This is a genomic window from Algoriphagus halophilus (assembly GCF_900129785.1).
Lineage (GTDB): Bacteria > Bacteroidota > Bacteroidia > Cytophagales > Cyclobacteriaceae > Algoriphagus > Algoriphagus halophilus.
On record NZ_FSRC01000004.1, the window covers coordinates 173,014 to 230,684 of the forward strand.

The following is a 57,671-nucleotide window of genomic DNA, read 5'->3' on the forward strand; positions in this document are numbered from 1 at the left end:
GACCAAATTGGTGGACGCTAGTAGAAAAGCGATGGAGGAAATAAAGCTAGCTCCTTTTTTGAAAAGTGATTTGATAGTGGCCAATGCGGAGAAACTGCAGGAACTGCTAATAAATCCAAATAAGGTTCCCAAAAGCACCCCTTTTCCTTCTTTGCCTCCCATGGTCTGCTCCATTTTTTCTTCCGTAACGAAGATTTGAATCAAGCTACTAATAAGATAACCCAATCCAAAGGCCCAAAAGGCCATCCAAAAAAACCCAAAACTTGTATTGGCAGCTTCTGCCCATTTTTCGAGAAATCCCATCACAACAATTTTACTTCCTTGGTTACTGAGTTTTCAAAGTTCATGCAAAGCTGGTGTTCATGCTTGACTCCTTGTATTGGGCGATATGAGGTAGGTTGGAAGAGAATATTTTCCCTAGCTGTTCCCAGATTGGGGTGTATTTTGCACGTGGCTATGCCCGCTCTTCAAAAGGTACGATGGTGCCTCTCTCCACATAATTTTTCAATCCCTGGAGAAGAATGGCCCAACAAAAGGAAGATCTCTTAAAATGATCATTGCATGAAGGCCATCCGATATGCCAAAAATTCACTTTTGTTTTTCCAGAATCCCGGCTGAGATCAAATCCAAATGTAGTAGGATTCCAATCCTCATCTGAGTCCGTCATTTTTATATGAAATGATTGATTTTCTTGGTACTGGATCACTTTTCCATACCAATCATATTCAGGGGTAAAAAAGAAATTGTATGTTCCATTCAATTCAGAGTCTCCTTTACATGCTTTTGGCCACCAGTTGATAAGCTCTGAAGGATTGGATACCGCTTGGAAAACCTTTTCGATAGGACTGTCAATCCATAGGTCATGATAAATAGCGTAGGACTGTGCATCTGACGTGTTCATTAGGATTCTTTGATAATGGTAGGTTGTCCTTTGACTATGAATTCAAAGATGTCAGGTCGGTCATAATGCCCAATTGGGTCAAAATCCAGCTTACTTTTAAGGATGTCTTCCAGATCAATTTCTGCACAAACTTTACCTACCTCTCCAAAAAGGGGGCCTGCCAAAATCTCTCCCATAGGGGAAACGATGAGGGACCCCCCGGCACAGATTATTTCAGGATCATCCTTAAGTTCTTTTTGAAGTGTTTTGGGATACATAGATTTGGTGAAATACTGGTTGCATCCTAATACAAAGCATCTTCCTTCCAATGCAATGTGCTTCATGGTGGAGGTCCAATTTTCCCGTGCGTCCGCAGTAGGGGCAATATAAATTTCTACCCCTTGGTTATACATGGACATTCGTGCCATGGGCATGTAATTTTCCCAGCAAATCAATCCTCCCAATTTACCGATTTTGGTCTCAAAGGTGACCAAGGACTTACCATCTGCCTCAGCCCAAACCAAGCGCTCAGTTCCTGTGGGTTTAATTTTTCTATGTATGCCAAGAAATCCTGCAGAAGGGGAAATATAGATCATCGAACAATACAGACTCCCATGGAATTTTGACTTTTCAGTGACTCCTAAGATCAGATAGATGCCTAGCTTTTTACTGAGTTTCACGAGTCTTTGCAAATCTCCACTATCCAGGTCAAAACTTTGTTTATGGTATTCAGCATATAATTCTCTGCCTTCTTCTGAACGGCTTCCAATCCTTGCTCCGAAGCTAAATCCTCTGGGATATCCAGGAATAAAGGACTCTGGAAATACAATCAATTGATAACCTTCTTTGGCATTTTGTGTACATAGGCTTTCTACCTTTTGTAAAGTCTTTTCTTTATCAAAAAATATGGGGTGATCCTGAATTAAACAGACTTTCAGCTTCATAAAATAGGCGTTTGCCAATCAATTTACGAACTCAATAGGAAACCCAAGGGAAGTTCTTGTAATTTTGCGAACTCAAAGTAGGAAAAAAGCATTCATTCTTTTCCCATACTTAATACCTAAATTGCAGCATGGAAGAGATTCAGAAACAAGACATTCGCAAATTAAGCCTCGCTGAACTGGAAGCGTTCTTTTTGTCCCATGGGGAAAAGAAATTCCGAGCCAAGCAGGTTTATGAATGGCTATGGAATAAATCCTTAAAGAATTTTGATGACATGAGTAATATTTCTCTAAGTACGAGAGAAATGCTTAAATCTCACTTCACTATCAACCATATTCGAGTGGATCTCATGCAGCATTCAGAGGATGGGACCATCAAGAATGCGGTCAAATTATATGATGACAAGATTGTCGAATCTGTTTTAATTCCTACTTCAAAAAGAATTACGGCTTGCGTGTCTTCTCAAGTGGGTTGTAGTTTGGATTGTAATTTTTGTGCCACTGCCCGCTTAAAGCGGATGCGAAATCTCAATCCAGATGAAATCTATGATCAAGTAGTAGCGATAAAAGAGGAGGCGGAAACCTATTTTCAGCGTCCTTTGACCAATATTGTTTTTATGGGAATGGGTGAGCCATTGCTAAATTATGCCAATGTGCTTGCCGCTATTGATAAAATCACCTCACCCGAAGGATTGGGTATGGCTGCAAGAAGAATTACCTTATCCACTGTTGGGGTCACTAAGATGATTCGTAAAATGGCGGATGATGGTGTGAAATTTAATCTGGCGGTTTCCCTCCACTCAGCTATCAACGAAACTCGTTCCAGACTTATGCCGATCAATGATTCTAATCCAATCGAGGAGTTGGGCGAGGCCTTGAAATACTGGTATCAAAAGACTGGGAGGAAAGTCACCTATGAATACGTGATTTGGGATGGGGTGAATGATGATGAGCGTCATGCGAAGGCATTGGCTAAATTTTGCAAGATCATTCCATCTAAAGTAAACATCATCCAGTATAATCCGATTGACGAAGGAGAATTCAGACAGGCAAAACAAGAGGCAGTAGATATGTATGTGAAGATATTGGAAAGCCAGGGAATTATTGCCAAGGTTCGTAAATCCAGAGGACAAGACATTGATGCTGCCTGTGGCCAGTTGGCCAATAAAAATGAAGTAGCTGAGATTTAATGGTATTGAATTTGTTTTTAGAGCTATCCCTCCAGTTTTAAATTGAAACCTATGAAAAAAATTATACTTCTCTTTTTTGCATGCTTTGTAATCAGTTCAATAGCTTCTGCTCAAACACAGGGTGATAGTAGAATACATGCACTTGGATCCTATGGTTTGCGATACAAATACTTTGGAGTAGGGGCAGGATGGGAGTTTTTTTTCGTGGATAATTTTTCTTTTATGCCTAGCTATACAAGGGTTTTTCCGAATGTAGGCAAAGCGAGTAATTTCAGTGCGGATCTCAGATATTATATTTCTGTTGGAGCATCCCAGCTATATTTTATGGCTGGATATAGTCAAAATTGGGAAAATACGAATCCTGATGGGGCTGGAACAAAAAGAAATGTAAAAGGAGCAAATATGGGGGTTGGAGCCTATATACCTTTGGTAGATTGGGTAGGTTTAAGTACCGAATTTAAATTCCAAAGTCAATACCCACGAGAAGCAGGTTTCCGATTTGGGCTTGCCTTTCCTTTATAAACTATTTCTTACTGAATTCGAATAATTTTCTTTTCTCTTCCTTGGAAAGAGCTTCATATCCTTTCTCTGCGATTTTATCCAAAATGATATCAATTTCTTCCTGAGAGGATTCGCTACTGGATTTTACTGCTGGTTTAGAACTAGGTGCTGATTTTGAAAAAGGCTTAAACGAGCTGGATTTTTTGGGTCTTCGGTAGGTAACGTTGATCTTCTGTCTTTTGGAAAATAAGTTTTCGAAGAATATCCCTACTTTCTGAATTGGGATTCCCCAATCCGTTCCTTTTCTTAACTGAATGATGTATAGATATCCCATTAAGGCACCACCCAGGTGAGCCAACTCTCCACCAGCATTTGCGCCAGCAGAATTTGCAAATGAGAGGATCACATAAAATATCGCGATGTATTTTATTTTGACAGGCCCGAGTAAGATTAAGAAAAAGGTGGTGTTTGGACTTAGAGTGGCCGCTCCAACCACGATTGCAAATACTCCTGCACTTGCTCCAAGCATCAAAGAAGAGTTGAGTGAATTTTGGAAATAAGGGGCAAGATTGTAAATCAACACATAAAATAGCGCACCGGTCAATCCCCCTAAAATGTATAGGTTGGCAAGCTTCCGACTTCCCAGATATTGGTGGATCAATTGCCCAAACCAATACAAGAACAGCATGTTGAAAAGAATATGGAATATTCCTTCATGCATAAACATATAGGAAAGAATGGACCAAGGCTGAGTAGCCAAAGTAGTCAAGGAGGCGGGCATCATAAACTTCGCTACCCCTGCACTATAGAGGTCCCCAAACCCAGTAATTGTAAGAAGTACTCTGGATACCAATAGCACCAGAAATACCAAAATATTGATCGCAATCAGCTTAAAAAGGCTGTTGTTGTCATGCCGGAAGGCGTTTCGAAGATTTTCCCAAAAATTTCCGTACATCATTTAATAAAAGCTATTTCTATCTTTTTTCCAGAAGTAAACTAAAACTCCACCTATGATTAATCCTCCCAAATGGGCAAAGTGGGCGACATTATCCGTGGGATTATTAATCAGTACGTTATATATCGTGTACAGTCCATAAAAAAGCACTAAATATTTTGCTTTTACTGGCATAGGAGGAAACAATAAGAATAATTGCGTATTTGGGAATAGCATGGCAAAAGCGATCAACACCCCGAAAAGGGCTCCTGAAGCACCTACCATGGGGACATTTCCCTGAATCTCCAATATTGCATCCAAAGTTTGACTCGCTCGACTGATTTTTACCTGGTCTGTTGGATTCCTGCTATAGTCATCTACAAAATCAAAAATAGCACGATCGAAGAAACCCCTGTTTTCCAATACAATTTTATTAAAGGTATCGGGGTCTGGGTCTACCTGAAAAGCAGCTACTTTTTCCTGAAGATTGGCCATTCTAAATGAAGTATATCCAGAGTAAAGAACACCAGAACCAACTCCACAGGCCATCCATAATATGAGTAGTTTTTTAGGACCTAAAAATTGCTCTAGCAAAGGCCCAAATATTAGGAGACCAAACATGTTGCTGAAGAGATGCCAGAAATCAGCATGCATGAACATGTATGTCAAAAACTGAAAAGGCTGAAAGTAAGAACTGTGTATATAATACAGTGCAAACAAACCGCTGATTTGAGGGAACAAAAATGCAGAGACTAAAAATATTCCTACATTAATCAGCAGCAGGTTTTTTACTATAGGTGTGATATTTCTAAACATACTATTTTCCGAAGAAGGAGTGAATATTGGATAAATCCAATTTTATGAATGTTTTGTTCCCCGAAAGCCCATAATTTGGATTCTGGCAGGCAAATAATTGGCCTACGATCGTTTCCATTTCTTGGGAATTCAGTTTCTGTCCTCTTTTTAAGGAGGATTTTCGAGCCAATGACCGGGCTAAATTTTCACGGTTGTCCAGTGAAAGCTCATTTTTAAAGTTTTTGTATTGCTCTATAAGCCCTTCAAATAGCTCTTTTTCACTTTTCGACTGGATATCTGCTGGAACACCCTGGATCAAAATGGTGTCTTTTCCAAACTCAGAAACCATAAATCCCAGACTATGAAGTTCAGGAAGAATATCCATCACCAAGGCATAATCAGATGGGCTCAAAGGCACGGTTGGAGGGAAGAGGCATTGTTGGGATGGTCCCTGGGCAGAATTTAATTGCTTGATGTACCTTTCATATAGAATTCGCTCATGTGCCACTTGCTGATCTACGATCAACATGCCAGTGGACATTTGGGCGACTATATAGTTGAGTTCTACCTGAAAAGTAGTACCAGTGGTTTCCTCTTCTCTTCTTAAAGGAATAAACTCTTTATTTTCTTCCTGACTTGCCCGGCTAGGAAAAGTCAATACTTCAGGTTCCTCTTGCTCCACGGATCGCTCTAAACTAGGTTGTTTTTGATTACCATCGAACAACTTTTCCCAACCTGAAGTGGAAGCTTTTTTGAATTCTGGAGTATTGTAACTTTTATAACTGTATTCCCGATCTACTTGCTCTTTTTTCTCCGTGTCTTTGCTCCAGTTTTCGGTAAAATTGACATCGAAGGAAAAATCCAGAGAAGGAACCACATGGTGTGCTCCTAACGCTTGTTTTACAGCTGACCTAACCACCGCGTAAACGGTACGTTCATCATCAAATTTTATCTCTGTTTTGGTAGGGTGGACATTGATATCGATATGGGCCGGATCAATTTCCAAAAACAATACATAAAAGGGGTGCTGATCTGGTTGAATCAGGCCTTCAAATGCATTGCTTACCGCATGATTCAAATAGCTGCTTTTAATGTACCGGTTGTTTACAAAGAAAAACTGTTCTCCCCTGGTCTTTTTGGCATTTTCTGGCTTACCTATATAACCCCTCACATTGATATGGGGAGTCAATTCTTCACAAGGCACCAACTGACCCTGGTAATTTTTCCCAAATAAGCCTACGATTCTTTGGCTGAGTTTTCCTGGACTTAAATTAAAGGTCTCCAGGTCTTGTTGATGCATGGTGAATGAAATTTCTGGGTAAGACAATGCTACCCTTTGAAATTCATCTACAATATGTCTCATTTCCACAGGATTGGACTTCAGGAAATTTCTCCTTGCAGGCACATTGAAAAAGAGATTTTTCATCGCTACCGATGTTCCGTTTTGGGCGGCAACCGGTTCCTGTTTTTTTATTTCCGAACCTTCGATTTGGATCAAGGTACCCAGATCCGAATCTGCTTGTTTGGTTTTTAGTTCAACTTGAGCTACGGCTGCAATGGAAGCCAAGGCCTCTCCCCTGAAACCAAATGTCCGTATGGAGAAGAGGTCGCTACTACTTCTGATTTTGGAGGTAGCATGCCTTTCGAAACTCATTCGGGCATCTGTGCCGGACATACCTTTTCCATTATCAATCACTTGAATGAGCTGTTTGCCAGCATCTTTAATGATCACTTGGATATGGGTAGCTCCGGAATCAATCGAGTTCTCCAGTAATTCTTTTAAAGCAGAGGAAGGTCTTTGTACTACCTCCCCAGCTGCGATTTGATTGGCAATGGCATCAGGCAGGAGCTGAATGATGTCACTCATTTTTTCTTTTGGATTTTAGCCTGAAGAAAAAATATACACCAGCAGAAATTGCAGTCACGTAGAGAATGTATTCAAAAATAATAGGACCCAGATAGATGTAACCTCCCAGTCCTCCCAATAAAACGAAAAATATGAGTGAACGTATCATTCCTGTAGAGGTAAAGGCACTGGAACTGCGCTCCTTGATACCTCGGTGTTGGGCAAAAGCACCTCTTATCCCAGACTGGTAGCTAAAGCCAGTTCCATGCTGGTCTTTGGAGATGACTCCTTCGGCTTCCAATTCTTTTTTGATACGGGAAGTTCTTTGATCTATTTCCTCCTTGACCGGGTCGTAATACCTGGGTTTGATATCAAAACGCATGGGTGTCGCAGTACGAAATACGGATGGAAATTTCATGGCAATATATGTTTTAAATGAAACTTCTCGTTAAGGAGAAGGTTCATGGTAGGACAAAGTTCTTGATCATTCACCGGATATCAAATTTATGAGGTAATTAACCCTATAAATTGATCATTCTTGCTTGATCTTTTATATCTTCAAATATCCGTAGTTCCTCTAATTTTAGACCAATGACGGCTTTGGAACTAAGGAGCGGAAATTTATGATACGAATTTTCCGATGGGCCGTTTTCACAAATTTATTTTAAAAGTTAAGGATTAAAAATTTTACACGGGAATGAGCATGAAGCTTTGGAGGGTTTTGACTGTAGGATTTATTGCAATTTTATTCAGTTCAGGCAGAACAGATAATCTCGCTGCTGTGGAGGATCCACTGGTTAGTAAGGACCCATTGAACCAAGTGAGTTGGGTGGATAGTGTTTTTAACTCCCTCAGTTTTGAGGAAAGGTTAGGACAACTTTTTATGGTTGCGGCTTATTCAAATAAAGACCAAAGGCATGTGGATGAAATTGCTAATTTGGTTAAGAGTGAAAATCTTGGAGGGCTGATATTTTTTCAGGGAGGCCCAGTAAGACAAGCCAATTTGACCAATTATTACCAAGCACAGGCTAAAACACCTTTGTTCATTGCAATGGATGCAGAATGGGGAATAAGTATGCGCTTGGATTCTATACCGGACTTTCCTAAAGCCATGACCTTGGGTGCTGTTCAGGATTCCGAATTGATTTATGATATGGGAACTGAAATGGCTAGACAGTTCAAAGAGTTGGGTATGCATATCAATTTTGCCCCCGTTGTAGATGTTAATTCCAATCCTGATAATCCCGTAATTGGATATCGAGCATTTGGAGAAAATAAAAAATTAGTAGCCCAACGCGCGGTCTCTTATATGAAAGGGCTGCAAGATCATGGGGTGATTGCCAACGCAAAGCATTTTCCAGGACATGGGGATACAGAAGTGGATAGCCATTATTCATTGCCAGTGATAAAGAATCCGGAGCAACGGATCTGGGAGGTAGACCTCTATCCTTACCAGGAGCTTTTTAGGGAAAACTTGATGTCTGTGATGGTTGCCCACCTCAATATTCCGAGCTTGGACCCAGCGGCCAATATGGCAACCAGTTTGTCCAAAAAAGTGGTGACGGACTTACTCCAAAATCAAATGAACTTTCAAGGCCTGATCTTCACAGATGCCTTGAATATGAAAGGGGTGGCCAATACTAATTCCCCCGGAGAGGTAGATTTAAAAGCCCTATTGGCAGGGAATGATATTCTTTTGTATTCCCAGGATGTGCCAAAGGCAAAAGCCATGATCAAAAGAGCAGTGGAAGATGGCGTGATTGAGGAAGCGGAGGTGAATCGAAGAGTAAAGAAAATATTAAAGGCAAAATATTGGGCCGGTCTCAATAATTACAAACCGATTGAAACAGAAGGTTTATTAGAGCGATTGACCAGCCCTGAAGCGAAAGTGATCACTGAAGAGCTTTATGCGGATGCCATCACTATTGCTACCAACAAAGATGATTTGGTCCCTTTCAAGCAGCTTGACTTGAAAAGCTTTGCTTCTTTATCCATAGGAGATGAGGGAGAGGTATTTCAAAAATACCTGTCCAAGTATGCCCAGTTTGACCATTTTTCAATTCCAAAGGCAGCAGATCAGACTTCCCACTACAACACCATGAAAAAGCTAGAAGATTATAAGGTGGTGGTAGTCGGTTTAATGGGGGTTACTAATAGTCCCAGAAGGAAATTTGGAATTGCTCCTGCTGATGTTCAATTGCTTAAGGATTTAAGTAAACGGCAGAAAGTGGTAGTGGTATTGTTTGGTAATTCGTATGCTGCTCAATATTTGGAAGGATTGGAAAATGTCATTTTTGCCTATGAGAATAATGACTTTACCCAAGAATTGGCACCTCAAGTACTATTTGGAGGTCGCCCTGCGCAAGGAATCTTGCCTGTATCTGTAAGTGATCAATTTACCCAAGGAGTAGGAGGGTTTTTGCCTGGAAACCAACGGTTGTCCTATGGTACTCCTGAAAGCGTTGGACTGAATAGTGAGATTCTTAATAAAATTGATGAAGTCGCTGAAAGAGCTATCCGAATCCAAGCGACTCCTGGTGCCAATGTTTTGGTGGTCAAAAATGGAAAAGTGGTTTTTGAAAGATCGTATGGTCAATTGGAATATAAAACTAGTCCTAAAGTCACCTCAGAAACGGTCTATGATTTGGCTTCGATTACCAAAGTCTTAGCCACTACTCAAGCAGTCATGTTTCTTCAAAGTAGGGGAGAGCTGGATATGAATAAGACCCTTGGAGACTATTTGCCTGAATTAAAGGGAACCAACAAGGAGCATTTGGTGATCAAGGATGTTCTCATGCATGAATCTGGATTGGTTGCTTACATTCCGCATTATGCAAAAACTGTTGAAAGAGGGAATTGGAGAGGGGATTTTTATAAACCCCGTCCAGAACAAGGATTCAAAAGGCCTGTTTCCAACGATATGTATGGGCGAGATGATTTGAGAGACAGTATCTGGAATTGGACTGTGGAGTCAAAGCTTCTTCCAAAATCCGGAGGCAAGTATAAATATGTGTATTCTGACCTGACCATGTACTTTATGCAGGCAGTAGTAGAAAGAATCGTCAATCAACCATTGAATGATTTCATGGACCAGAATTTTTACGAGCCTTTGGGTTTGTATACCATGACTTTTCTCCCCGCTGAAAAAATGCCTCTTGATAACATCGCTCCTACAGAGGATGATGTAGCTTTCAGGAAAAGATTAGTTAGGGGCTATGTTCATGACCCGGGCGCAGCAATGTATGGAGGAGTTGCGGGGCATGCAGGCCTTTTTGGAAAAGCGAATGACTTGGCCGTCATGATGCAGATGATGCTAAACCGTGGATATTACGGGGATGTTTCATTGATCAAGCCTACGACTGTGGATATGTTTACAAGGTTACAGTCCAAACAAAGTCGAAGAGGATGGGGATGGGATAAGCCTGACCAAGAACCTGGAAAAGGAGGTTCTGCAAGTGAATTAGCACCTAAAAGTACTTTTGGACATACTGGATTCACAGGAACTTGTGTTTGGGCCGATCCCGAGAACCAATTGATTTATGTTTTTCTTTCTAATCGGGTATATCCTGATGCCAATAATACCAAGTTGCTCAAAGAAGGAATCCGGACAGAAATCCATGATATTATTTATCAAGCCATGGGAAAAACCAGTGAATAATATATTCTTTCCTTGAAAGATAGACTTCGGGTTTTTTGTAAAAGTATTCTTAAATAAACAGGTCGATACCAATTAAAGTGTCCTCTAGTAACTTGATTTAAGAGTTGCTTTGGTTTGAAGACTGAGCCATATTTTAGTGAAATGATTCGAAATTGGTAAGTAGAAGTAGGGCAGAGAAAATTGAAGTTACACCTCTTGTGTTCATCAGATCCCCACAAGAATTTGTGGTTAACAGGGTTTTTTTCAGCCGTTTTTAAAAGAAAGGGTGATTTTTATAAATAATTTTTTCAGGAAGAAAACGATGTAAACATCTGTATTTCAGTAAATAAAGGCGGTGATTACCTTTCGGGCTTAATTCATTTAATATTTAAAATACTTAATTTGAACAAAAATAAACCCAAACCGTGTTTAAAGTCAGGTTTAAACACCTATACGATCTGAAATATGAAAATAGGCATTGTTTGCTATCCTACGTTTGGGGGTAGTGGAGTAGTAGCAACAGAACTTGGAAAAGGTCTGGCGAAAATTGGGCATGAGATACATTTCATTACCTATAGGCAGCCAACGCGCTTAGATTTTTTTAGTGAGAACTTATTTTATCACGAAGTTGACATCAAGTCCTACCCATTATTTGAACATGCACCCTACGAATTGGCACTGGCCAGTAAAATGGTTTACGTGGTCAAATATGAAGAGCTCGATTTATTGCATGTTCATTATGCAATTCCTCATGCTTCTGCGGCTTATATGGCAAAACAAATCCTGAAAGAGGAGGGAATCCATATTCCAGTAGTGACCACCTTGCATGGTACAGATATTACTTTGGTAGGGAAAGATCCTAGTTACGAACCTGTTGTGACCTTTAGTATTAATCAATCTGATGGGGTCACCGCCGTTTCAGAAGATCTGAAGAAAGAAACTCTGTCTCATTTTGAGATAAAAAGAGATATTCAAGTAATTCCGAACTTTATTGATTTAGATAGGTTCAAAAAGCAAAAGAAAGAACACTTCAAATTGGCAATTTGTCCGAATGGTGAAAAGCTTTTGGTTCATACATCCAATTTCAGAAAGGTAAAACGTGTAGAGGATGTCATTAGGGTGTTTTATGAAATCAGAAAAGAGATTCCAGCTAAACTTTTATTGGTAGGCGATGGACCTGAGCGTGATAAGATGGAGCGGCTTTGCAGAGAATTAGGTACCTGTGATGATACTCGTTTCTTAGGTAAATTAGATGCCGTGGAGGAAGTGTTGTCTGTTGCAGACTTGTTTGTCATGCCTTCTGAGAAAGAAAGTTTTGGGCTGGCAGCATTAGAAGCCATGGCCTGTGAAGTTCCGATTCTATCTTCTAATGCAGGCGGAATTCCTGAATTGAATTTGGATGGAGTTACAGGTTTTGTATGTGAAGTCGGTGATGTGGATGATATGAAAGAAAAAGGGTTATTTATTTTAAAAGATGAAAACTTGCCTACATTCAAGAAGAATGCTTTGGCGAGGGCTCAAGAGTTTGATATTTCTGCGATTTTACCAATGTATGTAGATTATTATCAAAAGACTATTGAGTCTACTTTAGCACGCATTTAATATTTTCTTATATTATAGTAACTCAATTGCCCATTTAAATAACTCAAATAGATTAACTTTGTAATTCGAATCGAGGTTTTGCCTCTTTGAACAAGTAAATTTGATTAAAGCTCGTATGAAAAAGATTGGAAGACTGGATAAACCGGACAATTTTAATACTGCACGGATGTTTACCAACCCAATTTTGGAAAGGTTGACAAGAACAAATATCCTAGTACCGATTACAATGTTTATTGTTTTTGCAGGGATTTCATTTTACTATGCTTTTACCACTACTACCATAAGTTTGGCAATGGGGCTCGGAATTACCGTGGTGGGATACATCGCTTTTACCTTTGTGGAGTATATGATGCATAAACACTTCTTCCATATGGAGCCAAGCAACCCGATCAAAGATAAGTTGCAGTATACTGTTCACGGCGTGCACCATGATTATCCAAAAGATAAATATAGACTTGCAATGCCTCCGTTTGTATCTGCGGCCTATGCAGCTATTTTCTATTTGGTATTCACCTTAATTATGGGTGATTATGCATTATATTTTCTTCCAGGGTTTTTATTCGGATACGCAAGTTATCTAGGCTTTCATTACTTGGTTCATGCGATTGCTCCACCAAAAAACTTCATGAAAGTACTTTGGGTTAACCATGCAATTCACCATTATAAAGATCCAGATGTGGCATTTGGAGTGAGTACTCCACTTTGGGATATCCTTTTAGGTACCATGCCGAAAAAATAAACAAACATCAACCTCCTTTTTGGAGGTTTTTTTATAAAAGCATATGAAGACAGTAGGGATAATTGGCCTTGGATGGGCTGGTTTGCCATTAGCCCAATTTTTAAAAAACAAAAGTTGGGAGGTAATTGGCAGTACTACCAGTGATCAAAAAAGACAGAAGCTTGAGCAAAATGGACTGAACGTAGTAACCCTAAAAATGAATCCCCATCCTGAAGGAAAAGGGTTTCAAAAATTATTTCAAAGTGATTATCTCGTAATCAATATCCCTCCCAGGTCTAGGGTTCAAAGTTCGGATTTCTATTTAGAACAATTGAAATACTTGAAGAGTATGATCAATCAAGCTGGTGCAAAAAAAGTCTTATTTGTATCCAGCACAGGAATTTATCCAACTACTCCAAGAGCAGAGGCCTACGATGAATCTTTCCCAATTACCAGAGAAAATACAGGAAATTCAACCCTATGGGATGCCGAACAAATGATTACTAATTCAGCAGATTTTGATCTAACCATTCTCCGATTTGGAGGCTTAATGGGAGAAGAGAGAATACCAGGAAAATATTTTTCGGGGAAGGAGCAAGTCAAAGGGCATACACGGGTTAATTATGTTCATCAAGATGATGCAGTCGGATTGATTGCCTGGATTTTAGAGCATGATTTATGGAACGAGGTGTATAATGGAGTAGCTCCTATTCATTCGGTGAAGAAAGAGATCTTTGAAAGAAATGTTAAAGACTTAAATCTGGCTCCTCCATTAAGTTATGAGACTCCTCAACATGAAGAGGATAGATTAATAGATTCCAAAAAAATTATTCAAACAGGTTTTAAGTTCAAATACCCCGATCCCCTAGATTTTCCATATACCTTGGGTTAAAAGAAGGATTGATTTCATCAGCAATTAAAATGCTTGGCAGGTGGTGAAAAAAAAGCGATATTTTATTCCTTTAACTTTAAACCCATGCTGATGAAAATTTTTTACTTCTTGTTAGCCCTCTGTGTTTTTTCTTTGTTAGGATGTGAAGGAACAAAAGAAGAAATTGATTATACCGATTGGTCTCATTATGGAGGTCCTGAAGATGGGTCTCGGTATTCTTCTCTCCAACAAATCAATAAACAAAATGTAGCCCAACTTTCGGTCGCCTGGACCTATCAGACAGGCGATGCCACCGAAAGGTCTCAGATCCAATGCCAACCCATTGTCGTGGATGGGTTGCTATTTGGTACTACTCCCAAATTAAATGTTTTTGCCTTGGATGCAGAGACTGGAAAAGAAGTCTGGAGATTTGATCCCTTTCAAGTCCTCGGGGGAGAAAATTCCTGGGCCGGGACAAACCGCGGAGTCAGTTATTGGGAGGAAGGGGAGGATAAAAGAATTCTTTTTGGAGCAGGGAATTGGTTGATGGCGGTGAATGCGTTAACGGGACAGCCAATTCTTGAATTCGGAGATCAAGGAAAAGTGGATTTACGAAAAGGGTTGGATACCGAAAGACAGGATTTTTTAATCGTTGCCAATGCACCTGGAGTCATTTTTAAAGATAAAATTATCATAGGAATGAGGCTTTCCGAGGGCTTAGATGCGGCCCCGGGACATATCAGGGCCTACAATGTCAAAACAGGAGAACGGGAATGGATTTTCCACACCATTCCTCACGAAGGGGAAGAGGGCTACGAAACCTGGGATGCAGAACACGTTCAGAAAATTGGTGGGGCTAACAATTGGGCGGGAATGGTAGTGGATCAAAAGCGGGAAATCGTTTTTGTCCCCACAGGCTCTGCTACGTATGACTTTTGGGGCGGATTTAGGAAGGGAGATAATCTATATGCCAATTCTTTGGTTGCCTTGAACGCTAATACAGGAGAACGGATCTGGCATTTTCAAGCAGTACACCATGATGTTTGGGATCGAGACTTTCCTGCCAATCCAAACTTAATTCGAATTCAAAAAGATGGAAAATGGATGGATGCTGTGGCTCAAATTTCAAAACAAGGGATGACCTATGTTTTTGACCGGGAAACTGGTGAACCTATTTGGCCCATTGAAGAACTTCCAGTATCCCAATCTACCCTACCCGGTGAAGAAACTGCAGCGACACAGCCTATGCCTACCTTGCCGGAACCATTTATGAAAATGCGCTTTGAGCAGCAAGACATTCTAAGCTTGAAGCCGGAATGGGAAGAAGATATCAAAATTCAACTTGAGAATGTTCAATTTGGAGACACTTGGGCTCCACCAAGTGCGGACCATGGAATTATACTTTTTCCAGGTATGGATGGAGGAGGAGAATGGGGAGGAGCCTCATTTGATCCTGGTACGCAGACTTTATATGTCAATGCCAATCAAATTCCTTGGCTTATTGAAATGACTCCAAATGCTGAATTTGAAAATGTAGGACAATCCATTTATTCCACGTATTGCGGTAATTGTCATGGGCTGGAAAGAAAGGGAAACCCTCCTTCGATTCCCTCTCTGTTGGGCGTAGAAGAGAAGTATTCGGCAGATTCGTTACACCAGTTGCTAAAAAAAGGCAGAGGTGCCATGCCAGCTTTCGATCATATTTCTGAGGAAAACAGAAAGGTGCTGGTCAACTACCTGCTTAATCAAAAACAAGCTGAGGGAGATAAAAAAGAGATGGAATCTAAGGATGCACCATTGGCTCCTAGGTATTTTATGAATGGCTACAAAAGATTACGGACCAAAGAAGGTCTCTATGGTTCCAATCCTCCTTGGGGTTTATTAACAGCCATTGATATGAACACTGGCAAAAAGAAATGGCAGATTACCTTGGGAGAAATTGACTCTTTAAGCGCTCAGGGATTTGCACCAACTGGAACTGAAAATTATGGAGGTCCAGTAGCTACAGCGGGTGGATTACTGTTTATAGCTGCCACTAAAGACGAGAAAATCAGGGCTTTCGACAAAGAAACTGGAGACTTACTTTGGGAGGCAAAATTACCTGCTTCCGGGCATGCTACTCCGGCAGTTTACGAAAAAGGAGGGAAACAATTTTTAGTCATCGCATGTGGTGGAGGAAAGGGGACTAAAAGTGGTGATAGCTATGTGGCATTTTCCTTACCCGATTGACTTATTGCGACTTTAATTGGGGACAATGCGGTGAAAAATCCTTAGATTGAATAGGCTTTTTAATGTATCAAACCCATTCAAACCCAAAATAATCATGATGAATCTTGCAGTATTGCTGGAAGAAAGCGCTAGGAAATACCCCAATAAGGACGCTTTTATTTTTATGGACAAGCATTTGTCTTTTGCCCAAATAGATAATGCAGCAAATCAAATTGCCAATGGACTGAATACGCTTGGTATTCACAAAGGAGATCGAGTCGCATTGAGCTGTCTTAATTTACCTTATTTCCCTATGATCTATTTTGGGATTTTGAAAGCAGGGGCCATTGTGGTTCCGTTATCGGTATTATTGAAGCATGATGAAATAGAATACCATCTACAAAATTCAGGGGCAAAGGCCTATTTCTGTTTTGAAGGGACAAAGGAATTGCCGATGGCAAAGGAAGGTCTGGAAGGATTTAATAGGGTAAGTAACTGCAAGCATTTTTTTGTAATCACACCCCAAATGACAGATCCGTCCCCTTTTGAGGGGGTTAAGACATTAGGAATGCTCATGGCCAATAGGTCTTCAGTTTATTCTACCATGGTCACAGGAGCAGATGATACTGCCTTAATTATCTATACCTCTGGAACCACAGGTAAGCCAAAAGGAGCTGAGCTTTCACATTCTAATTTGGTTTTGAATGCCATGCTCTCAAAGGAAATCCTTTCTCTGGAAAGGGAGGATAAGTTATTAATTGTATTGCCCTTATTTCACATTTTTGCCATGACGGTACTTATGAATGCGGGACTATATGTAGGGGCAACAAGTGTTTTACTACCAAGATTTGATGGTGCTCAGGTGCTGGGATTAATGGAGAAACATGATATCAGTATTTTCGCAGGAGTTCCTACTATGTATTGGGGATTGTTAAACAGCGACGAAACCCAGTTTGATATTGCCTCAATCGCTAAAAATCTAAAAACATGTGTTTCTGGAGGGGCTGCTTTACCTGTAAACGTGCTTGAAAATTTCGAGAAGAAATTTAATGTCCCTATTTATGAGGGGTATGGAATGTCCGAAGGATCTCCCGTGGTTACTTTCAACCAAAAAGAATTTGGCAAGAAACCAGGTTCAGTAGGTGTTCCAGTATGGGGAATTGAAGTCAAAGTGGTGGATGACAAAGGAAAAGAACTTCCCGCAGGAGCAAAAGGAGAATTAATTTATAGGGGACACAATGTGATGAAAGGATATTATAACAACCCCAAAGCTACTGCAGAGACTTTAAAAGATGGCTGGCTTTACTCAGGAGATGTTGCCATAAAAGATGAGGATGGGTTCTTTTTTATCGTGGATAGAACCAAGGAAATGATCATCCGGAAGGGACTGAATGTCTACCCAAGAGAGATTGAGGAAGTGATGATGAAGCATGATGCAGTGTCTATGGTGGCTGTGATTGGTGTTCCAAATGAAGAATCCGGTGAAGAAATCAAAGCTTGTGTGGTTTTGAATCAAGGATTTGAGTTGAATGAAGATGATTTGATCACCTGGACCAAAGAGCAAATAGCTTCTTATAAATACCCAAGAATTATCCAGTTTATGGAGGCGCTTCCAATGTCTGCCACTGGCAAGATCTTGAAGAAAGAACTCAGTTAGGAATCAATTTCTTGGCTTAATAAAAGGGATGACAGAAATTTTCTACCATCCCATTTTTGATTAAAACTCAACGCGGTAACTGAGGATAGGGATCAAAGGAGCTTGAAAGGAAGTTTTGATCTCACTGTCCATGGGTTCGAAATAGCTTCCATAGATATTTTTTCTATTGGTAGCATTTTGAATATCCAAAGCCCAAGTGCGAGTAGATTTTGCCTTATTTCTTTTTAGGCTTATCCTTAAATCAGTCCTGAAATAAGCGGGATTTTGAGTTTCAAATGCCTTTGCGTCATCCAAAACGGTTTCTCCTTTTTCGATGGATTGGTTTAGCAAAATGGGAGTGGTTCTTAATCCGCCTCCGTAAATACCTCTAATGTTCACCCCTAAGGTTCTGTTTTTTTGAAGAGGGAATTCTTTGCCTCCTGTAAAAGTGACATTGAGATTTCCATTATACCTCGTATTCCTCCACACGTTTTCCTGGGTTTTATATTGTGAATTATACAAAGAAGTAGATAACAGGAAATAAAGATTGTTGTGGGTAAACTGTTCCAAAGTCAACTCAACACCATAATTTTTTCCTAGCCCTTCATTAATTAATGGGTCCGTTGCAAAAGACCATTGTTGATTGATGATTGAATAAGTTTCATACACCCCTTCTTTGATTGGAATTTGGAATAGATGCTGGTAGTAAGCTTCGATCTTCATTCTCAACAATGGGTTTAAGGATCGATCGTATCCTAATACAAAATGATGGGATTTACTCAAATCCAAGTCCTTATTGGGTAGGATAATTTCTCCTTCTACTTCTTTTTCCGCGAAGTAAGTCCCAAGAGGTTGGACCTGACTATGCAATCCATATCCAAAACTCAATCGTTGTTTTTCATCTAATTCGTATGCCAGGCTAAATCTTGGCTCCAAAGAATTAGAATTATTTAGGAGAAGCTGGAGGTAATGAAGCCCTAGGTTAAACGTCAGCCTTTCACTGGCTTTATAATTCCATTGTGAAAAAGCCTGTATACTTTGTGTATTCCCTTTTGAATTGGCATTGGTGATTATGTGACCCTGCTCCTCATCATAGTTGTTTAGGTGAATATTATAAAACAGTTGATTTAAATACATCCCACTTCGTAAGCTGGACCTTGCTGAAAGCTTTGAATTTAAAACTGAACTTAGAGTGATTTTTGAATTACTGAAATGATCATCATACCTATTCTCATACAAGTATTCGTTATCCAGTCTAGAACCTTTATCTCCCAAAGTGTTCCCTGATACCAACAAGGTGGTTTGAAGAAAATTCGAAGGATTGAGTGTTTGGGAATATTTGATTCCAGCTGCACCAGTATTGGAAAGGAATTTTGAGCTGTAGCGATCTCCTTCACTTTCCCAAGTTAGAGAGTCTTGCTCCGCATTACTTTTTTGATTGCTCAATCCTCCAAAACCGAATAAGGTGATACTACTGTTTTCACTGGTTGGTAGAAATATGTTGAAGGATAGATCTTGAAAATTGGTTACGAAATCACCCAATGGAAGTCCTAGTTTGGAAAGTAAGGAAAGGGTGGAGTACCTATAGTTGATTAGGTAAGATCCTCGATATCCTGCTGCAATTGGACCTTCCGCTGCGAGATCCAAACCAAGGAATCCCGCTTGGATAGTGAATTCCTGGTTTTCATTATTTCCCTTTCTCAAGTTAAGATCAAAGACCCCGGAAAGTGCATTTCCGTATTCGGCAGTAAATGCTCCCGTTAGAAAATCAGAATTGGAAAGTAACTGGCTACTTAAAATAGAAACTCCCCCTCCTGATGTTCCGGGGTTGACAAAATGATTTGGGTTAGGAATTTCTATCCCTTCCATTCTCCATAGTAATCCGTTTGGACTATTGCCACGAATAGAAATGTTGTTGTTTCCATCATCAGTACTTACTACCCCTGAAAAGGAAGCAGCCATTCGTGCTGGATCATTGACTGCTGCAGCAAACTTTCTTGTTTCCTCAACAGAAAAAGTTCTACCGCTCACCACTACCATATCGTTGATTGTTCGGTCCTTGTCGCTGGCATTGACTACAAATTCCTGGATTTGTGTGATGTCTTCTTCCAGAGAAATTTGAAGTACCACTTCTTTACCCGAATTCACTTGAATGTTTGGAAGGATCAGGTCCTTGTAGCCCACAAAACTTACTCTCAATGTGTATTGGCCAATAGGAACGTTTTTCATTTTAAACTCTCCATACTCATCGGTAATTTCACCAACCAGTGGATCTGTATTTAGAATCATAATGGTTGCTCCTGGCATTGCCAACTGACTGATTTGATCTACCACTTTTCCTCGAATTGTCTGACTTAATTCCTGTGAAAATCCAGGAAAACTGAAAAATGCGAGAAGCAAGGTTACATAGATTGTGAATAGAAATTTCATGAGATTCGTGTTTTTGGGCAAAGAATTTCCAGTCTGATCTTAAATCAGAGATGGATTTGTATGATTCAAAAAGAGATTAGAAGAACCTGATTCCAGCACGGAAGCCCCACCAGAATTGGCTCGCTAGATCATCAAACCGATAGTTTCTTTCGGAGAACACCTTTGGACCGCTATAGGTAAAGAGGTCTGGGTGTTGATTATAAGAGGTGTCGTACACTCTAAAATTGATAGAAGGACCTGCAAAGAGAGCGACTTTACGAGCCACTTGAAAATCAGCTCCTACATAAAAACGATTGATCAAATTCAATGCTTCAACATTTCCTCTATTGAGTTGCTGGGAGCTGGCTTCAATATTCAAGAACGTTTTTCTCCCAAGCCTTGGAGAAGTACCAATTCCATATCCAAATGCCCAAACAGTATAATCTGTTATTTCTGGTCGAATCCCTACGAAAAGCATATTGTAAAAGCTTCGCGTACCTGTTCGAAAAGAAAGGTTGATTGGAAGGATTTCATCGGTTCCAATTTCTAGGGTATGATACCCGCTTTTGACGATACTGAGTAGTCCAATAGGAGCTCCTGAAATACTATCTGCATAATTAAAAAGACCGATTTGGCTACCATTTACTTTTCTTGCAAAATTTAGAATTCCAGCAACCTGCACTCCCTGGACATCTTTTGGGGTGAAGTTGACAATACCTGCAGCTTGAGTTCCTTTTACATTTCCGCCTGCAAAATTGGCAATGCCAGCACCTTGAAAGCCCGTTAATTCCTGACCTGCAAAGTTGACTATTCCAGCACCCTGGAATCCACGCACTGATTTGCTCGTAAAGTTGGTGATGCCAGCGAGCTGGGTACCTTCCACAGCCCCTGTGGTGAAGTTGACAATGCCGGCTCCTTGAACACCTCTGATGGAGTCCAGGTTTGCGTTGGCAATGCCTGCAAATTGAGCGCCCTCTACTTTACCACCTACTTGATTGAAAATTCCAGCAAGCTGTACATATTTTGCATCCAACCTGTTGATGTTAAACAAACTTGCCATTTCTAATTTGTTGGTTCCAGCAGAGTATCCTCCAAATAAATTGAATGAGAAATCATTCGTGGTAATTCCAGAATTTTTTCCATTGGTCCCTAGGTAAGGGACTATAGAAATCTGTAGTTCTGTATTTCGGGTTTCTTGGTTTTCAAAATCTGTAGAAACAGTTTGAGAAAATGCTGAAAGAGGATTGAGAGCAACGAATAAAATAGCTCCAATAATTTTATTTACCGTTTTCATAGCGTTGGTTTAGTTTTCGTATCTATGACAATCGAAAACTTTTCTCCCCCTATGGACGGGTAGAAAAAAATTAAAAATTTTTAAAAAAAGCGGATTCCAGCCCGGAAACCCCACCAAAGCTGTGATTTAATATCATCTCGGTAGTCTTGTTCAGAGATGATTTTTGGAGAAGTATAAGAAAATAATTCTGGATGATCTGAATACGAACTATCGAAAACTCTCCAATTGATGCTAGGGCCTGCGAAGATTCCAACTTTATTGGCGAACTGATAATCCAATCCCAAATAGCCTCGGTTGATCAAGTTTAAGGCTTCCAAATTTCCTTTCAAAAGCTGCTGTGAACTCAATTCGATATTGAGAAATAACTTATTTACCAATTTGGGAGAGCTTCCTACTCCGTATCCGAATGCCCAAGTGACTGAATCTGCTCTTTCAGGTCTTACTCCAGCAAAAATCATATTATAAAACCCTCTCGTGCCTGTTCTCAATGAGATGTTTAAAGGCAACATTTCATCTGCTCCAATTTCCACTTTGTGGTATCCTTTTCTGACAAAACTGATCAGGCCAATGGGGATTCCGGAAGTGCTGTCTGAATAGTTGAATAAGCCCAATTGAAAGCCCTGGACATTTTTGGCAATATTGAGGACAGCAGAGATTTGTCCGCCTTTTACATCATGATGCGTGTAATTGGTAACTCCTGCCAATTGTACTCCTTTTAGATCTGAGGTGATGATATTCAATACGCTTGCCGCTTGAACTCCAGAAACTGGACCCGAGGAAAAATTACCTATTCCTGCTGCTTGAAACCCTGTCACCGCATCTAGGTTGATATTGGTTAATCCAGCTACTTGGAATCCTTTTACCGTTCCGCCTACTTGGTTGAAAAGACCAGCAGCTTGAAAATATTGTACATTTCTGCGGTTGATGTTAAAAAGTCCGCCCATTTCAGCTTTGTTGGTTCCACCTGAGAAACCTCCCAAAATATTGAGTGAAAAGTTATTGACTACAGATCCGCTTATTTTCCGGTTGGTTCCAATAAAAGGGACAAAAGATACCTGAAATCCACGGGATAAGGTGTCCTGAACATTTTCAAGGTTGGTAAAACCCACAGAATTGGAAGTCCAAGCCCAGAAATTTTTCATGGGTTCCGTGAGACTTCGGACAATCGGAGAGGCATTTTCACCTTCTGCCTTCAAAAAGATTTTTTGAAATCTGGAGTTTCTACTTTCTACCAATAGCGTGTCAGCATAATCTTTTTTGTTGACGATCAACTGGAAATTTTCCTCCGCAGGATTTTTTACCTGAAATTGGAAAAAACCAAATTCATCAGTAGTAGAAGATTGTAGGGTGATGGGGTTATACACCGTGGCATTTTTTATACGCTCTCCGGATTGTTCGTCCACCACATAACCACTGATGGTTATTTCTTTTTCAGCGGGAGGAGCTGGGGTCAATATTAGATAAACCCCTTTTTGTTTATAGTTGACTGCTCCATCAAAAACTTCTTCCAATACTTCCCTACAGGATTGATCTGAAAAATTACCTGTAATATTTCTGTTGACATCCAGGGTAGAAGGACTGTAAGAAAATACCCCTCCCACCTCTTTAGAAAGCCTGTTTAGAAACCCGTCCAATGGCTCCTCCTGTGCCTCAATGGTAACCCTTTTTTCCAGTAAAGATGTTTGCTGACCAACAATGGTATGGTAGCTGCCTAGCAACATTATGATGGCTATAATAGGCCGGTAAAAGGTATGTCTCATTTGAAAAAATTAATTGCAGGCTGCTCCTGAAAGTACGATATCACTCCCGTTTCTTGTGATATCTAAATTAAGCGTTTCAGAAATAATAGACAAAATGGTGTCCAGGTCTTCATTTTCAAAATCGACAGTCAAGCGGCAGTTTCCAATGTTCCCTTCCAAAATAATCTCAGTTTGATAAACTTCACTCAACTGGGCTACTACTGAAGCCAAATCCTGGTTGAAATAGGAAAAGGATTTTGTACTATATGAATCCACATTGGCATCTGCTTCTTCTTTCGAGAAATTGCCTGAGTTTTTGTTAAATGTCCCCTTTTCTCCTGCTAGAAGTTGAATTCCCTCGTTTGATTGTAAATACATCCTTACTTCCCCTTCCAAAACAGATACTTCTACCAAAGGACTAGTTGGGTAAGCCTTCACATTAAAGACTGTACCTATATCCTCAATAAATAATTCATTGACTTGAACCTGCCATTTTACTTTTTTGTCCTCAGGAATGGAAATCAAGGATTCTCCGCTTAGTTTAATCAGCCCAGTTTTTTTACGCTCATTGTATTCTACACTTACCTCTGAATCCCGATTTAAAGAGAGTTGGGTTTGATCTGGAAGAATTTGCGTCTCCACTTGATTCTCGCTCAAATAAGTAAATTCTTCAGGAGCGGAAAGCTGTTGATATATCAAGAAAGATACTGCGCATATGAGGATCAAACTGGCAGCAATCCTCCATGGAGTAAAGAAAATTTGCTTTCCTTTTTTAGGCGGGTGGATTTTTGGCTGAATTTTACTCCAGGCAAGGTCTGCGTCAAACTGCTGGTCGGAACCTAGATTTGCTTTTTGAAAAATCAATAATTCATCATCCAGCACTTTTTGATTCTCCTCCGATAGGGCGCACCATTCCTTCAGTTCTTTTTCTTCTGAAAGACTGATTTCACCAACTATGTATTTGGCGATAAGGCTGTCAATATAGAATTCTTCCTGCTCGCTCATCATTCTAATATGATATGAAGTAGTAGGGCAATCAAAGGAAGGTATTCCTGCAACTGGGCCCGCATGAGTTTCAGTGCTTTTCCCATTTGATTTTCTACTGTTTTAATCGATAAATTTAATTGATCAGCAATCTCTTGGTATTTCAACTCCTCAAATCTACTCATGGTGAATATTAACCGACATTGTTGGGGTAAGGATTGAAGTGCAAGGGCAATTTTTTCCTCCAATTCTCCTTTCAAGGTGCTTTGATCAGAAGCTTCACTATGCTGTTCTCCCTGTTGGATTATCATATCTCCATAATTCTTCTTGACCTTCTGATGCTTGATCTCATTGAGACAGGCATTTCGGATAATCTGATAGAGATAGGATTTGACCGAACTTTGGATGGAAATGTTTTCTCTTTTTTCCCAAAGCTTGATAAAGCAGGATTGTACTACTTCTTCGGCATCAGCAGGATCTTCCAGATAGGAATTCGCATAGCGACATAAGGGCTGATAATATTCTTTAAATAACATCTCCAGTGCTTTTTCATCACCTGACTTGATCGACTGAAAAATCATTTGATCGCTTGTTTGCATGGAGGCATTTTGCTGTTCATGCAAGATAAGGTTTTGAATGGTTTTTATAAATAGGACAACTCAGAAGAAGCTTACCCCTATGTAGATTTCAAAAAAAAGTAAAAAAACTGTGAGCTTACTCAAATACTGCCACTGCCCTTACAGGAGACCCTGTACCACCTTTGATTTTTAAAGGCAAAGCTATAAAACGAAACCTCCCTCTACCTACGAGTTGATCTAAATTGATCATATTCTCATAATGTGTAAAGCCCAATTCTCCACAGATATGATGCACCTCTTTATTGGTGATTTTAGGAATACCAGGAGACATGGTCTCCACTCCAAATGCAGCAATTTTTTGATCGCCTAACCATCGAGTAGCTTCCTCTGTTAATCCTGGCCCTTTCCCCCAATTCTCTGTTTGGTAGTATTTCCGGTAATGATCTGTATAAAGTAAAACTGTATCCCCTTTCTTGATCTGAAGATCGCTTTTTTCTAAAGCAGCTATTAAATCTTGGGTACTGATTAATTCTTGAAGGCCTTTGTGGGAAAGGTCCAAGCAGACCCCCTCCGTGTAAAACATGGATAAGGGCATCCTGTCAATGGAACCACTCGAAAATTCTCTACCCATATGGTTGAGCGCATCTACATGCGTTCCGGTATGTTCACTCATTTCCAGATTTAATACACTGGGTGTTTGGGTGCTAGGATTCTCAATTTTATCCCATTGCTCATGAGTGGAATAGGTAGATATAGTTACAGGGGGTAGGGAATGGTAGGTTGGCATTCCCGAATAGATTTCCTGCGATAAGTCAATAATTTCAGCCATAAAAATAGTTTTCAATAAAAAAGATTTACCACAGTAAAGGTTCCCGGAATTCTATATTAATTAGCATTAGTTCATAGGGATTAACCGCACTTCTAGCTTTTGCTTTTGATCAGGGGAAAGTGTGGTTTCAAATCCTATTAAAATCATTCCCTCATTCGTTTCTTCTCCTTTTGCAGTGGGATTGACAGGGTACAATTGAAGTTGGGCGTTTTTGGGATAAATCACTTCCAATTTTAATTTTTCTTCTCCTTTAGATATGATTGCTTGGTTCTTCCCATTGAATCTTATTGCATCATATGTCATCATTCCCCATCGAACTTTGGAGATATCGCTATTATTTTGAATTTCATCTACAATTCTTACTTCTCTTCCTTTTTTGATCAGGGTGGTTCTTTCGGCGCTTTTTAGGTGGTTTTCATACACTTCGGAAAGATCCAAAGAAGTGGATTTCAGGCTCTTTTTATCTTTTACTTTGAGTATTTCAGCCTTTCCATGAATGTTTTGAAGGGCGCTGTCCACTACCAAGGTATTGTGGGAATAATTAGTATACCGGAATACAGACCAGCGCTCACCATCCTGCTCACCATCCCAAATATTGACTCCCTGAGATTCCAATGCGTTGTAATCATTCATGCCTAGGTCTATTGCCCATCTTACTCCCTTGGCATCCATGACAAAACTCCCGATATCCATATGACCGTGACTTACTTCGGGTGAACCGGCTTTGGTACCTACATAAATAGCATCTTTGGTCCAGCCACTTCTTTGGAAACTGACGGGGTTTTCACCATTCCCAGTCCAGGTCAATTGGTCCGGAGTAGGGATAACTGTGGTATCCAATTCTGAAAGCCAGATCATTAAGAATATGAAAAAACGATTCGAAGTATTCGCCGGATCCAAGGTTCTCTTTTGATCCAAAAATTCCTGAAGCAAGGGAATCTGTTTAAATAGCAAACTAGGTTGCTGGGTCTTGGAAGCAAACCAATACATCCCTGCTGACATCACCTCACTTTGTCTGGAATCAGAATAGTTGAAGCTACCCGTAGGTCCATGAGCATGTAGAAAATAATTCCCGGTTTTCAAAAAACCTTCAGAAACAGGCAACCCCAATTCTGGATGCTTTTTCCGAAATGCATCAAGGTAAAGCACATGAAAGGTGGTGCCATATTCCCAATAGGAAGTGCCTTCAGGATAAGCTCCATCCGGATTGTATTGGGCTTCTGGAATATGGATTTTTTCTTCCGATCTAGCTAGAATCTCTTTGGCCAATTCAGGATAATAATCTGACACAGCCCAGGCTCCTACAGCGAGGGAAGCATGGCAGACCTGATTCCAATTATTCGTAGTGTTGATCCACCAATAATCTTCAGCCAAGGATGGTTTTAGTCCTTTCTCCACAATGGCTTCTCTTATTTTTTGTGCTGATTCCTCGGATAAGTCTACATGTACCCAGTCATAACCAATCCCCATGGCCATGGTCATTTCTGCTACATCCAAAAAATGTGAAGGATTCCAATCCTGAAAATCAGCCGCTGCCAATAGATTTTTTTCTACTGCCTTTAAGTATTTTTCATCACCAGTAAGCTGAAAGGCATAGCCAAGATAAGTGATCCGCTTCAAATATGCCCGACTTACACTTAATAACCTCCTTCCGGTCAATTCACGGGGTAAAGTAGGTAAAGCCGCAACTCCATCTGCCACTTTCAAAAATTCAATCTGAACCGCTTGAAGAAACGGGGTGTTGGTTTTAGGATTTTTTGAAATGAACAGAGAAGGACTTGTCTTTTGAGCTATTGAGGGAGTAGTAGAAATCAAAAAAAGAAAGAGTAAAAGAAATCTACTAAAATAGGATAGAGACATGGCGATCTAAGTTAGAGGAGTACCCAAATTATCTTATGTTTTACATCTCTACAAACAAAGGATGCAAGATTTTGAGGAGATTTACGAAATGGATTTCTTTGGATGGTAAGAGGATGGTCTCTGAGAAATGTATATTTATATTAGAATGAAACCAACCTTTCAAAGATCAATGCGAAAAGACTTTTACTTCAGATGGTCAATTTTTCTTTTAATCAGCCTAGGGTTACTCTCTTGTAGCTCTGAAAATCCCCAGGAGTCGACCACCTTACAGGCCCATTATTTAAGCAATCGCGCTCCTTTGAAACCAAATCCCTATCTGGAACTTCCTCTGGGAAGTATTAAACCCAATGGTTGGCTAAAGGAGCAATTGGAAAGAATGGCGAGTGGGATGACTGGAAATCTGGATACCGTGTATCCCGAAGTAGTAGGAGAGCGAAATGGCTGGTTAGGAGGTGATGGTGACGGTTGGGAGCGAGGACCTTATTGGATTGATGGCTTGCTACCTTTGGCATTTATTTTAGACGATGATGAATTGAGGGAAAAAGCTATGAAGTGGGTGAATTGGACATTGACCCATCAAGCGGAAAGTGGGTATATTGGACCTGTTCCATTTGAGGAAGACCCTACTCCGGAAGCAGGTATCCAAAAAGGGCCAAGGAAAGATTGGTGGCCAAAGATGGTGATGCTTAAGATTTTAAAACAATATTATCAAGCAACCCATGATGCCCGCGTGATCGAGGTGCTTACCAAGTATTTTCATTATCAGTTAAACGAATTGCCTTCTCATCCTCTGGATGAACTTTCGTTTTGGGCCAATCGAAGGGCTGGGGACAACTTGGAAGTGATCTATTGGTTGTACAATATCACTGGTGATCAAAAGTTACTGGATCTTGGAGAGTTGGTTCAGGAGCAAACATTTCCTTGGCAGCAGGTATTCGAAAGTGAGCCCAATGACTATGTTTTTGCGGATATATGGGAATATAATCAAGGCAAAAGATACCCTTATGACGCTACTGAAATCTCTCGATTGAATTTAGCTCAAGTTCCAGGCTTACATACAGTCAATGTGGCGCAAGGTCTAAAACAGCCTGTGGTTTATTATCAGAAATCAGGCGATCCCAGTGCAGTGAACTCGGTTAAGAATGCGTTGGCAATGCTCAAAAAATATCACGGGCAGCCTCAAGGAATGTATGGAGGGGATGAACCCCTTCATGGGAATAGCCCGGTTCAAGGAATTGAATTTTGCTCGATTTCTGAGGAAATGTTTTCGTTGGAGACTATCCTGAAAATTACGGGAGATGCCAGTTTTGCAGATCTATTAGAAAAAATTACTTACAATGCCTTACCGACCCAAGCCTCTGATGATTTTACTAGCCGTCAATATTTTCAGGCTGCAAACCAAGTAGTTCTTTCAGACGAGATGGATTACTCTTATGAGACGGAGCATCACGGGGGGACTGATTTTGTATTTGGGGAGCTGACTGGTTATCCTTGCTGCACGACGAATATGCATCAATCTTGGCCTAAGTTTGTCCAGAATCTATTTTATGCTACTCCTGATGCGGGGGTTGCCGCTTTGTTGTACGCACCAAGTTCTGTAGAACTATTGGTAGGAAACGGAGAGAGATTACAAATAAAAGAAACAACCGGTTTTCCTTTTCGAGAATCTATTCAATTTGAGTTGAACCTTTCTGCTACCTCCGATTTTCCATTTCATTTAAGAATTCCAAGCTGGGCGGTAAATCCGACAATACTTATTAATGGGGAGTCGGTCGCGTTTGAAAATAAAAATGGAATCGCAATCATTCAGAGAACATGGCAGGATGGAGACCAAGTGGAGCTCAATTTACCCATGCAATTAAAATCTTCGACTTGGTATGAAGGAATGGTGGCAATAGAACGTGGTCCACTGGTCTACAGTTTGAAAATAGAGGGAGAAACGAAAACAAAAGATAGAAATGATAGATTCCGGGCCTTTCAGGAGGTCTATCCTCTAGATCCCTGGAATTATGGATTAAAAGAGTCCACTTTGAATGATTTGGAAAGTTCTGTGAAAGTGCAAGAAAACCCCTGGGATGGCAGTTATCCTTGGAACCTTGAAAACGCCCCAATTCAATTGACTTTACCAGCATATCAGATTCCTTCTTGGAAATTGATCAATCAAGCATCCACTGACTTAAACCTTGAAAATCTGGGCGAGGGTCGAGAGGTAGTTTTAGTACCCTACGGGACCACGACACTTCGAATTACGGAGTTCCCTTTGATAAAATCAGAATGAATTGGGAAAGAGTAATCTGGAATCATGGCCATTCCTATAATTGCCTTGTTTTTTAAACCGAATTCCCAGTATATTTTATCTTTAACTGAAATTGCAATGCTAAAAAAGCTACTTATCACCGCCTTTTTGTTACCGATGAGTATTTGGGCCTTTTCCCAAGATCTCACTCCTTTATTGAATTCATATAAATTTCGAAATGTGGGGCCTTTACGTGGAGGTAGAGTGACTGCCGTAGCCGGGGTTGCTTCAAAACCTTCTTTGTTTTATATGGGAGCAACTGGAGGTGGTGTATGGAAAACAGAAGATTATGGGATCACTTGGGAGAATATCTCGGATGGATATTTCCCAACTCCTTCCATCGGGGCCATTTCCGTTTATCAAAAACAGCCTGAAATTATTTATGTGGGCACGGGTTCAGATGGACTTCGCTCCAATGTCATTACCGGTAAAGGGGTATATAAATCCACGGATGAAGGTAAAACCTGGGATTTCATTGGTTTAAAAGATGCAGGTCAGATCGGATCGGTAGAAATACATCCTGATAATCCAGATATTGTGTATGTAGCTGCAATTGGTCAGGCATTTGAAAAAAATGAAGAAAGAGGGGTCTTTAAAACTATGGATGGAGGAAAAACCTGGGACAAGGTTTTCTATCATTCCGATAGTGTTGGTGTTTCCGATTTGGAATTGGCTCCTGATGATCCAAATACCATTTATGCAGGTGCTTGGAGAGGGGAGCGAAAGCCATGGACGATTACTTCAGGTTCCACTGAGGGCGGAGTTTACAAGTCCACTGATGGCGGTAATACATGGAGTAAGCTCAGCAATGGCCTTCCCACTGAATTAACAGGAAAAATCGATTTTGCAGTTTCACCGGCGGATCCGGATGTAGTATATGCAAATATTGAGGCTTCGGATAATCAAGGAGGTTTATATCGATCTGCAGATCGAGGTGCTAGCTGGGAGTTTGTATCCGATAATCCCAATTTGACCAACAGGCCTTTTTACTATACCAATATTTACGCGAATCCAAAAGATGCCAATACGGTTTATAATAATTCGCTGCGCTTTTTGAGATCCTTTGATGGTGGAAAGACCTGGAATTCCATTTCTACTCCACATGGAGATAATCATGACATTTGGATTAACCCAAATGATACTACCATTTGGATCCAATCAAATGATGGAGGAGCCAACATCACGTTAAACTCTGGTAAAAGTTGGTCTACCCAGTTCAACCAGCCTACTGCCGAATTGTACACTGTAGAGGTTGATGATCAATATCCTTATTGGTTATATGCTGGACAGCAAGATAATTACAGTGCGATTGCGGTGCCAAGCATGCCTCCTTCCAGCGTGCAGGCTGGGCCTAATTCTTTTATTATTAATGTGGGGGGATGTGAAACAGGACCTGCAGTTCCAAAGCCTGGAAACCCAAATATTGTTTATTCTAATTGTAAAGGCCGTTTTGGGGTATATGATAAAACCTCTGGACAAGAATTACAATATTATGTGGGGGCAACCAATATTTACGGGCATAACCCCAAAGACTTGAAGTTCAGATTTCAGAGAGTTGCTCCGATTCATGTGTCTCCTCATAATCCAGATGTGGTCTATCATACTTCTCAGTATGTTCATAAAACTACAGATGATGGGAAGACTTGGGAGATCATTTCTCCTGATCTTACGGCATTTGATCCGGATACTCAGGTGGTGCCAGGATCACCTATCACGCGAGATGTAACTGGCGAGGAGTATTACAGTACCATTTATGCAATTAGAGAATCTCCTATTCAGGAAGGGTTGATTTGGGTAGGTGCAAATGACGGCCCTGTACACGTGACCAAAGATGGAGGTAAGACTTGGGAAAATGTGACTCCAAATATGCCTAAAGGTGGAAGAGTAGATGCGGTGGAGCCATCACCTCATGACCCTGCAAAAGCCTATGTATCTGTTTTGCGTTATCTGTTAGGAGATGACAAGCCTTATATTTATAAGACCGAAGATTATGGCCAAACCTGGACCTTATTGACTACAGGTTCTAATGGAATTCCAGAGGATTATCCCACTTTGGTGATGAGAGAGGATCCAGTAAAAGAAGGCATTTTATATGCAGGAACTCAATTTGGTTTATTTATTTCTATGAATGATGGAGAGACTTGGACAGCTTTTGAAAGTAATCTTCCTGTAACTCCTATTACAGATATTAAGATTCATCAAGATGATTTGGTGATGTCCACCATGGGTAGGGGTTTCTGGATTTTGGATAATCTGGTCAGCTTGAGAGGGATTACTAGCATCGGTTCTCAAGGGGTAGTGTTTTTTCAGCCAAAAACTGCCATCAGAAATTACCTTTCTGCGAGAAGTGAAACAAATGGGCCTGAATATCCAAGAGCTGCTGCAAATCTGGATTACTACTTAGAAGATAAAGCAGAGAATCTCCGCTTGGAAATAATCAACGAAAATGGAGAAGTGGTACATGCCTATCAAGCAGATGGCCCTAAAGAACCGGAAGTTGATACCACCAGAAATATGTCAACGGAATTTACTGAAGCTCCTGCTTCAAAAGGTCTTCCCAATAAGGCCGGCATGAATCATTTCAACTGGAACATGAGACATCAAGGCGGGTGGGATAAAGATCCGAAAAAAGCGTACATAGGAAATGGACCTATGGTTTCTACAGGTACTTATACCGCAAGGTTGATCGCCGATGATCAGGTACTGGAAGAGAAATTTGATGTGGTGTTGGACCCAAGAGTGACGCTTGTTTCGGATGAAGATGTGGCGGAACAAGAGCGATTGTCTCTACAGATTCAATCATTCAGAGATGAGGTTGAACAATTGATCGTGGCTATCGAAGAAGAGCAAGAAGCCCTCAAATTGGTGCTGGAGAATGAAAACCCGGCTAAGAATGTAGAAAATAGGAAGAAGCAGCTGGATGAAATTTATTATGAATTGGTAACTCCTGAAGGGACTTACATGCAACCAATGCTTCAGGATCAAGCCAGGTACTTAGGTTCTATGCTTGGAAGAGCAGACCAAAAACCAGGAAAAGATGCGTATGAGAGATTAGTGGAATTGCAAGAGAAATTCAATGAGGTAAAATCAATTTATGAGAGGATGAAATAACATCCTCTCTATTTAATGTGCTCATTGATCCATTGAACAATTTCCTCCATGGCAATGGGTGAAAATGTTTGTTCAATAGACGCATATTCACTCGGCATTCCTGTCGTGCTTTCTTGGAATAAATGATTGAGTTCAGGGATTTCTACAGTGGTAACTTGATTATTACCACCTCGCTCAAGTGCAGATTTGATGGCTTCCAGGTTTTCCTTTGGAGCAACTTGCAAGTCTTTCGATCCATTAATTGCCAAAACTGGACAAGTTACTTTTTCCAAGGTTGGAGCAGGATCATATTGAATGAAATATTGCATCCATGGGCTGGTCATTTGATTAACCTGGGCATTGACAAAATCTGCCTCAGTCATTCCGTTGGGAATTTGATTTTTGGGAATGTTTCTAAAAGTTTCACTCATTAAGTCGAATAAGTCTCTTTCCAAAGAGGCTGAGTTTTTGACGAGATCAAACGCTTTTTTACTGATAATGTCATTTTCTAATAATTGATTTTCTGTCATCCCAGAAGCTTTCCCAAGCATTCTTTGTTGAAGCAAGAGTAATTCATCCCCAGGAATTCCTGTTCCCGCCATTAAGATTAAAAAAGCAACCTCCTTATTGGCAACTGCTACCTTGGGAGCGATAATCCCTCCTTCACTATGTCCTGCCAAACCAATTTTTGTGGGATCAATTTCTTCTCTGGTTTTTAAATAAGCGAATGCAGCTTCCGCGTCATTTGCAAAATCAGCACTTGTGGCTTGGCCATGTTCCCCAGTGGATTTTCCAGTTCCCCGATCATCGTAACGGAGTACTGCGATACCATTTCGAGTCAAATAATCGGATAAGACCAAAAAGGGCTTGTGACCCATTAATTCTTCATCCCTATTCTGAGGACCACTTCCACTGATTAAAATAACTGCTGGGAAATTGCTTCCGGTTTTGGGTAGGGTGACCGTTCCTGCTAACGTAATCCCATCTATTGAATTTTCGAATGTCAGATCCTCTGATATATAAGGATAAGGTTTTGTCGGTTCCTGAGGTCTTTTGGATTCTTCCCTGGAGATCTCTCCTTTGGTGAGATTTAATGGAAAAGGCTGGCCTGCCTGAGTAAAAACACCAATAATGATTTGGTCTTCATCTAAAGTCCCTTCGTATTCAATTCTTGCATTGGAAATAGTGATTTTCAATGTCCCATCTTGGAAAGTCGTAGAGTTGACAGGAATTCCAAAAGCTGCTTGGTCGGGACTGTCCATGGTGGATTTATAGCCAGAATCTGATTTCTCGATATTAAAAACCAGCCTCAGCTGAATACCTTGGACTTTCAAAACCCCGTTCCATTGACCTTCAATGTCTTGAGCAAAAGTGGAAATAGAGATAATTAGGCTGGCAAGTAGAAATAAAAAGGATTTCATGAATAGAAGTTAATGTGGGTTGCTAATTTTTTCTGGACGTTAATTTACAAGCTTCTCGAGTTCTTTTTCGCGGAGGGCTTTGTCAATCACAGCTAATCTGCCAATTCGACTTTTAAAGAAATTACCTATTCCATCTGGATTATAATATAGGTTCTTAGGTTAGGTTAGTCCGTTTGGGTATCCTTCAAAGTCCTCTATAAGTTGGATCAATTCGGGTTTATAGATTCGATATGATTTTAATTGGTTTTCTGGGCAAATACACTTTGCGCAATTTGAGTTGAAAAAAGGATGGAAGTTAAAAAGGCATAGGTAATTCTGGTCGTTGTCATTGGATTGTGCTAGGTAAACTAAAAAGAAATGTGATAAGATCAAAAGATGATCAAAGTGAAGTCCTAAGTTCTATAAGCAGTTGGTTTTTAGTTAAATAAATCAATTTTTTTGTTGTAAATAAAAGGAAATTAAAACTTGATATTTTAGCCTTAGATATTTGAATTAACTAGAGTTGATAGAAATAGCAGTTGGATTCATTGGATTTTTAAGAAAATGCAGAAGTTTTTTGAGAATGTCATGGTTTGGGGAATCCAAACTTATTATGAATCTTAGGGTTAAATCAATAAATAGACCCAAATAACTACCTATATGAATTTTAGAGAAAGTGAAAACCAGCGAATGATCGCGGAAATGATCCGGGATTTTGGCGCTAAAGAAATTACACCTTTTCGAAAGGATTGGGATGACCAACAGTTTTTCCCTAAAGAACTTTTTAAAAAACTGGGGGAACTAGGACTGATGGGAGTGTTAGTACCTACCGAATTTGGAGGAGCTGGCTTTGGCTATGAAGAATATGTAACTGCTATTGTTGAACTTTCTAAGCTAGATCCATCCGTAGGTTTGTCCATGGCAGCACATAACTCTTTGTGCACAGGGCATATTATGCTTTTTGGAAGTGAGGAACAAAAAAAGACCTATTTACCAAAACTTGCCAGCTGTGAATGGCTAGGAGCTTGGGGCCTGACAGAGCCAAATACAGGTTCTGATGCTGGAAATATGCGTACAGTTGCTAAAAAAGATGGCGAATATTGGGTAATCAATGGTGCCAAAAACTTTATTACGCATGGAGTATCTGGAGATGTGGCAGTGGTGATAGCCAGAACGGGAGAAGTAGGGGATAGCCACGGAATGACTGCCTTCATTGTCGAAAGAGGAACCAAAGGATTTGAAGGAGGTAGAAAAGAGGATAAGTTGGGAATGCGCGCTTCAGAAACTGCGGAGATGATTTTTACTGATTGTAGAGTTCACGAAACACAGGTTTTGGGAAAGGAAGGAGAAGGTTTTATCCAATCAATGAAAGTTTTGGATGGTGGAAGAATTTCTATTGCCGCTTTGTCATTGGGGATAGCAGAAGGTGCCTTAGAGGCCTCCATTCAATATTCAAAGGAAAGAGAGCAGTTTGGTAAACCAATCAGTAAGTACCAAGGAATTTCCTTTAAACTGGCTGATATGGCTACCCAAGTAGAAGCTGCAAAACTGTTGATCATGAAAGCAGCAGACCTGAAGAACAGAGGAGAGAAAGTGACCTTAGCTTCTGCAAAAGCAAAATATTTTGCCTCAGAAGTCTGTGTTTCGGTATCCAATGATGCAGTACAGATATTTGGAGGCTATGGATTTACCAAAGATTATCCGGTAGAAAAGTATTACCGTGATTCTAAATTGTGTACGATAGGGGAAGGGACCTCGGAAATTCAAAAAATGGTGATTGCCAGAGAGGTCTTGAAGTAAATTCTTAAAAAAGGGCTACCTCAAAACAGGCTTCGACGCTGCTCAGCCTGACCTTAAAGGAATGTTGGGATAGCCCTTTTTATTTTTTAGGCTCCTGCTACTAAATACAAGCCTGCCGCTAATGCTGCTCCTGCTATAGGGCCTAAAACAGGAACCCAGGCATATCCCCAATCGGAGCTTCCTTTGCCTTTAATTGGCAATATGGAGTGCATTAATCTTGGGCCAAAATCACGGGCAGGATTGATTGCATAGCCAGTGGTTCCTCCCAAAGCTAATCCAATTACCCAAACTAGGAAGGCAACAGGGATTGCCCCAAGTGAACCCATTCCAATGGGCGTTTCAGTTGCATCCTCTATTTTGGCTCCTGTGTTATATAATATGACCAGAATTAGCACAAAAGTACCGATGAGCTCTGAAAAGAAATTAAGAGGAAGATTTCTTATGGCTGGGGAGGTGCCAAAAGGGGCTGCTTTGAGGGCAGGATCATCTGAAGCTTCATAATGATCCTTATAAAAAAACCAGGCAATCCCGACACCGATCATCGCACCTAATGTTTCTGCAGCGATGTATCCAGGGACCATGGCCCATTCAAACTTACCAACAATAGCTAAGCCTACAGTTACCGCTGGGTTTAAGTGTGCTCCACTGTATGGTCCAGCCACAACTACTCCTACAAAAACTGCCAATGCCCAAGCAGTACTGATTTCCATGATTCCTCCTCCATTTCCTTTGGTTTTTGGAAGAAGCATATTGGCTACCACTCCTGAACCTAGTAAAAGGAGTAAGCCTGTTCCGATTATTTCTGCAATGTATGGATTCATTATTCTATCCAGTCTTTAGATCGTTCAACAGCCTTATGCCAAAAATGTAGCAATTTTTCTCTTTTATTCTCCTCCATTTGAGGAGTAAAGCTTTTGTCTGCTGTCCATAATGATTGCAGCTCCTCTCTATTTTTCCAAAAGCCTAATGCCAAGCCTGCCAAGAAGGCTGCTCCAATGGCAGTGGTTTCAATAATTTCGGGCCTCTTAATTTCGCAATCCAATAGATCTGCCTGAAACTGCATCATAAAATTATTGGCTGTTGCTCCGCCATCTACTCTCAGTTCCTGAGTGGGTTTTCCGGAGTCTTTTTCCATGGCTTTCAATACATCATAAACTTGATAAGCGATGGCTTCCAAAGCAGCTCTGGTCATATGGGCACTAGTCGTGCCTCTAGTAATCCCAAAAAATGCACCCCGGGCATTTTGGTCCCAATGAGGTGCTCCAAGACCTGTCAATGCAGGCACGAAATATACTCCGTCATTATCATCTAAGCTCATGGCAAGCTTTTCAGAATCTTTGGCATTTGGGAATAATTCGATCCCATCTCGAAGCCATTGAATAGCTGCGCCACCTATGAACACGGATCCTTCCAAGGCATAGTTGATTTCATTACCAATTTTCCAGGCTACGGTGGTCAGTAATTGATTCTCTGATTTTACAGCTTCATTTCCGGTATTCATTACCAAAAAGCAACCTGTTCCATAAGTAGTTTTGGCCATTCCAGGCTCGGTGCAGAGTTGCCCGAAAAGCGCAGCTTGTTGATCCCCGGCAATTCCAGCAATAGGGATTTTGACGCTCAATACATCTCCGGCTGTTTCACAGTACACTTCACTACAGGATTTCACTTCTGGTAAAAGTGATTCAGGAATGTCAAAAAGTTGTAAGAGTTCCTTGTCCCATTCCTGGGTGTGTATGTTGTAGATCATGGTTCTACTGGCATTGGTAATGTCAGTAATATGGGTTTTACCCGCCGTAAGATTCCAAATCAGCCAGGAGTCTACGGTTCCGAATGCCAGCTCTCCTGCTTTTGCCTTTTCTCTTGCCCCTTCCACATTTTCTAAAATCCATCGGATTTTGGTGGCTGAAAAATAAGCGTCTATGATCAATCCCGTTTTGGATGCAACGAGGTCAGCATGGCCTTTTTCTTTTAATGAATTGCAGTAGGAGGCAGTTCTTCGATCTTGCCAAACGATGGCATTGTAGATTGCCTTACCTGTTTTTCTGTCCCAGATTAAGGTGGTTTCCCGTTGGTTGGTAATGCCTATTCCAGCGATTTGATCTGCTCGAATCCCTTGGTTAATGAGGGATTCAACCATTACGCTGGATTGGCTGGTCCAGATTTCGTTTGGGTCATGTTCTACCCATCCGGAATCTGGAAAATATTGTTTAAAGTCTTTTTGGGCAACGGAAACAATTTGCCCCTTTTTGTCAAAAATGATTGCTCTGGAACTGGTGGTGCCCTGATCCAGTGCCATCAGGTAGGGTTTTTCTTGGGTCATTCTAATTTAAAATTGGCTGCCATTAATTTTCAAGACAGCTGATGGTTAACAAAATCTCATTCGTTGATGCTACTTTCTAATTAAATACTTTTCTGCCACTTTATTGAAATCCTGAATTTCTTGAGAGATCCAGGCCTGGTCTTTATCAAGTTCAATAGCCATCAAGTGAGCTACTTTTTCTGCTGTATCGATGGCTGCTTGAGCATCAAGGATCAAAATACGAATTCTTCTTGATAGGATGTCCTCAACTTTGACAGCCATTTCATTTCTTACTGCCCAAATTACTTCAGCGGCAATATTTGGGAAGTCAGGATGGAGCTTTTCAGCAAGATTCGGTTCCTCTTTTGCCAATGCTTGAATTGCCGATGCATCTGATCCGTATAGCTGCCAGTGGCCTTCTTGTAGCTGTTCAGAATATCCATGGATTTTCATGTCCAGAGAGGTGCTAGCTCCAGGCTTCTCTCCAGTTACTTGTTGGAAATGGTCCACTGTATCCTCTCCCATTTTTCGGAAGGTAGTCCATTTTCCTCCGGTCAGGGTAACCAGCCCGCTTTCGGAAACAATCACTTTATGGGATCTGGAGATTTCTTTGGTTTTGGTACTACCCTCCTGAGGTCTGGCTAGTGGTCTCAATCCTGCAAAAACAGCTTTTACATCTGCTCTGGTTGGTTTTTTTGTCAAATACCCTCCAGCTGTTTCCAATACAAAGTCAATTTCTTTTTGTAAGGCTTCAGGCTCCATTTTTGGTTTTTCACGGAGTGTATCCGTGGTTCCTACAACGAGTTTCCCTTGCCATGGAACCGCAAATAATACCCTTCCATCTCTGGTTTTTGGGATCATTAATGCGTCGGAACCTCCTAAAAAATCCAAATCCATAACCAAGTGAATCCCTTGACTGGGTTGGATCATTTTTGGAGCTTCCGGATTATCCATTTGAAGGATTTTATCCGCAAAAACTCCCGTGGCATTTACCACCATTTTAGCTTGAATGATATGCTTTTTCTTCGTTAGAAGGTCCTGAATTTTCAATCCTGTAATTTTTCCTGAAGAATCTTTCTCCAGGTTATTGACTTTGGTATAATTCAAAATGCAAGCACCTGCTTCGTCTGCAGTTTGCGCAATATCCAAGGCTAGTCGCGCATCGTCAAATTGACCATCATGATAAACAACTCCGCCCATTAATCCTTTTTGTAGGACTGCAGGCAATCTTTTTATAGTTTCTTTTTTAGAAATGAAAGTGGACTTCCCAAGACTCAACCGGCCTGACATCCAATCATAAAGTTTTAAACCTACGCTGTATTGAATACGGTCAAACCAAGTGTAAATAGGGATAATAAAGGGCTGGTCATGCGCAAGGTGAGGGGCATTTTTAAGCAACTTTCCTCTTTCTTTCAATGCTTCTAATACGAGCATTACATCACCTTGCGCTAAATAGCGAACGCCGCCATGAACCAGTTTGGTGCTTCGGCTGGATGTGCCTTTGGCAAAATCAGCTTTCTCCAGTAATACGACAGACATCCCTCTGGATATGGCATCCAATGCAACACCCAATCCTGAGGACCCTCCACCAATCACGGCAATATCCCAGACTTTTGAAGAGTCTTGGATTTGCTTTATGTTTTCTTCTCTATTCATTTCTTACTAAATCGATTTAAAAGTAAGAAAAAAGAAACAAAAAGAAACAAAAAGAAAGTAATAATTTAATGAAATGCTATTCTTTCCTATTGTTTTCATTAATTTTAAGTCATAAAAGAAAGTCAATGACCATCGCAGAGCGACATAAGTACATCTTAGATGAATTGAATAGAGCTGGTTTTGTTTCTGTTTCCGATCTATCCAAAAGCATGGAAGTAACCATGGTAACGATCCGGAAGGATCTCAAAGTCTTAGAAGATAAAGGCCTACTATACAGGTCCCACGGTAGTGCTACCTCTGTTTCCCCATATGTTTCAGATCGATCTGTCAATGTGAAAAAGCTGGAGCAAGTAGAGGAGAAGAACAGGATTGCTGAAAAGGCTTTGGATTATTTGGTGGAGAATGAAGCTATTTTAATCGGGTCTGGAACTACGGTGGTTGCTTTTGCTCAGGCAATCCCCAAGAATCTTCCTTTGACTGTCCTCACTGCTGCGATGAATGTTACCTTGGCATTGATAGATTCTCCTGAAGTGGAGTTGGTGCAATTGGGAGGGGTGGTTAGAAAAAGTAGTAGTTCTGCGGTGGGCCACTATGCCGAAGAAATGCTTCAGAATTTTGCTTGCAGTAAATTATTTCTCAGTGTGGATGGGGTGAGTTTGGAGCATGGGTTGACCACCTCTAATATGATGGAAGCGCACTTAAATGCTCAGATGATCAAGAATGTGCAGAAAACCATCGTTTTGGCAGATTCTAAGAAGTTTGGAAAAAAAGGCTTTGGGAAAATTTGTGAACTGGAAGACGTGGACCTTATTATTACCGATGCAGGTATCCCAGATTTATTCCAAAAGAAGTTGGAGGAAAAAGGAATCGAAATCGTAATTGTTTAATAGTCTTTATAGGTTTTTCTTTCTACAGAAGATCCATTAGCATCCAAAGTAACTACATAGATAAAATCATACTCTATGTCCTCTAAATCCTTATATTTTTCAGCGTCTCCTACAAAGTAATTAGCGATATGTCCTACCGTGTTGCTATGTCCTACCACTAAGATATTCCCTTCGTCCGCCTTCAACTTTTCTACTAACTCATCATGGTTTCTAGGATCATATACCTGTATTTCTAATTCTTGTTGATCTGCTGTAGGTTTTGCAGTGCTTTTAGTTCGGATGTAATTGGTGCTATAGATATGTTCTATATTCTTGTCGGAAAGAATTTGGGCGAGTTTTTGCGCTCTGATTTGTCCTACCTGTGCCAATTCAGGATCATCTCCTTCTAATTGCTTTTCAGCATGTCGGACTATGTAAATTGTTTTTGGCTTTGGAGAAGGGGAACAAGAAGCCAAAAATAGAAGCACTAAGGATAGTAGGATTAGATTTTTCATGAAATAAAGATAGTTTCGACAGAACAAAAAAAATGGAAATCCTTAAGAAAAGATAACCTTAAACGAGCAGATTCTGAAGTTTAAGGTTATCTAGAAAAGGTGGAGTTGAGGGGGGTTAACCCGAAAACGTATTGTCCAGGTGTTGGTCCTTTGTCTTTACCGTTTCAAATTCCAGGAATTGCTCCCAGAATTCTTCCTCAGGTACAGCTGCTCTCAGATAAAGCTTCTCTTTTTTGACTGGGTGGACAAAAACCAGATTGAATGCATGCAGGTTGATACTGGCATCGGGATTAGGTTTTGCAAAACCATACTTGACATCTCCTCTGATAGGACATCCCATGGATGCTAACTGAACCCTGATTTGATGCGGTCTTCCTGAAACCGGACGAACTTCCAAGAGCCAATGGTCATTCATAAAGCCCAAAGTTTTGTAGTTGAGCTCTGCTTTTTGTGATCCAGGAACTTCCCGGTCATGGGCAGTCACGAAATTTTTCTGTTCGTCTTTTACTAACCAGTGGGTCAGTTTTCCTTGTTCTTCACGAGGCTTTCTTTTGACTATTGCCCAATAGACTTTGTGGATATCACGCTTTCGGAACAACTCCATCATTCGTTCCAATCCTTTGGATGTTCTGGCAAATGCTACCAAGCCACTGACAGGGCGGTCCAATCTATGGATCGGGTGAAGAAAGACAGCTCCCGGTTTATTATATTTTTTGGCAATGTAATCTTTGAGGTAGTCCGTCAACGTCTTATCGCCCGTCTTATCTCCTTGCACCAAAATGCCTGCGGCTTTATTGACGATCAATAGGTGGTTGTCTTCATAGACAACTGTAAATGGTTTCTTTTTCATAGAAATGCAAAGTTAGCCATTTTCTGTTGAGAGATAGAAATTTATATTCTTTGAGGCGTTGCAGAAGTTCTTAGTTTTGATAATCTTGTTAAGGAAACACCAATTTTATAAATGATGAAAAAGCATTTCCTCTACTTTTTATTAATCATAGCTTATTCTTGCCAAACTCCCAGTAACGAAAAATCAGATATTGACCAACCAAAAGAAATCTCTATCGAAGTTGAAGATTCAGTAACTGTCAATGGTGTTTTGGCCCAACTTTTTTTATTTCAAACAGCAGATCAATACCATGTGATTTTTAAGGACTTTTTAAATTCCAAGGTTTATGTGGTGAACAAGGATAATGGAAAAATAGACTACGAATGGAGTAAATCCGGAGATGTGCCAGGTGCTTTTGGTTCTATGACCAAGCCATTGAGTATTTCTAAAGAAGGAAATATAGTGGTAGTAGATTATATGGCTGGCCAACGTGTATTCCAAAAAAATGGAGATGTGACCATGGTTGGAAAACCAGTAAAAAACCAGGTAAGTTTTGGAGGTCCTGTAAGCCTTCTTTCCGATAGCCAGGTAGTATCAATTGATGGGGAGGAATATGTGTTGTATTCTCTTGATTTACTAGAGCAAGCGGAGGACTACAATTCTGAATTTCTTCAAAAGAGAAGAAATCTGATTTTGTCCAACTTAAAAACAGATGAGACTCGTTTAATTGTTCCTTTCCCAGAAGGGTCCAAGTTTTTGTCAGGAAAGGTTTTTCCTTTCGAAGATTTTCGCCCTCGATTTGTAGTCAATGAAGAGGAAGATCGATTGTATTTAATATTTCAAAACGAACCTGTTTTGTATACTTACCAATGGAATGATGGAAATCCTGTTTTTAGTTCAAGCCTTGCTATTTCATTGCCGGGATTTGAGGAAAATGAAGGAGTTGAAATCGGAGCAATTGGATTAGGTCAAGTAAGCGATCCAGAAAATGAACCTTTCCCTGCTCGAATTCAAGGGATAGCTCAAGCCGGAAATGGTTTTTTAATCACCTATAGCACTAAACCCAGCGAAAGATTATATAGTCTTTATAAGGCTAAAGAAATATCAAAAGAACAACGAGATCAATTATTCCAAGAGATATCCAGGAAAACAGTATTTATGGATGATTCAGGAAACGTTTTTCCAGTGAATTTTCCAGAGATGTATTATGAATCCTTTGTCATGGTCGATGGGAAGATCCATTGGATGAAAAAAACAGATCCCAATACAGAAGCAGAAGATTTTACGGTGTATTGGGGGAAATTAAAGATTGAGTAGCTTTCAATCAACCCAGTTTCTCCTTGATATCCTTCATGATAGTCTCTGCATGGACCACACTGTTTTCAATAAAGAATTCCCGGGTGTTTAAGCCACCACATACCACTCCAGCTAAGTAAACTCCTGGTACGTTGGATTCCTGATTGGCTTGATCATAGCATGGTTGACGTTTTTCGTCCAAGCTTAATTCCACTCCTAATTGATCCAATAAAGCGAAATTGGGCTTGTACCCCGTCATCGCCAGTACAAAGTCATTTTCAATGGTTACCTCTCCCTCAGGTGTCGTGATGATTACTTCATGTTCTGTAATTTCTTTGACTCTTGATTTGGTGAAAGCTCGAATGGAGCCTTCTTTGATTCGGTTCATGATATCCGGACGAACCCAGTATTTCACATTTTGATCCACTTCATCTTCCAATAGTACCATACTCACTTCCGCTCCTTTTCTCCAGGTTTCCAAAGCTGCATCGACAGCGGAATTGGCCCCACCAACAACGAGGACTTTTCTTCCGATATAGGGCCAGGGCTCTTTATAATAGTGTTGAACTTTTGGGAGATTTTCTCCTGGAACATTCATCAAATTAGGAAGATCATAAAATCCGGTTGCCAGTACTATCTTTTTGGTGTAGTAAGTAGTTTTTGAGCTCGTGACTTCAAAAATATCTCCTTTCTTCGCGAGGGTTTGAACACCTTCGTACAAATTAACATTCAGTTTGAAATGAAAGAAGATCCTTCGGTAATACTCTAATGCTTCGGTTCTGGTAGGCTTATTTCCTACCGACATAAAAGGTACTCCTGCCATTTCCAATCGGTCAGAAGTAGAGAAAAATGTCATATTGATCGGATAATTAAAAATGGAGTTGGTTAATGCACCTTTTTCAAGTATCACATAGTCCAAATTGGCTTTTTGGGCTTCCACTCCACAGGCAAGCCCAATCGGACCCCCTCCCACAATCAATACATCATGAATTTTTGTTGTCATCAATTTTTAGGTTTGAGCTTTGAAACGATAGGTTTCATCGGTGAATTTACGGTAATCCCATTCAAAACTTCTCTCTTTGAAGGTTACATTTCCCGATTTTTCTAAAACCAATGCAGCGGAGGAAACAGTTCCATAGTTATCATTTAATCGGATGAATTGGGCAGAAAGTCCTTCCTCCATTTTAGGAGGTACTCCAGTATCCGGTAACTTTTCCAGAGGAAAGGTCTCTTTTGAGTTCAGAATATTTAACAAGGATTCTGCATTGATCCGGTTTTCAATTTGCTCGATAAGCTGCTTTTTTGCCAATTGCACTTTAGGCCAGGGAGCATTCAATAATCCATTGCTTAATCCATGAATTCCAGGCTCCACCTCGGTAATGTCTTCTCCATAATTGCTGTAGTAAAGCAAATGGTTTCCATCCGATACGAGTAAGTTGAATCCGTCGTATTTTTCTTGATTGGTTTGGACTTCTTTTAAATAATCTAGGGGTGAGGAACTACTTTCTAGAAAATTTTGAACTAGCTTTCCTCTACTGATGAGTGCTTTTTTTGGATGGTGAAAATCCCTGTAATAAGTCAATAAGGACCATTTCCCATTAGGGTGAAATCCCATCCAGGTGCCTTCACTTTTTAAATCTTTTCCGGCATAAAACCCAGTCTTCCAAAGGTGGATCTTTTTGCTTGGCCTCATGAAAAACTCATCTCGATTGGCTCGGATAACTAAGGGGTAATCGGGATGTTTTTTCCAGGAAAATACAACTAAGCACATATTTAAATGTAAAAAAAAGGCCGGGATTTCCGGCCTCAGTGGTGATTATCCAACATTCGTTTCTTCCAACAAAGGATAATCTGTATATCCTTTTTCTCCTGGTGTGTAGAAGGTGCTTTGATCCCATTCTTCCAATGGAGCATTGGTTTCAAATCGAACTGGGAGATCTGGATTTGAGATAAATAGTTTCCCAAATGCAACGGCATCTGCCAAACCTTCCTCAATGATATTATTGCCTTTTTCCTGATCAAAGGCATTGTTAATTACCAAGGTACCTTTGTACATTGGTCGATATCTTTTTGCAATATTTGGTTCTAAATAAGGTAGATCGGAAACATCTGTAAACGGTTCCGAAAGGTGTAAATAGGCCAGATCGTAGTCGTTTAATTTATTGATGATGTAATCAAAAGTAGGAATGGTTTTTTCATCGGCTTTCATTCCAAAAACACCATTTAAGGAAGGGTTTAAACGAACTCCAATCTTATTTTCCGGCATTACTTCTTTAATCGCTTCGATTATTTCAAAAAGGATTTTTGTTCGGTTTTCGATACTTCCTCCATATTCATCCGTTCTTACGTTGCTGGTAGCGCTGAAGAACTGATGCAATAAATACCCATTGGAAGAGTGAATTTCTACTCCGTCAAATCCTGCTTCCATCGCATTTTTAGCCCCGTTTTTAAAATCCTCTATCGTCTGCTTGATTTCCTCCAAGCTCATTGCTTTAGGAGTGACTGTTTCTTTAAAACCTTCTGGGGTATAAGATTTTTCATTGGGATTAATGGCGGAGGGAGCAAGAGGTAATTCACCGCCATGGAAATCAGGATGTGAGATTCGTCCCACATGCCATAATTGGATGAAAATATGTCCATTTTCTTCATGAACGGCTTTCGTAACTTCTTTCCAACCCTCTACTTGCTCCTGAGAATAAATCCCTGGAGTATTGATGTATCCAACTGCCCTTTTTGAAATCTGGGATCCTTCAGTAATAATCAATCCTGCGGAAGCCCTTTGTCTATAATATTTTGCGTGAATTTCGAAAGGTTTATTTTCGGGATTAGCTGCTCTGGAACGCGTCATGGGTGCCATCCATACCCGATTGGACAAATTTAAATCGCCCACTTGTATAGGTTCCAATAATGCTTGTTTCGTACTCATAATAGTAGTTGGTTTTGTTGAAAAATTCAATGTCTATACAACTAATGTTTGGGTAAGAAAGTTCATTTTTGAAATTCTGATATTGGGTTTTAAGGATTCTTGAATTCGGCGATAAAAATGATAGGATTATGTTCTATTCCAGGATTTATGAGCATGTCTTCTTCATTTATTTTGTCATAATTAATCCTATAGAATTGATCCAAAATAACTGGGTCAATAGTAAACCAGGCTTGATTTTCATCATTTCCCATGAATTTAATCTGAGAGGGTAAGGTCAAAAAGTCATTTTTTAATTTCTCATAAAGCATCATGTTATGAGTTGTTAAATTGATCAATAAAAATTTATGAGTATGGTCGTGAATGATAGAAAATAAATATTTGTTATCGGGAAGACCAATTCCATGATTAATGTTTTTGTACCCTTTAAACTCATTGAATTTTTTTAGGCGGTCTAGTGGATGGCTAATAGAAGTGTATTCACTTAGCGGATAAAACTGGTCCTCAAAATCCAAAAAGTAACTTGCTTTGATGGCTAAGTTGGAAAGTATGATCAGACTGTCAACAAAAGGATGATAATGGATTAATTCATTTCCTCTAACCAGAAATTCTTCATTTCCGACATAAGGTTTATCAAGTTCTGAATTGATGGGATAAAATCCCTGAATCAGGTTTCCCTGTAGATCATATTGGTTGAATGAATTGATATTGTCTTCGCTGAAATTTTGATGATAAGTTAAAATACCCTCATTGGTCACTTTGAGACTACCGGCAGAATAAGCAAGGTCAATATCCTCTAGTTGGTTCAACTCTAAATCAAAGGTATATATATGCTTCCTGGCTCCATTTAAAACATAAATTTTTTGCTCATAAATGCAAAAGTCCGAGATCTCACTCATTCCTAAAGGTCCCTCACCAATATCATCCCTGTAGGCCAGTTGTTTCCCATTTAAATCAAATACCCTTAATGATTTCATGATATTAAAATCTGAAAGAATGATCTTGTCCTGAGCAATTATGACTTTATCAACTTGTCCCACTGTAACTGAAGAATCTAATGGGATTGCCTTCATTTTTGAAAAGTATGTAGCCAAGTTTAACGGCTTATTTACTTTCGCCAATCTTATTTCTTTTCTTGATTCTTTAGAGAGGCATGATGAAAAAAGGAGAAGAATATTTAGAATAAAAATAATGGTCTTCATCAATTTAGATTTTTAAACGAATAAATAAGGTAATGAAAAGTTCAATTTTTCTTGAAAAGAAATACATGTATTTATTCAAATAAATGACTGTATAACAAACGTTAACACTTTTTAATACGATTATTTTCGTAGAAATTTTGAAATTACGATTGTCTTCGTATAACTTTGGTACGAAAGATATCGTATAACCAGACCATGAGTAAACCTACAGAAGCTGAACTAGAGATTTTATCCCTTCTATGGGAAAAGAAAGAAGCCAGTGTGAGACAGATCCACGAGGAGATTTCAAAGACCAAGGAGACAGGATATACTACTACATTGAAAATCATGCAGATCATGCATGCTAAAGGGATGCTGACCAGAGATGAGCAAAGTAGAACGCATATTTATAAACCTGCTACTAATCAAGGAGAGACCCAAAAATCCCTCTTGAAAAATTTGATGGCCACTGCTTTTGGTGGTTCCGCAAAGAAACTGGTCATGCAGGCACTTGGACAAGAAAACCCTTCCAAGGAGGAGTTGAATGAAATAAGAGAATTTTTAGACCAACTAGAACAAAAATCCTGATGACAATTTTAAACGATTTGATACCGGATAACTTGCTATATGCCTTGGGATGGACATTGGTTCATTCGATCTGGCAGCTTGTATTGATTGGAGGGGCACTTTGGTTGCTTCTCAAATTGTTTGCTCGACGTAGTCCCACTTTTAAGTACGTTGTGGCAATGTGCAGCCTAGGATTCACTTTGCTCCTGGCTTTTGGGACATTTTTCTACCAGCTAACTATCCAGGCACCAGATTCCCTTTTTGATAAAGTGACCTTGGATGCCATGGTATTAAGCCAAATGAATGAGGCTTCTACGCTTAGCACAGAAAGTTTGGTCCCCAGAATAATTCATTGGATCGAGATTCAACTTCCTTTATTAGTGAATTTTTGGTTTTTGGGTGCTTTACTATTCTTGTTCAGATTGGTGAATAGCCTTTCTGAAATTAGAGTGCTTAGAAAATCTTCTACTCTAAATGAGGATTTGAACTTAAATGATATCGTAAAAAGACTTTCTTCCAAGATTGGAGTCAGTAAAAAAGTACAGCTTCGAATCACAGATTTAGGCCAATCTCCGATCACTTTCGGGTTTTTTAAGCCAGTCATCTTAATCCCTGCAGGATTATTATTTCAACTATCACCTTCCCAATTGGAAGCTATCATCGCCCATGAATTGGCGCATGTAAAGCGAAATGATTATTTGGCAAATCTGATTCAGTCTTCCTTGGAAGTAGTATTCTTCTATCATCCATGTTTTTGGTGGATGAGCCAAACAGTGAAGGAGTTACGTGAAAATGCTTCTGATGATTTGGCTGTTTCTGCAGGTGTTTCAGCTAAAGAATTGGCTTTTGGCCTAGCCGAAGTTTTGAATTTCGCAAAGCAAAATCCCCCTGAATTAGCACTTGCCGCAGGGAAAAAACGAAACCCTACCCTTCAAAGAATAAAAAGAATCATGGGCTATCCAGCTCAGACCTATCCGCAAAACCCTATAATTTCTATCCCTATGTTAATCACATTAATACTTAGTGCCGGTTTAATTGCCAGTGCACAGCAGGATGTACCTGCCAAAACAGATAAAGTGGAGCCCATCGCTCAAGTTGTAGTTAAAAATAACCTTGAAAAGTTGGTGCCTAGAGTTGTAGAAGCAACCAAAGATACCCTTGATAAAAAAGTCGAAAAAGTAATCATCACCGATGGGGTTCCAGTTTGGGTAAATGAAGAAAATGAAGTGATTGACCCAAAGGATAAAAAAGTATATCGTATCCAGGTCCAAGGAGATACCATTATCCATAAGGGGAAACCAATGGTTTGGAAGTCCGATAAAAAAGGAACTTTTGTGTATAAGTATAATGGCGAAGAGGTAATTATTGAAAATATGCCTGAGTTAGAATTGGCTCCAATGCCTGAATTTCCAAAAGAGGCCATGGCTCCGATGATGGATTTTGAAATTGCTGTTGCTCCTCAAATGGATTTCGAAATGGCACCAGTACCCGACTTTGATTTCGAGATGGCACCAGTTCCTGATTTTGAAATGGCCCCAATGCCACCAATGGAATTTGGAGAGGGATTTGCTCCAATGGTTTTTGAGTTTAAAAATGGACAGGATTGGGCTTTTTCTACCAAAGATACCATAGGAATGACCAAAGCTGAAAAAGAGAAATGGCAAAAAGATATGGAACTTCGTGCTGAAGAAATGGCAAAAAGAGCGGAAGAATGGGCTGCTAAATGGGAGGAAAATGGCGCTGAATACGAGCTCAAAATGAAAGAATGGGAAAAGAGTATGGCTCCAAAAATGAAGGAGTTTGAAAAGAGAATGGAAGAGTGGCAGAAAGCATATGAGCCTAAATTGAAAGAATTTGAAAAGAGAATGGAGGAATGGCAAAAAGCTAATGAGCCCAAAATGCAGGAGTTTGAAGCGAAAATGAAAGCTTGGCAGGAAGAGAATGAGCCTTTGTTGAAGGATTATGAGGAAAAGATGAAGGCATGGGAAAAAGAAATGCAGCCAAAAATGGAAGAATATCAACGTAAAATGGAAGCATGGCAAAAAGAAAATACCGCTAAAATCGAAGAATTCCAGAAAAAACTACAAGAAGAGCTTAAAAAGAAAGACGATAACCAATAAATATACGTTAGAAGAAAATGACCTGAAAAGGTAATTGTGTGTTGATGCTTCAAAAAAGACCTGTTTCCTGAACTGGTCTTTTTTATTCAGATAATAACTTGTCTATCAAAATTTTATGGCTCTCAATCCATTGGGCGTAATAATCCCCTGTGCCGGGCCCGCTAAACCCAGTATGGATCTTTCTAACCTTGTGTTTTTTGTCAAGATATATCAGAGTAGGAAATGCAATAACTTCTTTCAAAGCAGGTAGAGATTTCGCCGCTTCATCTTTTTTTGAAACGCCTGCAATCAGCTGAGGGTAGGGAACCTCAAATCTTTCTGCATGTTTTTTTACCCTTCCCGCAGCATAGTCAAAGTCAGGTTTGCTTTCAAAAGCCAAGGCAACTACTTCAATTCCTTTTGATTTGTTTTCCAAGTACCAAGGAGCCAGAAAATTGGTTTCATCCATGCAATTGGCGCACCAGGTTCCAAACAGCTGGACCAATACAATTTTGTCTTTAAAAGTGGAATCGCTAAGTGAAACAATCTCTCCATCGGCATTTGGAAAACTGAAGTCGAGGGTTTCATACCCTTCTTTCAATTGGGTTAAATGGTCGTTTTCAGGTAGTTCAAAAGACTCATTTCTTGTTGCTTCAAAGGTTTGGAAATAAATGGGGCCAGACCTGAACCTTCCTGTAACTTCACCATGATTATCTGCCTGGCCTGTAAAGAAAAAGGCATGTCCTCCATCGAAAGCGCTTAGGTAAAATGTATCGCCACTTACATTGCCTTCCAGAAAACGATAATCTCCCACATTGGTCAGAAAAGTCCCAGTGATTTTATTTCCGTTTTGTTGGAAAATGCCTAGTGCCTGATAGGTGCTGCTATCTGATCTTATAAATTCAAATTCCCATTTTCCGGAAAAGTCTGTTTTGGGAGGTTCCGATACAGGAAATCTTGTATCGATGTTACGTTCAGCTACAAATCCAGAATGGTAATTCTCTTGGTAATTTCTTTGATATTTTCCTTGGATGCTGCCGTCCTCCATCATTTTTGCATGTACCTCAGAATCAAATGCATTCATGATGATATGAATGCTATCCTCTTTAATTTCTACATCAGGAACAGCTAGGTTTTCACTGTCATTTTTTAGATATGCAGTCCAATTATCTCCGGATTTTTCTAAGCTGAACCAAAATGGCAAGTGGTCTTCGCCTAAGTCCAGATAACCATGCCAATTTCCTTCAAAATTCATGTTTTTTTCGGGGCTTTTCTGACAGCTAAATAGTAGACAAAAAAGGAGGAAATGTAGGATTGTTTTTTTCATAGGTAAGAAGTGCAACCACAAATCTATCAGGATAATTCAATTTAGTCTACATGGATAGTAGGGTAATTAAAAAATCGGTGATGGGATTTTCTTCCACTTTTCCGAAATGAGGTTAATTTTTATGGGAAATTGCCCCACTTTTAAAATTCCTATCACAGGATGTTCCAAAGAAATTGGACTATTTTGTAATAAAAGCCCTAAATACAGTCTAAAAAGGTGGTTTTTTGAACTTTATAAAGGGCTGTTAATCATTTGAATACCCTCAAAAAAATAAGTGAAATATTTTGTTAAATATTGGCTTGGATCAAACTTTTGGCTACTTTTAAGATAAAGTGGGAAAAAGTGGGGCAAAGTGGTAGAATGTGTATATCATTTTATTACTTTTGTCTTTACTACATACTCAAGAAAATAAGAGCGAAATGTTCAATAGTCAATATGATTGCAAGCTAGATCCCAAAGGGCGTCTGGTATTGCCTGCCAAAATCAAGGCGGCGATACCTGAGGCGAATGGGTCTGCGCTTATGCTTCGTATGGCAGAGGATAAATGTTTGGCTCTTTATCCCATGAATGAGTATAAAAAACTGGAAAGCCAGGTAAGATCCCTTTCGATCAACAATGCCGAACAAAGAAAGCTACAGCGTTCATTTTTCATTACCAGTGTAGAAGTGGAGTTAGATAGCTCAGGGCGTCTGTTGATTCCGAAGATATACCAGAGCTATGGTGAGTTGGAGAAAGAAGTGGTAGTCGTCGGAATGGGGAGTAGAATCGAGATTTGGAATCCGGACAAATACTTGCAGAACATCATTTCTGATCCTGCAGACTTGTCTCAATTAATGGAAAAATACCTCTCCTAATAATTATGACAGAGTCTGTTTACCATATCCCAGTGATGCTAGCCCAATGCACTGAAGGCTTGGCTATTAATCCCAATGGAATTTATGTCGACGTTACGTTTGGTGGAGGGGGGCATTCGCGTGAAATCCTTAAACACTTGGATCAAGGCCATTTATATGGCTTCGATCAAGATATAGATGCGAAAGCAAATATTCCGGAAAATGAGCATTTCACCTTCGTGGAAGCAAATTTCCGCGACCTGAAGCGTTATTTGAGGCTGCATGGCGTTAAGAAGGTGGATGGGATTCTCGCTGATTTGGGGATCAGCTCTCATCAAATTGATGAACCAAGTCGGGGATTTTCTACCCGATTCAGTGGGAGTTTGGATATGAGGATGAATCAATCTGCTGAATTATCTGCCAAGGAGGTATTGAATACTTATGAGGAATCGAAGCTTCATAAGATTTTTGGCATTTATGGAGAGGTGAAAAATGCCAAGACCTTGGCACAAGCGATTGTTTCTGAGCGAGCTGCTCAGCCATTTGAAACGACAGAAGGCTTTACGGCTTTCTTGAAAAAATATGCTCCTCGGGGCAAGGATTATAAATACTATGCTCAGGTTTTTCAAGCCTTGAGGATAGAGGTAAATGATGAAATGGGTGCATTGGAAGAGATGTTGCTTGATGCGGTAGATCTTTTGAACCCAGAAGGAAGGCTGGTAGTGATGAGTTATCATAGCCTAGAGGACCGCTTGGTCAAGAACCTGATCCAGAAAGGGAAATTTCAGGGTGAAGTGGAAAAAGATTTTTATGGCAATCTGCTCAGACCATTGGATCCAGTAAGTAGGGGTGCAGTCGTGGCAGATGAGGAAGAGATTGCTAGAAATCCCAGAGCTAGAAGTGCAAAACTGAGAGTTGCTAAAAAGAGAGGGAAATGAGTCAGAATACGTTTAAAAAGAAACTCAAAAAAGGAAATACTCCGAAAAGAGGTAATGGTCCAAGAAAAACCATTTTCACCTGGATAGAGGAGAAGTTGAATGTGACCGGCTTGCTCGGAGAAGGTGTCCCTGTTCAATTGGTGCCTCCTGTTGGGTTTGTGGTATTATTGGCTTTGATCTATATCTGGAGTAATCACCGTGCTGAAAACATGGTGAGAAAAATAGAGAAAGTGCAGCAAGAAGTAGAAGACCTTCGTGCCGATGTGACTACCCTGGAGGCAGAGTACATGTTGAGTAGCATGCAGTCGGAGGTAGCCAAGCGTGTGTTAGAAAAAGGAATAGAAGAATTAAATCAACCACCGATCAAAATCGAGGTAGATAAGTGAATATAAAACGATCCATATTACTCAGAGTGAGGGTGGTTTTCATCCTTGTTGCGCTGGTTGCAGCAGCAATACCTTACCGTATTGCCAAATTGCAATTGGAAGAGGGAGATAAATGGAGAGAAAAAGCAGAAACCATCAATTTCAAGTACAGGGAAGTTCCTGCTACCCGTGGGAATATTTATGCTGGAGATGGCAGCTTGATGGCGACTAGTCTACCTTTTTATAGAGTAGCGATTGATCCTACCATTGTAAAAGAGGATCGCTATAAGGCAAAAATTGACTCCTTGTCCCAAAAATTGTCCGCCTACTATAAAGACAAATCTGCCACTGCCTACAAGAGAATGATCACTGATGCCAGAAAGGACAATAAAAGATACTTGGTATTGAATAGACGTCAAATTGGCTATCAGGATATGCAAATGATGTCCACTTGGCCAATCTTCCGAGGCGGTCGTCTTGGTGGAGGTGTATTATTTGAAAAAGTTGAAAAAAGGTACCGACCATTTAATTCTCTTGCTAGTAGAACAGTGGGTTTTCTGAATGAAGATGAATATGGTGCTGGAATTGAATACTCCTTTAATGAGTACTTGAAGGGCAAAGATGGAAAGGCTTTATTCCAAAGGCTAGCAGGTGGAAGTTGGAAGCCTGTATTTGATGCAGAAGATGTCAAGCCTGAAAACGGGTTTGATGTGATCACTACCCTGGATGTGAATATCCAAGATGTAGCTGAAACTGCATTAAGAAGACAATTGGAAGACCGCGATGCAGAATTCGGGTCAGTCATAGTGATGGAAGTAAAGACCGGTCAAATTAAAGCCATTGCCAATCTTCAGAAGAATAAAAAAGGAGTGGGCTATGGTGAAAATTACAATTTCGCGGTAGGGGACCAAGGAAATACAGAGCCAGGTTCTACTTTCAAATTACTATCCATGTTGGCTTTATTGGAAGAAAATAAAATCAGCTTAAATGATAAAGTGGAGACTGGAAATGGAGCCCATAAGTTCTACGACCGCACCATGCGGGATGCGAAGTATGGAGGTTATGGAACCTTGACCATTCGGGAAGCATTTGAAAAATCCTCTAATGTGGCCATTTCAAAATTGGTGGATGAATACTTTGGCTCCAGTCCTTCCAAGTTTATGGCCTATGTAGAAAAGGCAGGTTTGAAGGAGCCGGTAGGATTCCAGCTGGTAGGGGAAGGAAAACCTTATTTCAAAAAGCCTGGCGATAAAAATTGGTATGGAACCTCCCTACCTTGGATTTCCATTGGATACGAAATCAAATTGAATCCGCTGCATACCCTCTCCTTATATAATGCAGTGGCTAATGGTGGGAAAATGGTGAAACCTTTTATTGTAAAGGCCATCGCCAAAGGAAATACGATTCATGAGGAGTTTGAAACAGAAGTGATTCGGGATCAAATCGCCTCAGATAAGACTATTAAGCTTTTGCAAGAGCTATTAGAAGGGGTGGTTGTAAGAGGAACTGCCCGAAATATTGCCAATGCTGATTATAAAATTGCCGGCAAAACCGGTACTGCCCAAAAGCTGATTGATGGCAGATATACGCAAAAATATTACACCAGTTTTGCGGGATATTTTCCAGCAGACAATCCGAAATATTCCATGATTGTGGTGATTGACAGTCCTAAGGGTTTTGCTGCCTACGGAGGTGATGTTTCTGCACCAGTGTTTAAAGAAATTGCCGATCGAATCTATGCTTTAGACTTGGAGCTCAATCCCTCCAATCAAAATCAGATTTTTCAGGCTGAAAATATCGATTCCAAGACTCCATTTATCCGAGCTGGTAGAGGTGGAGAGTTGAACGAGATTTTTGAAGAATTGGGGGTTCAGGCCTCTCCTGCCAATGCGGAGGAATGGGTTAGGTCGGTTTCCAACAATGAGAAAATTCAATGGGAAAATAATGAGACAGAAATGCCTCAGGTTCCTGACGTGTCAGGATTACCATTAAGAGATGCGCTTTTTATCCTGGAGAATAAGGGGTTAAAAGTCAATTATTCAGGGAAAGGAATAGTGAAGCAACAATCTATTTCTCCTGGTTCAGAATTAATTAAAAATGCCACGATAAATCTTGTATTAGGCTAAATGAAAGTACTGAAGGACATATTGTACAAAGTTTCTCTGATCAGCACGACCGGTGATATGGAAATGCGGATTCAGAATATTGTCTTTGATAGCCGAAAAGTGGTAGAAAGGTCAGTTTTCGTAGCAATTCCAGGTACCCAGGTAGATGGGCATGACTTTATTGAAGTAGCCATTGAAAAAGGTGCCACCGTCATCATATGCGAAAAGCTTCCTGAGCAATTAAAAGACGGAATTGCCTACATCCAAGTCGTGAGCTCCGCCAAAGCAATGGGGATCATGGCTGCAAATTATTTTGATAATCCGTCCGAAAGAATGAAGGTGGTCGCAGTGACTGGCACTAATGGAAAAACCACTACGGTGACTTTACTCCATCAGCTTTTTATGGAAATGGGATATAGTGTAGGGTTGCTTTCTACAGTAGAAAACAAGATCAATTCGGAAGTTATTCCTGCTACCCATACTACACCAGATTCGGTAAGTGTTCAAGCATTGCTTCGACAAATGTTGGATGCAGGATGCACCCATTGTTTTATGGAAGCAAGTTCCCATGCGATTGTTCAAGAGAGAATTGCGGGGCTCAAAATGGCAGGTGCGGTATTTACCAATATCTCACACGACCATCTGGATTACCATAAAACCTTTGATGAATACATCAAAGCAAAGAAAAAGCTTTTTGACGAGCTTCCAAAAGATGCATTTGCCTTGGTCAACGCGGATGATAAAAGAGGGATGGTCATGCTTCAAAACTGCAAAGGCACTCACCAAACCTTTGGCTTAAAAACTCCTGCAGATTTTAAAGCCAAAATCATCTCCAATACGCTGGAAGGCCTGGAGCTTGAAATTAACAATAAATTGATCTGGTTCCGGATGATTGGGGCTTTCAATGCATACAATCTTCTAGGGGTCATGGGAACAGCAGTGTTGTTGGGAGAGGATGAGGAAGAAGTGTTGCGTGAATTGTCTGGTATCAAAGGAGCCAAAGGAAGGTTTGATAGAATTTCAATAGGTGGGATTACGGCCATTGTAGATTATGCACATACACCAGATGCTTTAGATAATGTGTTGAAAACCATCAATGGGGTTCGCACGGGCAACGAACAGTTAATCACGGTGGTAGGATGTGGAGGAAATCGCGATAAGACCAAACGGCCGATCATGGCCAAAATCGCGGTTCAGGAAAGTGATAAAGCCATTTTGACTTCAGATAACCCAAGGTTTGAAAAACCAATGGACATTTTAAAAGACATGTTGGAGGGCGTTAGTCCCACGGAACTAAGAAAGACTTTGACCATTGAGGATCGCAAAGAAGCAATTAAGACAGCGTGCATGCTTTCCAATAAGGGAGATATCATCCTAGTAGCTGGAAAAGGCCATGAAGATTATCAAGAAATAGAAGGAGTGAAGCATCACTTTGACGATGCGGAAGTAGTGAAAGAATTATTAACCCAATTTACCCAAAGCTGAGATGTTGTATCCCATTTTTGAATATCTAGATCAAGTCTTGGACATTCCCGGAACAGGTGTGTTTCGATATATCTCATTTCGGGCGGGGATGGCAGCACTCTTTTCTTTGATCATTACCATCACTTTTGGGCAAAATATCATCAACTGGATCAGAAGGAAACAAATTGGAGAAACGGTTCGGGATTTAGGTCTGGAAGGACAAAATCAGAAAAAAGGTACTCCTACAATGGGAGGACTGATGATTATTGCAGCTATTCTGATTCCTACATTGTTGTTCGGTGACCTGAATAACATTTACATCATCCTTCTTTTGATCACGACCATTTGGTTGGGAGGAATTGGCTTTTTG

The 57,671-nt window shown here is 40.2% G+C and carries 46 protein-coding genes (2 of these 46 only partly in view); 21 read left to right on the top strand and 25 right to left on the bottom strand.

The window, feature by feature from the left end:
* From BUR11_RS19730 to BUR11_RS19740, 3 genes are all read right to left on the bottom strand, one after another.
* A protein-coding gene (locus tag BUR11_RS19730) for a permease (RefSeq protein WP_074226759.1) crosses the window boundary here: on the bottom strand, positions 1–303 show its start. 918 nt of this gene lie to the left of the window's left edge; 303 of the gene's 1,221 nt are visible here — the first part of the coding sequence; its start codon is at positions 301–303; the stop codon falls past the left edge of the window.
* Between the two features lie 151 nt (positions 304–454).
* Positions 455–901, bottom strand: a complete 447-nt coding sequence (locus tag BUR11_RS19735; RefSeq protein WP_074226760.1) for an SRPBCC family protein — start codon at positions 899–901, stop codon at positions 455–457.
* The gene (locus BUR11_RS19740; RefSeq protein ID WP_074226761.1) at positions 901–1,824 is read right to left on the bottom strand and encodes a carbon-nitrogen hydrolase family protein; all 924 of its coding nucleotides are present in this window, start codon (positions 1,822–1,824) and stop codon (positions 901–903) included. Before BUR11_RS19740 ends, BUR11_RS19735 begins: the two co-directional genes overlap by 1 nt.
* A gap of 128 nt (positions 1,825–1,952) precedes the next feature.
* On the opposite strand from BUR11_RS19740, the gene rlmN reads away from it, so the two are divergent.
* Complete coding sequence (rlmN, locus tag BUR11_RS19745) at positions 1,953–3,011, top strand: 23S rRNA (adenine(2503)-C(2))-methyltransferase RlmN (protein WP_074226762.1); 1,059 nt, start codon at positions 1,953–1,955, stop codon at positions 3,009–3,011.
* A gap of 51 nt (positions 3,012–3,062) precedes the next feature.
* Positions 3,063–3,533 carry a hypothetical protein gene (locus BUR11_RS19750; RefSeq protein WP_074226763.1) on the top strand — a complete coding sequence of 157 codons (471 nt, stop codon included), beginning with the start codon at positions 3,063–3,065 and terminating at the stop codon, positions 3,531–3,533.
* 1 nt (position 3,534) lies between these two features.
* On the opposite strand, the gene BUR11_RS19755 is transcribed toward BUR11_RS19750, so the two are convergent.
* The 4 genes from BUR11_RS19755 to BUR11_RS19770 are packed head-to-tail and all read right to left on the bottom strand — an operon-like array spanning position 3,535 to position 7,505.
* Positions 3,535–4,467, bottom strand: a complete 933-nt coding sequence (locus tag BUR11_RS19755; RefSeq protein WP_074226958.1) for a rhomboid family protein — start codon at positions 4,465–4,467, stop codon at positions 3,535–3,537.
* A gap of 3 nt (positions 4,468–4,470) precedes the next feature.
* Positions 4,471–5,262 carry a rhomboid family intramembrane serine protease gene (locus BUR11_RS19760; RefSeq protein WP_074226764.1) on the bottom strand — a complete coding sequence of 264 codons (792 nt, stop codon included), beginning with the start codon at positions 5,260–5,262 and terminating at the stop codon, positions 4,471–4,473.
* Position 5,263: 1 nt separating this feature from the next.
* Positions 5,264–7,108, bottom strand: a complete 1,845-nt coding sequence (gene mutL, locus BUR11_RS19765) for a DNA mismatch repair endonuclease MutL (RefSeq protein ID WP_074226765.1) — start codon at positions 7,106–7,108, stop codon at positions 5,264–5,266.
* Positions 7,101–7,505 (bottom strand): hypothetical protein, encoded by a 405-nt coding sequence (locus tag BUR11_RS19770; protein WP_074226766.1) that lies wholly within the window; start codon positions 7,503–7,505, stop codon positions 7,101–7,103. Before BUR11_RS19770 ends, mutL begins: the two co-directional genes overlap by 8 nt.
* A 279-nt stretch (positions 7,506–7,784) precedes the next feature.
* Between BUR11_RS19770 and BUR11_RS19775 the strand changes: the two genes are divergently transcribed.
* From BUR11_RS19775 to BUR11_RS19800, 6 genes are all read left to right on the top strand, one after another.
* Positions 7,785–10,745 (top strand): glycoside hydrolase family 3 N-terminal domain-containing protein, encoded by a 2,961-nt coding sequence (locus BUR11_RS19775; RefSeq protein WP_074226767.1) that lies wholly within the window; start codon positions 7,785–7,787, stop codon positions 10,743–10,745.
* A 444-nt stretch (positions 10,746–11,189) separates the two neighbouring features.
* Entirely contained in the window at positions 11,190–12,326 is a 1,137-nt protein-coding gene (gene bshA / locus BUR11_RS19780; RefSeq protein WP_074226768.1) for an N-acetyl-alpha-D-glucosaminyl L-malate synthase BshA, read from the top strand.
* A gap of 115 nt (positions 12,327–12,441) precedes the next feature.
* The gene (locus tag BUR11_RS19785) at positions 12,442–13,065 is read left to right on the top strand and encodes a sterol desaturase family protein (protein WP_074226769.1); all 624 of its coding nucleotides are present in this window, start codon (positions 12,442–12,444) and stop codon (positions 13,063–13,065) included.
* A gap of 43 nt (positions 13,066–13,108) precedes the next feature.
* Positions 13,109–13,936, top strand: coding sequence for an NAD-dependent epimerase/dehydratase family protein (locus BUR11_RS19790; RefSeq protein ID WP_074226770.1), 828 nt, complete (start codon positions 13,109–13,111; stop codon positions 13,934–13,936).
* 90 nt (positions 13,937–14,026) lie between these two features.
* A complete protein-coding gene (locus tag BUR11_RS19795; protein ID WP_074226959.1) occupies positions 14,027–16,144 on the top strand; it encodes an outer membrane protein assembly factor BamB family protein in 2,118 nt (705 codons plus the stop codon).
* Between the two features lie 94 nt (positions 16,145–16,238).
* Positions 16,239–17,780 carry a long-chain-fatty-acid--CoA ligase gene (locus BUR11_RS19800; RefSeq protein WP_074226771.1) on the top strand — a complete coding sequence of 514 codons (1,542 nt, stop codon included), beginning with the start codon at positions 16,239–16,241 and terminating at the stop codon, positions 17,778–17,780.
* Between the two features lie 60 nt (positions 17,781–17,840).
* Here the strand turns inward: BUR11_RS19800 and BUR11_RS19805 are convergent, their stop codons facing one another.
* From BUR11_RS19805 to BUR11_RS19835, 7 genes are all read right to left on the bottom strand, one after another.
* Positions 17,841–20,189, bottom strand: coding sequence for a TonB-dependent receptor (locus tag BUR11_RS19805; RefSeq protein ID WP_074226772.1), 2,349 nt, complete (start codon positions 20,187–20,189; stop codon positions 17,841–17,843).
* 76 nt (positions 20,190–20,265) lie between these two features.
* On the bottom strand, positions 20,266–21,462 hold the full coding sequence (locus BUR11_RS19810) for a hypothetical protein (RefSeq protein ID WP_074226773.1): 1,197 nt from the start codon (positions 21,460–21,462) through the stop codon (positions 20,266–20,268).
* 80 nt (positions 21,463–21,542) lie between these two features.
* The gene (locus BUR11_RS19815) at positions 21,543–23,222 is read right to left on the bottom strand and encodes a peptidase associated/transthyretin-like domain-containing protein (RefSeq protein ID WP_074226774.1); all 1,680 of its coding nucleotides are present in this window, start codon (positions 23,220–23,222) and stop codon (positions 21,543–21,545) included.
* 9 nt (positions 23,223–23,231) lie between these two features.
* Positions 23,232–24,209 (bottom strand): FecR family protein, encoded by a 978-nt coding sequence (locus BUR11_RS19820; protein WP_234982207.1) that lies wholly within the window; start codon positions 24,207–24,209, stop codon positions 23,232–23,234.
* Positions 24,206–24,784 (bottom strand): RNA polymerase sigma-70 factor, encoded by a 579-nt coding sequence (locus tag BUR11_RS19825; protein WP_074226960.1) that lies wholly within the window; start codon positions 24,782–24,784, stop codon positions 24,206–24,208. The genes BUR11_RS19820 and BUR11_RS19825 overlap by 4 nt, the downstream gene beginning before the upstream one ends.
* A gap of 115 nt (positions 24,785–24,899) precedes the next feature.
* On the bottom strand, positions 24,900–25,592 hold the full coding sequence (locus BUR11_RS19830; protein WP_074226775.1) for a cyclase family protein: 693 nt from the start codon (positions 25,590–25,592) through the stop codon (positions 24,900–24,902).
* A gap of 66 nt (positions 25,593–25,658) precedes the next feature.
* On the bottom strand, positions 25,659–27,452 hold the full coding sequence (locus tag BUR11_RS19835) for a heparinase II/III domain-containing protein (protein ID WP_074226776.1): 1,794 nt from the start codon (positions 27,450–27,452) through the stop codon (positions 25,659–25,661).
* Between the two features lie 169 nt (positions 27,453–27,621).
* On the opposite strand from BUR11_RS19835, the gene BUR11_RS19840 reads away from it, so the two are divergent.
* Positions 27,622–29,730 (top strand): beta-L-arabinofuranosidase domain-containing protein, encoded by a 2,109-nt coding sequence (locus BUR11_RS19840; protein WP_074226962.1) that lies wholly within the window; start codon positions 27,622–27,624, stop codon positions 29,728–29,730.
* Between the two features lie 96 nt (positions 29,731–29,826).
* Positions 29,827–32,859 (top strand): WD40/YVTN/BNR-like repeat-containing protein, encoded by a 3,033-nt coding sequence (locus BUR11_RS19845; protein WP_234982208.1) that lies wholly within the window; start codon positions 29,827–29,829, stop codon positions 32,857–32,859.
* Positions 32,860–32,867: 8 nt separating this feature from the next.
* Here the strand turns inward: BUR11_RS19845 and BUR11_RS19850 are convergent, their stop codons facing one another.
* A complete protein-coding gene (locus BUR11_RS19850) occupies positions 32,868–34,259 on the bottom strand; it encodes an alpha/beta hydrolase family protein (protein ID WP_074226777.1) in 1,392 nt (463 codons plus the stop codon).
* Positions 34,260–34,898: 639 nt separating this feature from the next.
* Here BUR11_RS19850 and BUR11_RS19855 point away from each other — a divergent pair.
* Entirely contained in the window at positions 34,899–36,038 is a 1,140-nt protein-coding gene (locus BUR11_RS19855; protein WP_074226778.1) for an acyl-CoA dehydrogenase family protein, read from the top strand.
* An 86-nt stretch (positions 36,039–36,124) separates the two neighbouring features.
* On the opposite strand, the gene BUR11_RS19860 is transcribed toward BUR11_RS19855, so the two are convergent.
* The 3 genes from BUR11_RS19860 to BUR11_RS19870 form a co-directional block, all read right to left on the bottom strand.
* Positions 36,125–36,859, bottom strand: coding sequence for an MIP/aquaporin family protein (locus BUR11_RS19860; RefSeq protein WP_074226779.1), 735 nt, complete (start codon positions 36,857–36,859; stop codon positions 36,125–36,127).
* The gene (gene glpK, locus BUR11_RS19865) at positions 36,859–38,358 is read right to left on the bottom strand and encodes a glycerol kinase GlpK (RefSeq protein ID WP_074226780.1); all 1,500 of its coding nucleotides are present in this window, start codon (positions 38,356–38,358) and stop codon (positions 36,859–36,861) included. The genes BUR11_RS19860 and glpK overlap by 1 nt, the downstream gene beginning before the upstream one ends.
* Before the next feature lie 69 nt (positions 38,359–38,427).
* A complete protein-coding gene (locus tag BUR11_RS19870) occupies positions 38,428–39,993 on the bottom strand; it encodes a glycerol-3-phosphate dehydrogenase/oxidase (RefSeq protein ID WP_074226781.1) in 1,566 nt (521 codons plus the stop codon).
* Between the two features lie 125 nt (positions 39,994–40,118).
* On the opposite strand from BUR11_RS19870, the gene BUR11_RS19875 reads away from it, so the two are divergent.
* Complete coding sequence (locus BUR11_RS19875; protein ID WP_074226782.1) at positions 40,119–40,880, top strand: DeoR/GlpR family DNA-binding transcription regulator; 762 nt, start codon at positions 40,119–40,121, stop codon at positions 40,878–40,880.
* Here BUR11_RS19875 and BUR11_RS19880 read toward each other — a convergent pair.
* Positions 40,877–41,374: a SixA phosphatase family protein gene (locus tag BUR11_RS19880; RefSeq protein WP_074226783.1), complete on the bottom strand. Its 498-nt coding sequence runs from the start codon at positions 41,372–41,374 to the stop codon at positions 40,877–40,879. The two genes, BUR11_RS19875 and BUR11_RS19880, sit on opposite strands and share 4 nt — an antisense overlap.
* A 115-nt stretch (positions 41,375–41,489) precedes the next feature.
* Positions 41,490–42,224, bottom strand: a complete 735-nt coding sequence (locus tag BUR11_RS19885; RefSeq protein ID WP_074226784.1) for an RluA family pseudouridine synthase — start codon at positions 42,222–42,224, stop codon at positions 41,490–41,492.
* A gap of 111 nt (positions 42,225–42,335) precedes the next feature.
* On the opposite strand from BUR11_RS19885, the gene BUR11_RS19890 reads away from it, so the two are divergent.
* Complete coding sequence (locus BUR11_RS19890; protein WP_074226785.1) at positions 42,336–43,520, top strand: NHL repeat-containing protein; 1,185 nt, start codon at positions 42,336–42,338, stop codon at positions 43,518–43,520.
* Between the two features lie 7 nt (positions 43,521–43,527).
* Here BUR11_RS19890 and BUR11_RS19895 read toward each other — a convergent pair whose 3' ends face one another.
* From BUR11_RS19895 to BUR11_RS19910, 4 genes are all read right to left on the bottom strand, one after another.
* A complete protein-coding gene (locus BUR11_RS19895; RefSeq protein ID WP_074226786.1) occupies positions 43,528–44,502 on the bottom strand; it encodes a YpdA family putative bacillithiol disulfide reductase in 975 nt (324 codons plus the stop codon).
* 6 nt (positions 44,503–44,508) lie between these two features.
* A complete protein-coding gene (locus BUR11_RS19900) occupies positions 44,509–45,270 on the bottom strand; it encodes an NRDE family protein (protein WP_074226787.1) in 762 nt (253 codons plus the stop codon).
* Positions 45,271–45,315: 45 nt separating this feature from the next.
* Positions 45,316–46,425 (bottom strand): alkene reductase, encoded by a 1,110-nt coding sequence (locus BUR11_RS19905; protein ID WP_074226788.1) that lies wholly within the window; start codon positions 46,423–46,425, stop codon positions 45,316–45,318.
* Positions 46,426–46,514: 89 nt separating this feature from the next.
* Positions 46,515–47,624, bottom strand: coding sequence for a 6-bladed beta-propeller (locus BUR11_RS19910; RefSeq protein WP_074226789.1), 1,110 nt, complete (start codon positions 47,622–47,624; stop codon positions 46,515–46,517).
* Between the two features lie 195 nt (positions 47,625–47,819).
* On the opposite strand from BUR11_RS19910, the gene BUR11_RS19915 reads away from it, so the two are divergent.
* Together BUR11_RS19915 and BUR11_RS19920 are read left to right on the top strand one after the other, a co-directional pair.
* Positions 47,820–48,191, top strand: a complete 372-nt coding sequence (locus BUR11_RS19915; RefSeq protein ID WP_074226790.1) for a BlaI/MecI/CopY family transcriptional regulator — start codon at positions 47,820–47,822, stop codon at positions 48,189–48,191.
* Positions 48,191–50,290, top strand: coding sequence for a M56 family metallopeptidase (locus tag BUR11_RS19920; RefSeq protein WP_074226791.1), 2,100 nt, complete (start codon positions 48,191–48,193; stop codon positions 50,288–50,290). The genes BUR11_RS19915 and BUR11_RS19920 overlap by 1 nt, the downstream gene beginning before the upstream one ends.
* Before the next feature lie 82 nt (positions 50,291–50,372).
* On the opposite strand, the gene BUR11_RS19925 is transcribed toward BUR11_RS19920, so the two are convergent.
* Positions 50,373–51,524 carry a TlpA disulfide reductase family protein gene (locus tag BUR11_RS19925; RefSeq protein WP_234982209.1) on the bottom strand — a complete coding sequence of 384 codons (1,152 nt, stop codon included), beginning with the start codon at positions 51,522–51,524 and terminating at the stop codon, positions 50,373–50,375.
* A 491-nt stretch (positions 51,525–52,015) separates the two neighbouring features.
* Here BUR11_RS19925 and mraZ point away from each other — a divergent pair, with 491 nt between their 5' ends.
* The 6 genes in view from mraZ to mraY are tightly spaced (at most 5 nt apart) and all read left to right on the top strand, a layout consistent with a single transcriptional unit that may run on beyond the window.
* Positions 52,016–52,450, top strand: a complete 435-nt coding sequence (gene mraZ / locus BUR11_RS19930; protein WP_074226793.1) for a division/cell wall cluster transcriptional repressor MraZ — start codon at positions 52,016–52,018, stop codon at positions 52,448–52,450.
* 5 nt (positions 52,451–52,455) lie between these two features.
* The gene (rsmH, locus tag BUR11_RS19935; RefSeq protein WP_074226794.1) at positions 52,456–53,367 is read left to right on the top strand and encodes a 16S rRNA (cytosine(1402)-N(4))-methyltransferase RsmH; all 912 of its coding nucleotides are present in this window, start codon (positions 52,456–52,458) and stop codon (positions 53,365–53,367) included.
* The gene (locus BUR11_RS19940) at positions 53,364–53,753 is read left to right on the top strand and encodes an FtsL-like putative cell division protein (RefSeq protein ID WP_074226795.1); all 390 of its coding nucleotides are present in this window, start codon (positions 53,364–53,366) and stop codon (positions 53,751–53,753) included. The genes rsmH and BUR11_RS19940 overlap by 4 nt, the downstream gene beginning before the upstream one ends.
* Positions 53,750–55,858 (top strand): penicillin-binding protein, encoded by a 2,109-nt coding sequence (locus BUR11_RS19945; protein WP_074226796.1) that lies wholly within the window; start codon positions 53,750–53,752, stop codon positions 55,856–55,858. Before BUR11_RS19940 ends, BUR11_RS19945 begins: the two co-directional genes overlap by 4 nt.
* A complete protein-coding gene (locus tag BUR11_RS19950) occupies positions 55,859–57,322 on the top strand; it encodes a UDP-N-acetylmuramoyl-L-alanyl-D-glutamate--2,6-diaminopimelate ligase (protein WP_074226797.1) in 1,464 nt (487 codons plus the stop codon).
* A gap of 1 nt (position 57,323) precedes the next feature.
* Positions 57,324–57,671, top strand: partial view of a phospho-N-acetylmuramoyl-pentapeptide-transferase gene (gene mraY / locus BUR11_RS19955; RefSeq protein WP_074226798.1) — the 5' end (the start) only. 864 nt of this gene lie beyond the right edge of the window; only the first 348 of its 1,212 coding nucleotides appear in the window; the start codon lies at positions 57,324–57,326; its stop codon lies off the right edge, out of view.

Coding starts and splice junctions, on each gene's coding strand:
- rsmH (WP_074226794.1), top strand. CDS start 52,456: ATGACAGAGTCTGTTTACCATATCCCAGTGATGCTAGCCCAATGCACT.
- BUR11_RS19855 (WP_074226778.1), top strand. CDS start 34,899: ATGAATTTTAGAGAAAGTGAAAACCAGCGAATGATCGCGGAAATGATC.
- BUR11_RS19860 (WP_074226779.1), bottom strand. CDS start 36,859: ATGAATCCATACATTGCAGAAATAATCGGAACAGGCTTACTCCTTTTA.
- BUR11_RS19755 (WP_074226958.1), bottom strand. CDS start 4,467: ATGTACGGAAATTTTTGGGAAAATCTTCGAAACGCCTTCCGGCATGAC.
- BUR11_RS19760 (WP_074226764.1), bottom strand. CDS start 5,262: ATGTTTAGAAATATCACACCTATAGTAAAAAACCTGCTGCTGATTAAT.
- BUR11_RS19815 (WP_074226774.1), bottom strand. CDS start 23,222: ATGAGACATACCTTTTACCGGCCTATTATAGCCATCATAATGTTGCTA.
- glpK (WP_074226780.1), bottom strand. CDS start 38,358: ATGACCCAAGAAAAACCCTACCTGATGGCACTGGATCAGGGCACCACC.
- bshA (WP_074226768.1), top strand. CDS start 11,190: ATGAAAATAGGCATTGTTTGCTATCCTACGTTTGGGGGTAGTGGAGTA.
- BUR11_RS19810 (WP_074226773.1), bottom strand. CDS start 21,462: ATGAAAACGGTAAATAAAATTATTGGAGCTATTTTATTCGTTGCTCTC.
- BUR11_RS19915 (WP_074226790.1), top strand. CDS start 47,820: ATGAGTAAACCTACAGAAGCTGAACTAGAGATTTTATCCCTTCTATGG.
- BUR11_RS19925 (WP_234982209.1), bottom strand. CDS start 51,524: ATGAATTTTGAAGGAAATTGGCATGGTTATCTGGACTTAGGCGAAGAC.
- BUR11_RS19850 (WP_074226777.1), bottom strand. CDS start 34,259: ATGAAATCCTTTTTATTTCTACTTGCCAGCCTAATTATCTCTATTTCC.
- BUR11_RS19805 (WP_074226772.1), bottom strand. CDS start 20,189: ATGAAATTTCTATTCACAATCTATGTAACCTTGCTTCTCGCATTTTTC.
- BUR11_RS19835 (WP_074226776.1), bottom strand. CDS start 27,452: ATGTCTCTATCCTATTTTAGTAGATTTCTTTTACTCTTTCTTTTTTTG.
- BUR11_RS19845 (WP_234982208.1), top strand. CDS start 29,827: ATGCTAAAAAAGCTACTTATCACCGCCTTTTTGTTACCGATGAGTATT.
- BUR11_RS19735 (WP_074226760.1), bottom strand. CDS start 901: ATGAACACGTCAGATGCACAGTCCTACGCTATTTATCATGACCTATGG.
- BUR11_RS19750 (WP_074226763.1), top strand. CDS start 3,063: ATGAAAAAAATTATACTTCTCTTTTTTGCATGCTTTGTAATCAGTTCA.
- BUR11_RS19950 (WP_074226797.1), top strand. CDS start 55,859: ATGAAAGTACTGAAGGACATATTGTACAAAGTTTCTCTGATCAGCACG.
- BUR11_RS19770 (WP_074226766.1), bottom strand. CDS start 7,505: ATGAAATTTCCATCCGTATTTCGTACTGCGACACCCATGCGTTTTGAT.
- BUR11_RS19795 (WP_074226959.1), top strand. CDS start 14,027: ATGAAAATTTTTTACTTCTTGTTAGCCCTCTGTGTTTTTTCTTTGTTA.
- BUR11_RS19905 (WP_074226788.1), bottom strand. CDS start 46,425: ATGAGTACGAAACAAGCATTATTGGAACCTATACAAGTGGGCGATTTA.
- BUR11_RS19830 (WP_074226775.1), bottom strand. CDS start 25,592: ATGGCTGAAATTATTGACTTATCGCAGGAAATCTATTCGGGAATGCCA.
- BUR11_RS19825 (WP_074226960.1), bottom strand. CDS start 24,784: ATGCAAACAAGCGATCAAATGATTTTTCAGTCGATCAAGTCAGGTGAT.
- BUR11_RS19940 (WP_074226795.1), top strand. CDS start 53,364: ATGAGTCAGAATACGTTTAAAAAGAAACTCAAAAAAGGAAATACTCCG.
- BUR11_RS19890 (WP_074226785.1), top strand. CDS start 42,336: ATGATGAAAAAGCATTTCCTCTACTTTTTATTAATCATAGCTTATTCT.
- BUR11_RS19800 (WP_074226771.1), top strand. CDS start 16,239: ATGATGAATCTTGCAGTATTGCTGGAAGAAAGCGCTAGGAAATACCCC.
- BUR11_RS19870 (WP_074226781.1), bottom strand. CDS start 39,993: ATGAATAGAGAAGAAAACATAAAGCAAATCCAAGACTCTTCAAAAGTC.
- BUR11_RS19895 (WP_074226786.1), bottom strand. CDS start 44,502: ATGACAACAAAAATTCATGATGTATTGATTGTGGGAGGGGGTCCGATT.
- mutL (WP_074226765.1), bottom strand. CDS start 7,108: ATGAGTGACATCATTCAGCTCCTGCCTGATGCCATTGCCAATCAAATC.
- BUR11_RS19920 (WP_074226791.1), top strand. CDS start 48,191: ATGACAATTTTAAACGATTTGATACCGGATAACTTGCTATATGCCTTG.
- BUR11_RS19885 (WP_074226784.1), bottom strand. CDS start 42,224: ATGAAAAAGAAACCATTTACAGTTGTCTATGAAGACAACCACCTATTG.
- BUR11_RS19785 (WP_074226769.1), top strand. CDS start 12,442: ATGAAAAAGATTGGAAGACTGGATAAACCGGACAATTTTAATACTGCA.
- rlmN (WP_074226762.1), top strand. CDS start 1,953: ATGGAAGAGATTCAGAAACAAGACATTCGCAAATTAAGCCTCGCTGAA.
- BUR11_RS19775 (WP_074226767.1), top strand. CDS start 7,785: ATGAGCATGAAGCTTTGGAGGGTTTTGACTGTAGGATTTATTGCAATT.
- BUR11_RS19880 (WP_074226783.1), bottom strand. CDS start 41,374: ATGAAAAATCTAATCCTACTATCCTTAGTGCTTCTATTTTTGGCTTCT.
- BUR11_RS19820 (WP_234982207.1), bottom strand. CDS start 24,209: ATGATGAGCGAGCAGGAAGAATTCTATATTGACAGCCTTATCGCCAAA.
- BUR11_RS19840 (WP_074226962.1), top strand. CDS start 27,622: ATGCGAAAAGACTTTTACTTCAGATGGTCAATTTTTCTTTTAATCAGC.
- mraZ (WP_074226793.1), top strand. CDS start 52,016: ATGTTCAATAGTCAATATGATTGCAAGCTAGATCCCAAAGGGCGTCTG.
- BUR11_RS19790 (WP_074226770.1), top strand. CDS start 13,109: ATGAAGACAGTAGGGATAATTGGCCTTGGATGGGCTGGTTTGCCATTA.
- BUR11_RS19900 (WP_074226787.1), bottom strand. CDS start 45,270: ATGTGCTTAGTTGTATTTTCCTGGAAAAAACATCCCGATTACCCCTTA.
- BUR11_RS19740 (WP_074226761.1), bottom strand. CDS start 1,824: ATGAAGCTGAAAGTCTGTTTAATTCAGGATCACCCCATATTTTTTGAT.
- BUR11_RS19875 (WP_074226782.1), top strand. CDS start 40,119: ATGACCATCGCAGAGCGACATAAGTACATCTTAGATGAATTGAATAGA.
- BUR11_RS19910 (WP_074226789.1), bottom strand. CDS start 47,624: ATGAAGACCATTATTTTTATTCTAAATATTCTTCTCCTTTTTTCATCA.